This window comes from Acinetobacter sp. 766875, from assembly GCF_000582055.1.
Classification (GTDB): Bacteria; Pseudomonadota; Gammaproteobacteria; order Pseudomonadales; family Moraxellaceae; genus Acinetobacter; species Acinetobacter nosocomialis.
In genome coordinates, this window is record NZ_JEXX01000007.1 from 1 (window position 1) to 57,671 (window position 57,671).

General features: G+C 39.8%; 47 protein-coding genes, 2 pseudogenes and 1 riboswitch (1 of these 50 running past the window's edge). Of the genes and pseudogenes, 13 read left to right on the top strand and 36 right to left on the bottom strand.

Annotated elements, in window-relative coordinates; all coding sequences use genetic code 11:
- A pseudogene (locus J576_RS08205) lies at positions 1 to 217 on the top strand (IS5/IS1182 family transposase); the annotation flags it as partial.
- A gap of 51 nt (positions 218 to 268) precedes the next feature.
- On the opposite strand, the pseudogene J576_RS08210 reads toward J576_RS08205, so the two are convergent.
- The 5 genes and pseudogenes from J576_RS08210 to J576_RS08230 form a co-directional block, all read right to left on the bottom strand.
- Positions 269 to 1,279: pseudogene (locus J576_RS08210) on the bottom strand (site-specific integrase); the annotation flags it as partial.
- Entirely contained in the window at positions 1,272 to 2,498 is a 1,227-nt protein-coding gene (locus J576_RS08215; RefSeq protein ID WP_002147669.1) for a site-specific integrase, read from the bottom strand. The pseudogene J576_RS08210 and the gene J576_RS08215, both read right to left, overlap by 8 nt.
- Before the next feature lie 155 nt (positions 2,499 to 2,653).
- On the bottom strand, positions 2,654 to 3,238 hold the full coding sequence (gene ssb, locus J576_RS08220) for a single-stranded DNA-binding protein (RefSeq protein WP_002053972.1): 585 nt from the start codon (positions 3,236 to 3,238) through the stop codon (positions 2,654 to 2,656).
- 51 nt (positions 3,239 to 3,289) lie between these two features.
- Positions 3,290 to 4,654: an MFS transporter gene (locus tag J576_RS08225; protein WP_004711530.1), complete on the bottom strand. Its 1,365-nt coding sequence runs from the start codon at positions 4,652 to 4,654 to the stop codon at positions 3,290 to 3,292.
- 146 nt (positions 4,655 to 4,800) lie between these two features.
- Positions 4,801 to 5,883 carry a DUF475 domain-containing protein gene (locus tag J576_RS08230; protein ID WP_002054048.1) on the bottom strand — a complete coding sequence of 361 codons (1,083 nt, stop codon included), beginning with the start codon at positions 5,881 to 5,883 and terminating at the stop codon, positions 4,801 to 4,803.
- Positions 5,884 to 6,146: 263 nt separating this feature from the next.
- On the opposite strand from J576_RS08230, the gene tenA reads away from it, so the two are divergent.
- Positions 6,147 to 6,821 (top strand): thiaminase II, encoded by a 675-nt coding sequence (gene tenA, locus J576_RS08235; RefSeq protein WP_000899420.1) that lies wholly within the window; start codon positions 6,147 to 6,149, stop codon positions 6,819 to 6,821.
- A 50-nt stretch (positions 6,822 to 6,871) separates the two neighbouring features.
- On the opposite strand, the gene J576_RS08240 is transcribed toward tenA, so the two are convergent.
- From J576_RS08240 to J576_RS08255, 4 genes are all read right to left on the bottom strand, one after another.
- Positions 6,872 to 7,213 carry a GlpM family protein gene (locus tag J576_RS08240; RefSeq protein WP_002053924.1) on the bottom strand — a complete coding sequence of 114 codons (342 nt, stop codon included), beginning with the start codon at positions 7,211 to 7,213 and terminating at the stop codon, positions 6,872 to 6,874.
- 52 nt (positions 7,214 to 7,265) lie between these two features.
- Positions 7,266 to 7,619 carry a DUF1304 domain-containing protein gene (locus tag J576_RS08245; RefSeq protein ID WP_002053763.1) on the bottom strand — a complete coding sequence of 118 codons (354 nt, stop codon included), beginning with the start codon at positions 7,617 to 7,619 and terminating at the stop codon, positions 7,266 to 7,268.
- A 66-nt stretch (positions 7,620 to 7,685) separates the two neighbouring features.
- Entirely contained in the window at positions 7,686 to 8,663 is a 978-nt protein-coding gene (locus J576_RS08250; protein ID WP_002053831.1) for a zinc-binding dehydrogenase, read from the bottom strand.
- A 3-nt stretch (positions 8,664 to 8,666) separates the two neighbouring features.
- Positions 8,667 to 9,269: a TetR/AcrR family transcriptional regulator gene (locus J576_RS08255; protein ID WP_002053780.1), complete on the bottom strand. Its 603-nt coding sequence runs from the start codon at positions 9,267 to 9,269 to the stop codon at positions 8,667 to 8,669.
- Between the two features lie 294 nt (positions 9,270 to 9,563).
- Between J576_RS08255 and uvrA the strand changes: the two genes are divergently transcribed.
- On the top strand, positions 9,564 to 12,398 hold the full coding sequence (gene uvrA / locus J576_RS08260) for an excinuclease ABC subunit UvrA (protein ID WP_002054052.1): 2,835 nt from the start codon (positions 9,564 to 9,566) through the stop codon (positions 12,396 to 12,398).
- Positions 12,399 to 12,431: 33 nt separating this feature from the next.
- Here the strand turns inward: uvrA and J576_RS08265 are convergent, their stop codons facing one another.
- The gene (locus J576_RS08265; protein ID WP_002054006.1) at positions 12,432 to 14,138 is read right to left on the bottom strand and encodes a GGDEF domain-containing protein; all 1,707 of its coding nucleotides are present in this window, start codon (positions 14,136 to 14,138) and stop codon (positions 12,432 to 12,434) included.
- A 992-nt stretch (positions 14,139 to 15,130) separates the two neighbouring features.
- On the opposite strand from J576_RS08265, the gene omp33-36 reads away from it, so the two are divergent.
- Complete coding sequence (omp33-36, locus tag J576_RS08270; protein WP_002054064.1) at positions 15,131 to 16,033, top strand: porin Omp33-36; 903 nt, start codon at positions 15,131 to 15,133, stop codon at positions 16,031 to 16,033.
- 58 nt (positions 16,034 to 16,091) lie between these two features.
- On the opposite strand, the gene J576_RS08275 is transcribed toward omp33-36, so the two are convergent.
- The 4 genes from J576_RS08275 to J576_RS08290 form a co-directional block, all read right to left on the bottom strand.
- The gene (locus J576_RS08275; protein WP_002053964.1) at positions 16,092 to 18,059 is read right to left on the bottom strand and encodes a glycine betaine transporter; all 1,968 of its coding nucleotides are present in this window, start codon (positions 18,057 to 18,059) and stop codon (positions 16,092 to 16,094) included.
- A 166-nt stretch (positions 18,060 to 18,225) separates the two neighbouring features.
- Positions 18,226 to 18,918 (bottom strand): ion channel, encoded by a 693-nt coding sequence (locus J576_RS08280; RefSeq protein WP_002054032.1) that lies wholly within the window; start codon positions 18,916 to 18,918, stop codon positions 18,226 to 18,228.
- A gap of 169 nt (positions 18,919 to 19,087) precedes the next feature.
- On the bottom strand, positions 19,088 to 20,803 hold the full coding sequence (locus tag J576_RS08285; RefSeq protein ID WP_002053821.1) for a cation acetate symporter: 1,716 nt from the start codon (positions 20,801 to 20,803) through the stop codon (positions 19,088 to 19,090).
- Position 20,804: 1 nt separating this feature from the next.
- Complete coding sequence (locus tag J576_RS08290; protein ID WP_002053967.1) at positions 20,805 to 21,137, bottom strand: DUF485 domain-containing protein; 333 nt, start codon at positions 21,135 to 21,137, stop codon at positions 20,805 to 20,807.
- 183 nt (positions 21,138 to 21,320) lie between these two features.
- Between J576_RS08290 and J576_RS08295 the strand changes: the two genes are divergently transcribed.
- Entirely contained in the window at positions 21,321 to 24,818 is a 3,498-nt protein-coding gene (locus tag J576_RS08295; RefSeq protein ID WP_002053849.1) for a hybrid sensor histidine kinase/response regulator, read from the top strand.
- Positions 24,819 to 25,207: 389 nt separating this feature from the next.
- Positions 25,208 to 25,975, top strand: a complete 768-nt coding sequence (locus tag J576_RS08300; protein ID WP_002053878.1) for a hypothetical protein — start codon at positions 25,208 to 25,210, stop codon at positions 25,973 to 25,975.
- A 42-nt stretch (positions 25,976 to 26,017) separates the two neighbouring features.
- On the opposite strand, the gene J576_RS08305 is transcribed toward J576_RS08300, so the two are convergent.
- Positions 26,018 to 26,668, bottom strand: coding sequence for a response regulator (locus tag J576_RS08305; protein ID WP_001023261.1), 651 nt, complete (start codon positions 26,666 to 26,668; stop codon positions 26,018 to 26,020).
- Positions 26,669 to 27,044: 376 nt separating this feature from the next.
- Here J576_RS08305 and msuE point away from each other — a divergent pair, with 376 nt between their 5' ends.
- Positions 27,045 to 27,782 (top strand): FMN reductase, encoded by a 738-nt coding sequence (gene msuE / locus J576_RS08310; RefSeq protein ID WP_002053935.1) that lies wholly within the window; start codon positions 27,045 to 27,047, stop codon positions 27,780 to 27,782.
- A 44-nt stretch (positions 27,783 to 27,826) separates the two neighbouring features.
- Positions 27,827 to 28,939, top strand: a complete 1,113-nt coding sequence (sfnG, locus tag J576_RS08315; protein WP_002053823.1) for a dimethylsulfone monooxygenase SfnG — start codon at positions 27,827 to 27,829, stop codon at positions 28,937 to 28,939.
- 91 nt (positions 28,940 to 29,030) lie between these two features.
- Here sfnG and J576_RS08320 read toward each other — a convergent pair whose 3' ends face one another.
- A complete protein-coding gene (locus J576_RS08320) occupies positions 29,031 to 29,444 on the bottom strand; it encodes an Lrp/AsnC family transcriptional regulator (protein ID WP_001019411.1) in 414 nt (137 codons plus the stop codon).
- Positions 29,445 to 29,549: 105 nt separating this feature from the next.
- On the opposite strand from J576_RS08320, the gene J576_RS08325 reads away from it, so the two are divergent.
- Positions 29,550 to 30,092, top strand: coding sequence for a cysteine hydrolase family protein (locus tag J576_RS08325; RefSeq protein ID WP_002054030.1), 543 nt, complete (start codon positions 29,550 to 29,552; stop codon positions 30,090 to 30,092).
- A gap of 42 nt (positions 30,093 to 30,134) precedes the next feature.
- Here the strand turns inward: J576_RS08325 and acs are convergent, their stop codons facing one another.
- Positions 30,135 to 32,084 carry an acetate--CoA ligase gene (gene acs / locus J576_RS08330; RefSeq protein ID WP_033844818.1) on the bottom strand — a complete coding sequence of 650 codons (1,950 nt, stop codon included), beginning with the start codon at positions 32,082 to 32,084 and terminating at the stop codon, positions 30,135 to 30,137.
- A 294-nt stretch (positions 32,085 to 32,378) separates the two neighbouring features.
- On the opposite strand from acs, the gene J576_RS08335 reads away from it, so the two are divergent.
- Both J576_RS08335 and J576_RS08340 read left to right on the top strand, forming a co-directional pair.
- Entirely contained in the window at positions 32,379 to 32,954 is a 576-nt protein-coding gene (locus J576_RS08335) for a DUF805 domain-containing protein (protein WP_002053807.1), read from the top strand.
- 113 nt (positions 32,955 to 33,067) lie between these two features.
- Positions 33,068 to 34,039 (top strand): mechanosensitive ion channel family protein, encoded by a 972-nt coding sequence (locus J576_RS08340; RefSeq protein WP_002053811.1) that lies wholly within the window; start codon positions 33,068 to 33,070, stop codon positions 34,037 to 34,039.
- Here J576_RS08340 and J576_RS08345 read toward each other — a convergent pair.
- The 5 genes from J576_RS08345 to prfB all read right to left on the bottom strand — a co-directional run bounded on the left by J576_RS08345 (position 34,028) and on the right by prfB (position 38,877).
- On the bottom strand, positions 34,028 to 34,735 hold the full coding sequence (locus J576_RS08345) for a 16S rRNA (uracil(1498)-N(3))-methyltransferase (RefSeq protein WP_002053903.1): 708 nt from the start codon (positions 34,733 to 34,735) through the stop codon (positions 34,028 to 34,030). The two genes, J576_RS08340 and J576_RS08345, sit on opposite strands and share 12 nt — an antisense overlap.
- On the bottom strand, positions 34,732 to 36,024 hold the full coding sequence (locus J576_RS08350) for a 3-deoxy-D-manno-octulosonic acid transferase (RefSeq protein WP_002053996.1): 1,293 nt from the start codon (positions 36,022 to 36,024) through the stop codon (positions 34,732 to 34,734). The genes J576_RS08345 and J576_RS08350 overlap by 4 nt, the downstream gene beginning before the upstream one ends.
- 168 nt (positions 36,025 to 36,192) lie before the next feature.
- The gene (locus J576_RS08355) at positions 36,193 to 37,251 is read right to left on the bottom strand and encodes an alkene reductase (protein ID WP_002053864.1); all 1,059 of its coding nucleotides are present in this window, start codon (positions 37,249 to 37,251) and stop codon (positions 36,193 to 36,195) included.
- A 28-nt stretch (positions 37,252 to 37,279) separates the two neighbouring features.
- Entirely contained in the window at positions 37,280 to 37,582 is a 303-nt protein-coding gene (locus J576_RS08360) for an ArsR/SmtB family transcription factor (RefSeq protein ID WP_002053977.1), read from the bottom strand.
- Positions 37,583 to 37,781: 199 nt separating this feature from the next.
- Positions 37,782 to 38,877 (bottom strand): peptide chain release factor 2 gene (prfB, locus tag J576_RS08365; protein ID WP_099143691.1). Its coding sequence is split into 2 segments (ribosomal slippage): positions 37,782 to 38,804 and positions 38,806 to 38,877, totalling 1,095 coding nucleotides; the frame shifts between segments, so codons are not numbered across the junction.
- A gap of 392 nt (positions 38,878 to 39,269) precedes the next feature.
- Between prfB and J576_RS08370 the strand changes: the two genes are divergently transcribed.
- Entirely contained in the window at positions 39,270 to 40,037 is a 768-nt protein-coding gene (locus J576_RS08370) for a putative porin (RefSeq protein ID WP_002053751.1), read from the top strand.
- 42 nt (positions 40,038 to 40,079) lie between these two features.
- Here J576_RS08370 and recJ read toward each other — a convergent pair whose 3' ends face one another.
- From recJ to J576_RS08425, 11 genes are all read right to left on the bottom strand, one after another.
- Complete coding sequence (gene recJ / locus J576_RS08375; RefSeq protein ID WP_002053888.1) at positions 40,080 to 41,780, bottom strand: single-stranded-DNA-specific exonuclease RecJ; 1,701 nt, start codon at positions 41,778 to 41,780, stop codon at positions 40,080 to 40,082.
- Positions 41,781 to 42,437 (bottom strand): pyridoxamine 5'-phosphate oxidase, encoded by a 657-nt coding sequence (gene pdxH, locus J576_RS08380; RefSeq protein ID WP_002054058.1) that lies wholly within the window; start codon positions 42,435 to 42,437, stop codon positions 41,781 to 41,783.
- A gap of 10 nt (positions 42,438 to 42,447) precedes the next feature.
- Positions 42,448 to 43,785, bottom strand: a complete 1,338-nt coding sequence (gene glmM / locus J576_RS08385) for a phosphoglucosamine mutase (protein WP_002053874.1) — start codon at positions 43,783 to 43,785, stop codon at positions 42,448 to 42,450.
- A 149-nt stretch (positions 43,786 to 43,934) separates the two neighbouring features.
- Positions 43,935 to 45,401: an IMP dehydrogenase gene (gene guaB, locus J576_RS08390; RefSeq protein ID WP_002053986.1), complete on the bottom strand. Its 1,467-nt coding sequence runs from the start codon at positions 45,399 to 45,401 to the stop codon at positions 43,935 to 43,937.
- A gap of 135 nt (positions 45,402 to 45,536) precedes the next feature.
- Positions 45,537 to 45,902 (bottom strand): YkgJ family cysteine cluster protein, encoded by a 366-nt coding sequence (locus J576_RS08395; protein ID WP_002053785.1) that lies wholly within the window; start codon positions 45,900 to 45,902, stop codon positions 45,537 to 45,539.
- Between the two features lie 92 nt (positions 45,903 to 45,994).
- A complete protein-coding gene (locus J576_RS08400) occupies positions 45,995 to 46,792 on the bottom strand; it encodes an oxygen-binding di-iron domain-containing protein (RefSeq protein ID WP_002054019.1) in 798 nt (265 codons plus the stop codon).
- 267 nt (positions 46,793 to 47,059) lie between these two features.
- Positions 47,060 to 47,635: a TMEM165/GDT1 family protein gene (locus J576_RS08405; RefSeq protein ID WP_002053748.1), complete on the bottom strand. Its 576-nt coding sequence runs from the start codon at positions 47,633 to 47,635 to the stop codon at positions 47,060 to 47,062.
- A 15-nt stretch (positions 47,636 to 47,650) separates the two neighbouring features.
- Positions 47,651 to 47,847, bottom strand: a riboswitch (yybP-ykoY riboswitch).
- A gap of 36 nt (positions 47,848 to 47,883) precedes the next feature.
- The gene (locus J576_RS08410) at positions 47,884 to 48,156 is read right to left on the bottom strand and encodes a hypothetical protein (protein ID WP_002054071.1); all 273 of its coding nucleotides are present in this window, start codon (positions 48,154 to 48,156) and stop codon (positions 47,884 to 47,886) included.
- Positions 48,157 to 48,305: 149 nt separating this feature from the next.
- Positions 48,306 to 50,285 (bottom strand): 2-oxo acid dehydrogenase subunit E2, encoded by a 1,980-nt coding sequence (locus tag J576_RS08415; RefSeq protein WP_002053802.1) that lies wholly within the window; start codon positions 50,283 to 50,285, stop codon positions 48,306 to 48,308.
- A gap of 2 nt (positions 50,286 to 50,287) precedes the next feature.
- On the bottom strand, positions 50,288 to 53,005 hold the full coding sequence (aceE, locus tag J576_RS08420; protein ID WP_002053926.1) for a pyruvate dehydrogenase (acetyl-transferring), homodimeric type: 2,718 nt from the start codon (positions 53,003 to 53,005) through the stop codon (positions 50,288 to 50,290).
- A 250-nt stretch (positions 53,006 to 53,255) separates the two neighbouring features.
- Positions 53,256 to 53,948 carry a M23 family metallopeptidase gene (locus J576_RS08425; protein ID WP_002053809.1) on the bottom strand — a complete coding sequence of 231 codons (693 nt, stop codon included), beginning with the start codon at positions 53,946 to 53,948 and terminating at the stop codon, positions 53,256 to 53,258.
- Between the two features lie 107 nt (positions 53,949 to 54,055).
- Here J576_RS08425 and J576_RS08430 point away from each other — a divergent pair, with 107 nt between their 5' ends.
- Entirely contained in the window at positions 54,056 to 54,496 is a 441-nt protein-coding gene (locus J576_RS08430) for a DciA family protein (protein WP_002053952.1), read from the top strand.
- A 97-nt stretch (positions 54,497 to 54,593) separates the two neighbouring features.
- Here J576_RS08430 and lpxC read toward each other — a convergent pair whose 3' ends face one another.
- The 3 genes from lpxC to ftsA all read right to left on the bottom strand — a co-directional run.
- A complete protein-coding gene (lpxC, locus tag J576_RS08435) occupies positions 54,594 to 55,496 on the bottom strand; it encodes a UDP-3-O-acyl-N-acetylglucosamine deacetylase (RefSeq protein ID WP_002053908.1) in 903 nt (300 codons plus the stop codon).
- Positions 55,497 to 55,606: 110 nt separating this feature from the next.
- Positions 55,607 to 56,782 (bottom strand): cell division protein FtsZ, encoded by a 1,176-nt coding sequence (ftsZ, locus tag J576_RS08440; protein WP_002053783.1) that lies wholly within the window; start codon positions 56,780 to 56,782, stop codon positions 55,607 to 55,609.
- Between the two features lie 164 nt (positions 56,783 to 56,946).
- Positions 56,947 to 57,671, bottom strand: the 3' portion of a protein-coding gene (ftsA, locus tag J576_RS08445) for a cell division protein FtsA (protein WP_002053865.1). It continues 538 nt past the right edge of the window; only the last 725 of its 1,263 coding nucleotides appear in the window; its start codon lies off the right edge, out of view — the gene reads right to left on this strand; it ends in the stop codon at positions 56,947 to 56,949.

Genomic DNA, 57,671 nt, shown 5'->3' on the forward strand with positions numbered 1-57,671 from the left:
TCGAACAGTTAAACGTTTAGGCAGCACACTATGGAAAAAATGGTCAGGCTATCATCGGCGAAGTTTGGTTGAAACTAAGATGCATTGCATCAAGTTATTAGGCGATAAACTCAGTGCTAGGAATTTTGACAGCCAAGTGAATGAGATCCATGCACGCGTAGCCGTATTAAATAAATTTACAGAATTAGGCAGACCTCATACCCAAGTTGTAACCTAAATTTTAGCAACTTAGGAAAACTCTGCCGTCAAAGGCTTTATGCAACAAAGCCGAGCGGATACCAAGTTTTTGAATAGCTTTTTTCAAAATTTGGGTTAATTTATTGCTCGGTATATGAATAATTTCTTTTGTCAAAATCTCTGAAATTTCATTTTGATTTCCCCAATCCAAATTAACTAACTTCTCAAAATCATAGAATAGTGGTAGCTCTGTAAACTCTTGTTCAGATAGCTCTCTCTTTATTTGTTTAGTTAATTTTTGCTTTAGAATTTGAATATGTTCAAATAAAATTTTTGCAATGCTTTCTCGAATCCCTACTTCACTAAAAGCAAATCGGAATCCACTAGCACCTCTAATTTTAGCTCTCGGAATCTTAAGGATATGAACTGCATTTTTATCATTAAAACTATATTTATCAGACACGTATAGGTCTTTAACCTTTAGTCCTGAAATTTGGATGGGTCTTCTACCAGTCGCACAAAAAACACGAATTAAAGCAGCCTCATAATAGGAAATCTTATTTTCTGCTAAATATTCGTTAGTTTTAGTGATAATTGCTTGGAATTCAAATGGGCTAAATGGGCCTTCATCTGGATCAAGAGAAAGAACGGCTGTACCTTTTTCATTCCCACCTAATCTCCATGAATCTATTAAATCGTAAATTTCATCATCTACTGAAGAGTATCCTAAATTGTAGAGTTTTTTTAAAAAGACTCTAAACTTCGCTAACTTATATTCGTACCGTTTATCATTAAAATAGTTTTTATATTCTAAAATTCCTTTTAAAGTAATTTCTGACTCTCCTGTCAAAACAGGATATTTAAGAGCATAGCGGATCATTTCTTTAGCATGTGTGCTTGAGCTATATTTAGCAAAATGTATAAAGGTATTTAAAACATCCGCCCTAACTTTCTCCGAAAATTTTGAGAGATTCAACATATTAACTGTGTGATTAATATCTAAAACCCATGTATGATCATAAATATCAACTTCAAAGCCTTTGAATGAAATAAAAGAATTTGGCGGTTTATCTAAACTATCAACTTGAAGTAATTTAGTCATTTTCATCCTCAAATTTTTCTTGAATACTTAAACCTACTTCTATAGCTCGTTTATTTTCTGCACGTCTTGAATATCTTCTCGCACTTTGTGAGTTAGGTATCCATCCCATCAGATATGCACGATCATTTTCTACTTTAAATTCAGTTGTTTTACCTGTTGCCACTAAAATTTGAGATTTCTCAGAAAATTTATCATTCCAAGTATGTCTAAATGCATGTGCATGTACATTAAATGCAACAGTTCTCGAAATTTCAGAAAAGATTTTATCAAGAGCATTGATTGAAAGTGGCTGGCCTTTATTTGATAAAATTAAATAGTCCGTAAGTTCTACATTCGGCACGGTTGACCTATAATTTAAAATATAAGTTTCTAATTTTTTCTTTAGATTTTTATTGACTGCAATTGATCGACTTCTAGTTTTCACCAAGGGTTGATATAGTCTAGAATCACTCCCATCGTGAGGGTTACGTCTTATAGTAAGATATACAGCACCATTCTTTTGGGATGTTATATCTGTAATTTTTAAATTTAATAATTCCCCTTTACGACATCCTAGATACAAAAATAGATAGATAATCAGCTCATTTCTATAAGTAATATAATCTGAAATCCAAATACGATTCTGAGTATCAGGATCAACCGCCTTTAAAATTTTATATAATTGCTCACTATCAAAGGACTTATATTCAGACTCAATATCCATGGACTTTCGAGGTCTACGAGATGTAAACAAGCGTTTTGTGTTTGTTATTGCTGATGAATGAAAATATGTCTCTAACCATCCAATATACTCAGCAAAATTAGTTAAACGCCTATATATTAATTGTTTGGACACATAGTCCTGAGTAACAACCAATTTTGCTCTAGATCGCTCTCTGTTATTACCTTTTGGAAAATTTATAATTTTTTTATTTGGAGTCATTCCATCTAATCGGCTACGACTAAAACTGGCTAAATTTGATATAGCTTCGATTTCATTTAATTCCAAAAAGTCTTTACTTTTTATCCTTTGTTCTAAGTCAATTCCTAACTTATCTAACAACTGGAAGAGTAACTTAATATCTTCCAAATTAGCTGAAATTGTATTAATTGATTGACCACGATTTCTTAAATGAATAATCGTATATAAATTTGGATAAGTCATAGGAATACCATCACTATCCAAAAGAACAGCAAATCGCTCGCCACTACTCATTACAAATCTTTTAACAGACATCATGGCTAAAATTAACAAAAAATCTAAGTATTAAATACCATAGAATATAAGTAAAAAAATTTACAGAATTATTTCTAATATCTGTAAATTTTTTATTTAATTTATTGTTAAATAATAAAAAATATTAAAATTTAACAAAATGGGGGCTATAGGGTGTACTAGAACGGTAAATCGTCGTCTAAATCAGCTGGTGCAGATGCTGGCTGTTGCGGCGCTTTAGGAGCAAAACCACCACCTTGCGGGCTGTTGCCACCATTACCGAAACCACCTTGGCCACCATAACCACCGCCATTGTTTTGACCGTAGCCGCCACCTTGGTTGTTATTTTGATAACCGCCACCTTGTTGAGGTGCATTAAAACGTGGTTGATTAAAATCATTACCGCCAGCGAAACCTTGTTCACCTTGTTGACGAGCATCTAACATTTGCATCTGGTCGCCACGGATTTCTGTAGTATAACGTTCTTGACCATTTTGGTCTGTCCACTGACGCGTACGTAATGAACCTTCGATATAAACCTTAGAACCTTTACGTAAAAACTGCTGAGCAATTTCCCCTAAACGGTTATGCAAAACAATACGGTGCCATTCTGTTTGTTCTTTACGTTCACCTGACGTTTTATCGGTCCAAACTTCACTTGTCGCGATTGAAAACTGGGTTAACGAGCCCCCATTTGGAAAAGTTTTTGTTTCAGGATCACGACCCAAAGTACCAACCAAAATAACCTTATTTACACCACGCATTAGCTGTCTTCATCCTATTCATTTCTATGTTTTACTTTATAAGAGTTATGCTTAAATGGCTACCTCTTTACCAAACAACTGCGTTAAATCACGTCGTGCAGCATCATCAAGAGACTGTTTATCGACTTTAATATAAGCAACTTGCTGGTCAGGCATCACCACAACTTCTTCAATACCACGAATTGCCAATAGCTGTGTGGTCCACTCATTCACCTGTTGCACTTGCGGCAATGGCAACACAATCGATGACAAATACCGCGGCTGAGCTAAACCAAAACTAATTAGCAGCCATATTATAGCAATCCCTGCTAAGACACTCCATCCAATCGCAGTATTATGTAACATCAATAATTGACCACCTAGTGTGCCGCCAAAAAAAGCCCCTAAAAACTGGCTACTAGCATTTACCCCCATCGCGGTGGCTTTCGACTGAATTGGAGCAGACTTTGATAACCAAGATGGTAATAATGCTTCCATCACATTAAAAGCGATAAAGAAAATACCTAAGCCTGCGAGCAAGACATATTTGGACTGATAACCAAATATCAGTAATAGCAAACCTGCAATAATGCCTGTAATTGCGGTTAAGAAAATGCCGCGCATTTTGCGGTATTTCTCAGCGATGATAATGCTCGGAAATGCAAAAAATAAACTAATCACCAAGAGTGGCAAATACACTAAACCATGGCTCGCCAAAGGAATATGCGCAAACTCGATAAGCTGTGAAGGCACATAAATAAACATGGCTGTCAGTAATAAGTGCAATGCGAAAACTGACACGTGTAAACGGTTTAAATCACCCATTTGAATGACTTGTTTAAGCTGTGCCATATAGCCTTGCTGATAATTACGATGATGGCGGGTCACTTTAGGCACCAGCAATAACATCAAAATCGCAATTAAGCCCATAATGGTTGTCACAAAGAACAAACCTGAAATACCAACAAGACTGGTGAGCCAAGGCCCTAGACTAAATGCCACCACAAAAGACAGACCAATACTCATACCCATGGCAGCCATGGCTTTAGTACGCTGCTCTTCACGTGTCACATCGGCTAAAAGCGCCATGACCACTGCCGAAACTGCCCCAGCCCCAGCGATAGCACGGCCAATAATTACGCCATAAATCGTGTCTGATAAACCCGCAATTGCTCCACCAATAGCAAAGAGTAGCAGGCCAAATACTACAAGTGGTTTACGGCTAAAACGGTCAGCCAGTAAGCTAAATGGAATTTGTAAAATAGCCTGACTTAAGCCATATATACCCACAGCCAAACCTATGAGTGCTGGAGTCGCATATTGATATGACTGCCCGACTACAGAAAAAACCGGAATAATCATGAACAGACCCAACATGCGTAGTGCAAAAATACTACTTAAAGCAAAAGTTGAGCGGCGTTCCAAAGCATTCATCATATCAATACACGTTATCAAACTAGGCAAATTATAAGCCGATTCGTTTCTAAAAATACGGGAGAGATGATTTAAAATAACGATTTCGGCTTAAAAAAATAAAGAGGCATTTAGCCTCTTTATTCTATCGAACTTTACTGAAAATTAGCTTAAGACGATTCTTGTTCACGTTTTGCATATTGGATAGATGCAATTACTGCCCATGCAATAAATGCAACACCAATGAGGCCTGTCACGACTTCTGGTATATGTAAACCTGTACCACTTGCAATCATAATGAAAGCCAATGCACCAATCGCATAATGGGCACCATGTTCTAAAAACACATAAGCGTCTAATGTGCCCTTTTCAACAAGATAAACCGTCATTGAACGAACGAACATTGCACCAATTGCAAGACCTAGCATAATCACGACAACGTCGCTGGTAATGGCAAATGCACCAATTACACCATCGAAACTAAATGATGCATCTAACACTTCAAGGTATAAGAAACCACCCAAACCAGCTTTAATCACACCAGAAGCAGCGCCTGAACCGTCTTGCATGACTGCATTACCATCTTCATCAATTTCAGGTTCGCCGCCCAATAAATGACTAAGAACTTGTACACCAATGTAAACCACAATACCCCAAACGCCAGCCATGGTTACAGCTAAACGCTCATGATCTTCAACATAGCCCGCCATTACAATTAATGCGATGAGTGCAATAAAAACCGACATTGCTGGTACATTGGCTAGGTCAGATAATTTAACTTCAAGCCATCTGAACCAATGGGTTTCTTTCTCTTCATCAAAGAAGAAGTTTAAGAAAACCAACAATAAGAATGTTCCACCAAATGCAGAAATTTCCGCATGGTGAGCCATTAAACGTTCAGAATAGGTTTTTGGATCATTGAGTGCCATTTTAGCAACTTCAATAAAGCCCATGTCGGCAGTCATAGAAACAATCAAGACAGGGAAAATCAATCGCATACCGAAAACGGCTATGAGAATACCGACTGTCAAAAAGATCATTTTCCAAAAATGATCCCATCCACGAAGTACCGATGCATTTACGACAGCATTGTCAAAAGATAATGAAACCTCCATTACAGCTAAAATTGCAGTAATAGTTAAAGCTTTAAACATGGTCGACACGCCAGCTTCAGGTCCATGGGTAAAACCCCAGTAAGCGGCGAGTGCTAAACACACCACCGTAAAAAATATCGAAAATCGGAAATGCTTCATGGATCAGACCTATACCAAGAACTAAATTTAATCTTTATTAAAAACCGCGGCTATTATATCGATAATTAACCACAAAACGATGTTGTTTTATGCCGTTATTACCTTTACTTTATCTTCATGTTTAATAAAGAAATTTATAATATTTAATTAACTTGTTAATCGTATTAAATATTTTCTTGCGATATATCTATCATTATTATTTTTGTATTTTAAAATTGATTTAAAATCGAGGTTAGCTGTCTAATTTTAAATGGAATGATTTTATGCTTTTTTCTCAAGAACTCTGGCAACGTAATTTAAATTTATATCAAAAAATTCTCGACCTGCCTTTTAATCAGGAACTTGCTAACGGTACTTTAGATAAAGAAGCTTTTTGTCATTATGTCATTCAAGATGCTCAATACTTAGTGGCCTATGGTCGCGTACTGGCTGTTGCAGCAGCAAAAGCCTTTGATGCTGACGATATTATGCAGTTTTCAGATGCAGCTAAAATTGCAATTGTGGTTGAGCGCAGTTTGCATGATGACTTTATGAAAAATTTTGGTGTCACCAAAGAAGAATTTCAAAATACACCACTGACCTTGGCAGGCCATCATTACACTTCATTTTTGACAGCAACTGCTTGGTCTGAAAGCTACCCTGTTGTACTTGCTGCACTTTTACCTTGCTTCTGGATTTATGCCGAAGTCGGTAAAGATATTGTAAGCAAATCAATTCCTAACAACCCTTACCAAGCATGGATTGATACCTACGCAGGTGAAGAATTCCATACCGCCGTTCGCAATGTGATTGCCACTGTAGACAAAGTTGCTGCACGTTGTGATGCAGATACTTTAGAGAAAATGCATGCAGCTTATACCATGGGTGCAAAACTTGAATGGTTATTTTGGGATAGCGCCTACCATCAAAGACAATGGTTAGGTTTAGATCAGATCTAAATCAAGCTGAGGCTCTGACCATTTACTTCGTTAAATGGTCAGTCTTTCATTTAACTTTGAAACAACTGCCAACCATAAATTAAACCTGCCGCAGCGACCACCCAACAAAGGGTTGCCAAGCCCAGACACGACCACATCGACACGCGTGTTGCCAGCATGTAAACCGCAACTAAATAAATGGCATAAGGAATAAGTGACCATAGACCAAACAGAGCCGTTTTTTGTAACGCTTCGGCTCCTTTTTGCTGAAAAACAATCACATGAGCAATTAAAGCAAAGGTAGGAAAAAGCGGGACTAAACCTGCAATATAAAATGCCTTACTTTTCGATAAAATCGAAATAATAAGGACAACCCCAGCCCCCAACATACACTTTAAAAATAACGCCCACATGCACTAATCCTATCTGGTTATTTCCATTTCAAAACGCTGTATTTTGCGCTTTTTAAAGAAAATTAACAGCGACTAAAGCAATCAATGCAGGAACTGCCTGAATATAAATAATCTTTTTACTGGCAGTCAGCCCGCCATAAATACCCGCAATCAGTACACAGCCTAAAAAGAAGTTAGCAATTGATGTGGCAAATGGCGCATCAGCCAATAAAGACCAGAATAAACCTGCTGCTAAAAAGCCATTATAAAGACCTTGGTTCTGTGCCATGACTTTGGTGAGTTTTGCTTTTTCGGCATTATTTCCAAAGGCTTTCATGCCATAAGGTTTGTCCCACAAAAACATCTCTAACACTAAAATATAGACATGTAATATTGCGATAAGCGCAATGAATATTTGTCCGATCATACGTTTTTCCTTTTTATTTTAAAGATATGAAAAAAGATCAGTCTCTCGACTGATCTTTTTTATGTTTTACGGCTTTAGTAATACCTTGCCTTGACGAGCACCCTGCGTTGCTTTTTGAGCAGCAGTTTTAATCTCATCAAAACTAAATACACCTTCTACAGGCAAGATTAATTTTTTCTGAGTCGCTAATGTTAGCAGCTCAACAATCAGTTCCTTTTTACGCGCGGCTGGCATTTCTTTATTGACCACACTCGCCCAGAAACCTTTTACTGTCGCTTGTTTAAAAATCAAATCGCCCGATGAAATCTGCATGGTTTCGCCAGTCATACTACCAAACGAAACGAGTAGGCTATTTTCACTAAGTAAATTCAGCATTTCACCACTTGCGCTACCACCAATCGAGTCCACACCAGCAATAAGAGGTTGGTCACCATGAATCTGTTTAACTTGCTCTTTCCAATTCGGCTGATCAGTCGCAACCACATGTTGGATGCCTAATGCTTGCATCTCGGCAATTGCATCAGTACGACGAACCAAATTAATCACAGGTAAACCACGTGCCTGTGCAATCATCGCAACCGTTTTACCTACTGCACCATTTGCCGTGTTTTGGATTAACCATTGACCCGGTTGAACGTTAACAAAGTCTAATAGCATGAGAGCACTAATTGGCATACCAATCAGTTGCGCTGCTGTTTCATCATCAATTTCATTATTTAAAGGAATAAGGCCTTGAGCTGGTGCAATAAAGTATTCAGCCCAACTTCCATGCACAGCTGCAACGGCAATACGTTGCCCTACCTGTACATGTTCAACACCTTCACCCAAGGCATCTACAATACCAACACCTTCACTACCACCAATCGCTGGTAAAGTTGGTTTATAGCCATAACTTCCTCGTACTGTCCATACATCATGATTATGGATAGGAGACATAATGGTTTTAATACGCACTTCGCCTGCTTTCGGCTCTGGCTTTGGCATATCCGCCTGCTCTAAAACGTCTACAGGTTCGCCAAAATTACGATGGATAATACTTCGCATGCTTTATTCCTCTATCGGTTTTAAGAGTTGTTGGGTGGTTTCTAAGGCTAGGTATAAATGTGCTTTGTCTTGCGACAGTTTTGTGAGTAAAGCAGCACCTAACCATAACTGATACATGACTTGCGCAGTTTTTAAAGGCTCAATATGTTTTGGAATTGAACCTTCTTGTTGACCTTCTTTAATTAGCAAAGCCAAACGTTGCGTTAGTTTGTGTACGCCTTCGTTAAGAATCTGGCGCATATCTTCTGATAAGTCCGAAACCTCGGCTGCCAGTTTCACAATTAGACAGTTTTCAGCCCAGCTACCATTTACTGGATCATCAATCCACGCCTGCCATAAGGCCATTAAACGGGCATGGGCGCTTTGCTCACCGTGCTGCCAAAGTTGTTCCATACGAACTTTATAGTCAGTCATGTATTGCTCGAGCAACGCACAGCCGAAAGCCTCTTTAGAAGCAAAGTAGTGATAGAACGACCCTTTAGGTACATCACAAGACTTTAAGATTTCTTGCAAACCAACACCGACGAACCCTTTACGTAGTACTAGCTCAAAGCTGGTATCTAGAATGTGTTGTCGTGTAGTTTCGCTTTTGTTTAATCGTTTCATACATTCATCATAAACAACTATTAGACCAGTCGTCTAGTAAAATTATGTTGCTTGTGAAAATAGGCTAAGAGTAGAAATGTAGAGTGAGGAATGTTAAAAATACAATCTGCTTATTTAAACAAATTTTGTCGATTGTCGTTTAACCGTCACAATTTGTCGCTTTAAATCATTTTGTACTACTTGAACAATTTTAAATCGTTATCATATAGGGTCTGTTGTTTATAAATAGCCATATCTCCCTGTGACTAATCAAACAACACCTAAATTTTCATCAATACATAATTGAGATGTTTTATGAGCCAAAGTCATATCCGTATTCGAGGCGCACGTACCCATAACTTAAAAAATGTGTCTCTCGATATTCCACGCGACAAATTTGTGGTGATTACGGGGCTATCAGGTTCAGGAAAATCTTCTCTTGCCTTTGATACCTTGTACGCTGAAGGACAACGCCGTTACGTCGAATCACTTTCGGCCTATGCTCGTCAGTTTTTATCGCAAATGGAAAAACCTGAAGTTGACTCGATTGAGGGTTTATCACCAGCGATTGCAATTGAGCAAAAATCTACCAGTCACAACCCACGCTCAACCGTCGGTACCATTACCGAAATTTATGACTATTTACGTTTGCTTTATGCCCGTGTCGGTACGCCTTATTGCCCTGAACACGACTTGCCTATGGTTGCGCAAACCGTTTCTGAAATGGTCGATGCAGTAAAAACGCTTGAGGAAGGTACAGCACTTATGTTGCTTGCCCCAGTGGTACGTGAGCGTAAAGGTGAATACAGCAACCTGTTCGAACAACTACAAGGTCAAGGTTTTGTTCGAGCCCGTGTAGATGGCGAAATTATTGATATTGATACGCCACCAGAACTCGACAAAAAGAAAAAACATACCATTGAAGTCGTTGTTGACCGCTTTAAAGTACGTGATGACTTAGGCAACCGTATTGCTGAATCATTTGAAACTGCACTGCGTTTAGGTGGTGATATTGCTGTTTTATCATGGATGAATGGCGAACACCCAGATCGCGTTTTTTCTGCAAAACACTCATGTCCTGAGTGTGATCGCGCAGTTGCAGAGCTTGAACCACGTTTATTTTCATTTAACAACCCATTCGGTGCCTGCCCTGTTTGTGATGGCTTAGGTACACGTAGTCATTTCAGTCCTGAAAAACTCATTCCTAACCCTGAGCTCGCAATTAGTGAAGGGGCTATTCGTGGTTGGGATCGTCAACGTCCTTATTACTATTCAATGCTGCAAAAAGTTGCCGACCACTTCGGTTTTCAACTTGATACGCCTTGGAACCAGTTAGATAAAGACACGCAAAAGAAATTTCTACAAGGTACTGGCAAAGAAAAAATCGATTTAAGTTATATCGATGAACGCGGCCGTAAACATACACGCGTACAACCTTTTGAAGGAATTTTGCCACACCTTGAGCGTCGCTACCGTGAAACTGAAAGTAACTATGTACGTGATGATTTAGCTCAATATTTATCTAATGCAGCATGTGATGCATGTGGTGGTTCACGTCTAAATGAAATTTCACGGCATGTTCGTGTAAAAGATAAAACCATTGCAGACATTACCCGCATGTCGATTGGCGATGCAGAAAGCTATTATCAAGATTTAAATCTTGAAGGTGCTAAAGGCGAAATTGCCGATAAAATCTTTAAAGAGATTCGTGAGCGTCTGCACTTCTTGGTGAGTGTTGGTCTGAACTATTTAAGTCTGGCTCGTTCTGCCGAAACACTATCGGGTGGTGAAGCTCAGCGTATCCGTTTAGCCTCGCAAATTGGTGCAGGTTTAATGGGTGTCATGTATGTCCTTGATGAACCATCAATTGGTCTCCATCAACGTGATAATGACCGTTTATTACAAACGCTAATTCGCTTACGTGATTTGGGCAATACAGTATTAGTCGTTGAACACGATGAAGATGCAATCCGTGCAGCTGACCATATTATTGATATCGGCCCGGGTGCTGGGGTACATGGTGGCGTTGTCATTGCTGAAGGAACTTATGAGGAGCTGGCTAAACATGCCGACTCTCTTACAGGTCAATACCTTTCAGGCAAGCTTAAAATTGAGGTGCCAAAAAAACGTACTCAATCGCCACGTCCAGATGAATTCATCAAGCTTTCAGGTGCATCAGGCCATAACTTAAAAAATGTCGATTTAACTATTCCACTTGGCATTATGACTTGTGTGACTGGGGTTTCAGGTTCGGGTAAATCAACACTGATTAACCGTACGTTACTACCACTGGCTGCAACACAGCTTAATGGTGCAACAACCTTAACAGCTGAAAAGTTCGACTCGATTGATGGTCTACAACACCTTGATAAAGTCGTTGATATTGACCAAAGCCCAATTGGCCGTACACCACGTTCTAACCCTGCAACGTACACAGGGCTATTTACACCAATTCGTGAGTTATTTGCTCAAACCCCAGAGGCGAAAGCCCGTGGTTATAGCGCTGGTCGTTTCTCGTTTAACGTGAAAGGCGGACGCTGTGAAGCCTGTGAAGGCGACGGCATGATTAAAGTCGCGATGCATTTCTTACCAGACATGTATGTACCTTGCGATGCTTGTCATGGTAAACGCTATAACCGTGAAACACTTGAAGTGGGCTATAAAGGCAAAAACATTTCTGATGTTTTAGAAATGACGGTTGAAGATGCTGCTGAGTTCTTTAGTGCTATTCCAGTCATTCACCGCCGCTTAGAAACCTTAACTCAGGTCGGTTTAGGCTATATTCGTTTAGGTCAGGCTGCTACGACCTTATCTGGTGGTGAAGCTCAACGTGTAAAACTCGCACGTGAGTTAGCAAAACGTGATACGGGTAAAACGCTCTATATCTTGGATGAACCAACAACAGGTCTGCACTTCCACGATATTGCCAAGCTACTCGATATTTTGCATGAGCTACGCAACAAGGGTAATACTATTGTGGTGATTGAACATAACCTTGATGTGATTAAAACAGCGGACTGGGTTGTGGACTTAGGCCCTGAAGGTGGCTCAGGTGGTGGGCAAATTATTGCTGAAGGTACACCTGAACAAGTCGCTGAGGTCGAGATTTCCCATACGGGTCGTTTCTTGAAACCGATGTTGAAGCAATAAAACAAAAAAGCCGGAAAGTGATTTCCGGCTTTTTTATCCCTCTACAACATTTCGTCCCCGAGCTTTAGCTCTTAAGAGTGAACGGTCTGCTTTTTCTAACAACTCCATCCAGCTGGTCGCTCCAATCGCAAACCCTATACTGACTGATACATGTAATTTTTCATTTGAGCCAGATAAATTAATTTCTTCTAAAGCAATCGCAATACGAATTTTTTCCGCCAATAGACGCGCATCTAAAAACGGCACCTGTTCTAATAAAATTAAAAACTCATCACCACCATAACGCACAATTAGATCAGAAGCGCGTACATTTGCTTTCAATTGATCGGTAATACGCTTAATCACTTGGTCACCAACAATATGACCATATTGATCATTCACATCTTTAAAGCGATCTATATCAATAATCATTAAACAGGTTTGTGAAAACTTTTGAGGATAGCTCTCAACAATTTTTAAATACTCAGATAAAGCCAAACGGTTGGATACACCAGTTAACGGGTCTGTATTGGCAATATTTTTAAGTTGGAATTCAAACGCATCTCGCTGCTTAAGCATTCTTTGCAAACGGTCAATCGCTTCAAACAGTGAAATGAACTCACCTTTTTTAGGGTTCAATTCATCTACCGGATAATCTTTGCTATGAGACAAATCAAGAATTAAGGTACGAGCTTGAATAAGAGGCTCAAATACTCGTCTCTTTGCATAAATTAAGGTAAGTAAAGCAGCTGCTAACGATATGCTAGAAATAAGCAAAGTAAGAAAGAATTTCTTTTTTGCCAAATAGTTTTCTTGAGATGCAATCAAGACACTTTTATTAAGTAGAAAATTTTGTAAATCAATAACTGTTGTAAATTTATCAACGATTTGGTCTGTAAGTTCAGTTCCATTTAAATGGTAAGCCTCATGCTTCTGGCTTTCTTCTAAAAGTTGACCAACAATAGGCACACCTTTATCTAAAAATTCAGTTTTAACTCTTGCATAAAGGCGATGATATTCAGGAGTCTTGGCTTGCTCAGACTGTAGCGTATCTACAAGTGCCCATAAGTAACGGGCTTGCTGTTGAGTCTGCAAAGAACGCGCCCGATTATCATTAGGAATCGTTTCTTTAAATGTCACTGGCGCAATAACATTAGATGCAGTACGACCGGCCTGATCACGCATGTCAGTTAAAACCACAATCAAAGTAAAATAGTTATTAATTTGGCTATCTTTACTTTTTAGCTGCAACATAAGCTTTTGCAAAATTTCCCGACAACTATCCCAAGCACCAAACATACCCAAAATGGCATTATCAAATTGCACAGAGGTTCTTGCCTGTTCAGGTGTTGCGGCATAATAGTCGACTACAGCCCGCGCCTGTTTCAAATCATCTTTAAATTTAGTATCTAAAATACGTGCTAAATCGGAATAACCCTCTTCTTCTAAAATACGAATAGTTTCATTAATTTGCTGATCGACAGTAAGCCGATACTCTAATAACTTCTTCTGATTTTTTAAAAAGTCGGCAGCGTTACTCGACATTAATTTATTTGCTGGCGCACGTTCTTTAGATACTTTATTTGCCACTTCAGCAATAGACTTTATGCTTTTGATTTCAACCAACGCTTGTTTAGTTTTTAAATATTCTTGATAACTGCTGACAATAAGAGGCACAGCCATAAACAGTAAGGACAGAATAATGACCAACATAAAGAAAAATAGTCGATTACTGATATGTTCTGAACGTAATCCTGACATTTCTAGCTGGTACTCCGTAAATGCCCTACCATCATCACTACTATAAAATGAAGTAATTAACCCGCATCCTAGCACTTTAATGAGCAGAAGTTCAGCAACAAAGTTTGAATAACGCAATATAGGTCTTCATCGTTTGTATTTCATGAAAATCTGATCGAAAGAGCAAATGATGGCTATAGCAAAACTCCATTTTACAGCTGAAGTAAATTTCGCAATTCTATAGTTAGCTTCTTTTTCCTCTTGGATGCCTCTCCCAGCATCCGAAACCCAGCTCTAAGCTGGGTTCTTTTTTATACAAACCAAAAAGAAGAAATTTCATGTAATTTTTTTAATAAATGTTAATGTTTTCTTATAGATAAAAAAAAGCTCAACCTTGGGGAAAGCTGAGCTCGTAAAGTCTGATGTGATAACACATCGTATCTGGGGAAGTACTACCAACTATAAAAATGTTAGATAGTGAACTTTGCAATTGAATTGTGTGACTTATCTCTAATTTTGTAAAGTTGATTAAATTGATCAGAATTAATTTTTTAATCGTTTTTTTGATTTAAAAATGTTTTTTTTTAGCCTTATTCAATTATATAATTATTTTAAATAGATAGATTATTTAGATAAACTTATCAAAATAATGATAACTATTCCTCAAAATATATGAAAATTGAAACAAGAATAATATTCGAACGACTATTTATTAAACGAATCGACAAATTTATGAACGTTAAATCCGATCAATAAAATCATTTTTTCCAATTATAAATGTAATTATTTTGAAACTATTTAAAGGCAAATCCTTATGAATGTTAAGGTTTAGCTTCTTGTTAATGTTCATTTTTTTAGCAGGTTGACATAAGACACTCTGATTGTTTATTTTTTAAACATTTTTAACATAAGTGTCAAATTTCCTTAACATTACGTTTCATCTATTATTGACTTCATAAATTGTTACAATACAATGACCCCAGCTTTATCTCTTGTTAATGCTGGAAATGATTATGAAAAAACTTGGTTTAGCCACTGCTGTATTATTAGCCATGACCGGTGCTCATGCTTATCAATTTGAAGTTCAAGGTCAATCTGAATATGTTGACACAACTGCAAACGATAAGAACTACACTGGTGACGTTGCTGGTACATTCTATTTGAAAAATGTTGATACAGCTAAGGGTCCTTTAGCTGAAGCAGCTTTCTTAAACCAAGCTTCTAGCGTGTCTTTAGGTTACAGCTATCAACAATATGACCAAAACAACGGTTTAAACTACCGTGTAGGTACATACGGCGTTAAAGGTGAGGCTTACGTTCCAACTCCTTACCTTCCTGTATACGCTAGCGCTACTTATAACCACACTGACGTTGACGGTAAAAACGCGATTTCTCGTGATGACCAAGGCGACCGTTATGCTTTAGAAGTTGGTGCAATGTTGTTACCTAACTTCTTGATGGCTGTTGGTTATACAAGCGTAGCTAACCAATTTGCTTTAGATAACTTCGGTATCATGGGCAACGGTATCTACTCTGCTGTTAACCAAACTGCTGCAATCCAAAACGATCAAGATGCTGTTACAGCTCGTGCTAAATATGTAGGTCCAATCGACGGAACTAACATGGCAATCGGTTTTGAAGCTGCTGGTGCTTTCGGTCAAGAAAACCAATACGGTTTAAAAACTGACCTTTACTTAACTCCTAAGTTAAGTGTTGGTGCTGCATTCATCGGTAACGACGGCGTAGCAAACATCAAAGGTAATGACCTTGGTGAATTCCGCCAAGCTTGGGGTGGTAACGTAAACTACTTCATCACTCCTGCTCTTGCAGTTGGTGCGTCTTACATGAAAGCTGACGTTAAAAAGTCTAGCTACGACACACAAACTATCGGCTTAAATGCTAAATTCCGTTTCTAATTTAATTTAGAAATTGAATTAAAAAAAAGGACTCAATTGAGTCCTTTTTTTATGGCTATTAACTACGTACGATATTTAAGAAATGTAAATGACGTTCGTACTGATCAATAATATCCTGAATCAAATCTTCCTGCGTCCAGTCCATTACATCGTAGTTCTGCCCACCCTCTCTCAAAAATACTTCGGCTTGGAAATATTGACCATCTTCTGTTTCCGTACGACCAATTAAAAAACTTGGTGGTACTGTTTCACGTGAAACAACTTTATAAATAAAATTAATTTCATGATGATGATCGACTCGAAGCTGCATACCATCTTCAACTTCACTAATTGAAACTTCAAGATGACGACGTCTAAACTCATGCTGAATATTTTCAAAAGCTCGTGAAACCTGCTTTTCAATATATTGCTTCACCTCTTCTTCACTATGAGGATAATGCATGATCAAACCTAATCGTTGTTGCCAACTTCTCGGGTTATGAATAGCACGTGGGGTAATACGAGCTTCCTGAATTGCTTGCATTTTCGTGACATCAAGATGCAAAGCTTTTATTAACCCCCAACTCATCAAGAGCATGACTACAGTAAACGGCAACGCACTCATAATAATTGAAGACTGCAGTGCAGCAAGACCTCCAACCAAGAGTAAAATAATAGCCAGCACTGCCATCAACACTGTCCAGAACAGACGCTGCCAAGTTGGTGAATTTTCAGTTTTTGCTGTTAAGTAGTCAGTAACGAGTGCTCCCGAGTCCGCAGAAGTCACGAAGAATAAAACCACTAAAATAGTGGCCAGAATATTCATGACACCTGACCATGGCAAGTGCCCTAAAAACTCAAATAGAGCAACTGAGGAGTCTTGCTGGACAGCCTGAATGAGAGTGGTTTGATGTTCATGAATAATGCTAAATAACGCGGCATTTCCTAAAAAGCCCATCCAAATGATGGTAAAGCCTGTCGGAATAAGAAGAACACCTACAATAAACTCACGAATGGTACGACCACGGGAAACCCTTGCGATAAACATACCCACAAATGGTGACCATGAAATCCACCAAGCCCAATATAAAATGGTCCATCCCCCAATCCATCCATTTGGCTGATAAGCATATAAATTGAATGTCATGGTGAAAAGGTTAGATATATATTGCCCAGTATTTTGAATAGTGGTCTGAAGTAAATAAATACTAGGGCCAGCGATAAAAACAAATACTAATAATATTAAAGCTAAGACTAAGTTTAGCTCTGATAAGCGTTTAACCCCTTTATCTAAACCTAAGAACACAGATAATGAGGCTAAAATACTCACAAAAATAATAAGTAGAACTTGAATATTGGTACTTTGCTCGACACCAAATAAATAATGTAAACCAGAGTTAATTTGGGTGACACCAAATCCGAGAGAAGTCGCTACACCAAATACCGTACCAATGGTCGCAAATATATCGATACTGTCGCCCCACGGCCCATAAATCTTTTTACCAATGAGGGGGTAAAGGGCTGAGCGGGTCTTTAACGGTAAATTATGACGATAAGCAAAATAAGCTAATGCTAAACCGACCACAGCATAAATTGCCCATGCGTGTAAGCCCCAGTGGAAAAAAGTCACACGTAGAGCTTGCTGAGCTGCATCAATTGTCTGCGCATCTCCACTTGGTGGATTTACATAGTGCATGACAGGTTCAGCAACACCGAAGAACATTAAGCCAATACCCATACCGGCAGTAAACAGCATGGCAAACCATGAACCATTACTATATTCAGGCTGGCTATGGTCAGGACCTAATTTAATCCGACCTATCGCAGAACAGGCAATATAAATGAGTAAAATAAGAAAGAATGCAACTGATAGAACATAGAACCAGCTAAATGAATCGGTGATCCACTGCTTTAACTGTTGCGTTAAAAGTTCAAAAGAACTCGGAGCGATCACGACAACTGCTAGGAACAAAGCAATAATAATGACCGTACCCAAAAAGACATTGGGATTAACATTTGCGAACCAACTCGTTTGTTTGGAAGGCATAAATCCTCCATGTTATTTTAATGAAAAGTGACAGGCATGAAGCCAATAAAGACATTCAGGAATGAACAAAGTTATATCTTTCAATAGAGAAAGCCGATCATACTGTAAACAAACTTAATTAATATTGCAGTTACAAAGGTGTAAATAAATTAAAACACCTCCTTCTTTATTTATCAGAATTCTTTTTAGGGGAGTGTGAAATATACTGTAAAGCGATCAAACGCGTAACAATTAATGCCAAGTACATAACACCACAAAACATTTGCAACATCGCTAGAACACGTGCTGGTGGACTAAGGGGCATGAGGTCAGACAATCCTGTCGCTGACTGCAAACTAAAGCTTAAAAATAATAGATCTAGCCAAGTTTGTAAGTGATAAACATGGTTTGGATTTTGGAAGCTATTTGGAATTAGCAACTGACAAATGTTGTATAAAAAAGCAAATCCCCAAGCAATTAAGGTAAAAACAGCTGCTGCTGCAAACAGCTCATCTCGTGTCAAATATCGGTCAGCAAACATATAACGAAATAACCCATAAGCTGCCGAGAAGTAAGCTAAAGCTTCACAGCTGTGAGCAAAAATCTGGATGGTTAAATTGCTGTAGCCCAATAAAATAAACACTGACGATATAATTGCGCCACTTACAAAGGTAAGTCCTAAAAAGGTAAACATAGGTGTTTGACGAATCACTTTAGCAATAATGAGTAAAGCAAGTACTCCTAATGCCCAAGTTAAGGTTCTATAAACCTCATTATCAAAAGTCAGCATAGCCAGAATAAGTAAAATGAATTGCACAAACAGCAACCATGCAGAAGGCAATAATCGAAAGCTCGCCCAGAACTCGATAATAGATCGCATTTAATTATTTTCCATTTTTTCATTATGTTTTGAATTATAGAAAATCATACTGTACAAAAAATAGGATAAACAAGTTGTTCTTTATTAAGGAGCTTCTTTTCAATAACCTTTAGGAGAAAAACAAAAAAAGCCCCGTAGGGCTTTTTATGACATGTTTAATACATTCTGATTAGTGGTCTGATGCACCAGAAGCACCAATACCTGTCATTGAACGTACATATTGTGCGTCGAAAGCAGCACGTTCTTTTTTCGCACGTGCTGAGTTATCAGTCACTGAGAAGAACCAACAGCAAAGGAACGACAATGGCATCGCAAACAATGCAGGACCATTGAACGGGTTAATTGGTGTATCTGAGATTTTTAAAGTATCAACCCATACCGCTTTAGATAAGATGATCAGTACAACAGCTGTTACCAAACCAACCACCCCACCAATCACAGCGCCACGTGTGGTTAAACCTTTCCAGAACATTGAAAGAACAAGTACCGGGAAGTTCGCACAACAAGCCACAGAAAACGCTAAACCTACCATGAATGCTACGTTTTGCTTTTCAAATAAAATACCCAAGATCATGGCAAAAACTGCTAAACCAAGCGTCGCGATTTTTGACATACGAAGTTCAGAAGCTGGAGTCGTTTGACCTTTTTTAAATACGTTAGCGTATAAGTCGTGTGAAATTGCAGATGCACCTGAAAGTGTTAAACCAGCAACAACAGCAAGAATCGTTGCGAACGCTACTGCTGAAATGAAGCCCATGAACAAGTCACCGCCTAAAGCGTCACTTAAATGCACAGCTGCCATGTTGTTACCGCCAACCAGCTCAAGCTTTCCTGTCATTGCCATTTTCGCAACATCAAGGAATTGCGGGTTGTTTGATACAAAAAGGATCGCACCGAAACCAATAATGAAAGTTAAAAGGTAGAAGTAACCAATAAAACCTGTTGCAACGACTACAGATTTACGTGCTTCTTTTGCGTCTTTTACAGTGAAGAAACGCATAAGAATGTGTGGAAGACCCGCTGTACCAAACATGAGTGCTAAACCAAGAGATAAAGCATCAATTGGGTTTGCAGCAAGTTTACCAGGACCCATAATTTTTGCAGCGTCGGCAAGGCTTATGTTATGGACTTTACTGAACACTTCAATAGATTGGGTAAACATATTGCTGAAACTGAAACCAACAGCTTTCATGACCATAAATGCCATAAAGGTTGCACCGCTCAGTAACATGACCGCTTTAATGATTTGTACCCATGTGGTTGCCAACATGCCACCAAAAATTACGTATGCCATCATTAATAGACCAACAATGACTACAGCAATGTTGTAGTTCAAACCAAATAGCAATTTAATCAGCTGACCTGCACCCACCATTTGCGCAATTAAATAAAATGCAACAACTACAAGTGAGCTAAAAGCAGCTAAAGTACGAACTGGTTTTTCTTCAAGACGGAATGACACTACGTCGGAAAGGTTATATTTACCGAGGTTACGTAAACGCTCTGCTACCAAGAATAAAACGATTGGCCAACCGACCATGAATCCCAGAGAATAAAGTAAGCCATCAAAACCAGAGCTAAACACCATTGCAGAAATACCAAGGAATGACGCCGCTGACATAAAGTCACCCGCAATTGCCAAACCATTTTGGAAACCACTAATTCCGCCACCAGCCGTATAGAAATCTTGTGCTGATTGAGTTTGTTTTGCAGCCCATTTAGTAATGAACAATGTGAAACCAACAAAGATGACAAACATGATGATGGCATGCCAGTTGGTTGCTTGCTGCTCAGCTTCACCTAAATCCGGGCCTGCCATAGCAACTGTTGAATATAGCGATGCTGCCGCCAATAAGGCTTTCGCTTTTAATGAATTCCATTTCATATTAGTGTAATCCTTTCTCGTGCGTGATGGCCTCGACTTCCTTCAACGCTTCTTCACTCAACTGATCAAGGGTGTTATTCGCGATGTAGGAATACACGCCACAAAGTACGAAAGATAAAATGATAATTCCTATTCCAAGAGGAATCCCCCATGTCGTTACACCGCCACTAAATGAACTCATCAAAAATTCTTTGTTGTAGCCTACAAGTAGCATAAAGCCCACGTAGAGAATTAACATGATGATGGTGAGGGTCCAACTTAATGCACTTTTTGTCTTGACCATTTTTTGAAACTTTGGATTACGTAGAATCTGTTCCACTTGGCTTTGATCCATAACCAAACTCCTTACATAGTGCCCAACCTTGGTCACTTTTTTTTAATGTATTTTTTCATTATTAAAGTTAGCAAGATTACCTCTAAGTCGTAACTTAGACTTTGGTCGTTAAAATTTAATCAATTTATAGCTTTGTATCGGCATAGGTTATGATAGACACACGGTTTCACTTATGTAGGTCATATGAACAGCTGGCTGATTATTGGGGTGCTCACTCTTTATATTGCGCTTTTATTTGTCTGTGCTTTTTTTGGTGAGAAGCATGCCAGTCGTCTTGGCACCCGTGGCCGCATGTTTTTATTTAGTTTAACTTTAGGTGTCTATTGCTCATCATGGACATTTTATGGGGCAACCGGTGCAGCCGTACGTGAAGGCGTCATCTTCTTGCCTATTTATTTAGGCCCACTGTTATTTGTCTGGTTTGGCTATGACATCTGGCGGCGTTTAGGTCGAGTACGGCAACACCATGCGATTTCGTCAATCGCTGACTTCGTCGCAGCACGCTATGGTAAAAGTGGTGTGCTGGCCTCATTAGTTACTATTCTGGCGGTTATCGCGATTATCCCCTACCTCGCGTTACAGCTCCGTGCAATCGCTTTAAGTACCTCGGTCATTATGGAGCAAAGCTCGCATATTCATACGACGACCAACAGTGTGTTATTGCTCACCAGTGTGCTTGCGATTTTAGCCATGATCTTTGGCACAAGACAGATCGCAAACACGGAACAGCACGGCGGGCTCATGCTTGCGGTTGCATTTGAGTCATTTGTGAAGTTATTTGCCTTACTTTGCGTCGCTTTATTTTTTATTTTTGAATCACCAGCTAACCTCAGCCAAATGACCTCTGATGTAAACCAGACTTTTCAGGAGGTTCAGCTCTTTGGTGTACCTGAAACTTTCTGGATTCAAACTTTACTGGCAGGCTTAGCCATTATTTGTTTACCACGCCAGTTCCACGTGGCGGTGGTCGAGCTACGCGATGAAAAGCATATTCGCGGTGCCCGTAAATGGTTCGCGGTTTATCTCATTTTAACTATTTTAGCTATTATCCCAATCGCAAGCTGGGCTTTGCATGCCGCACCGAAATTCCTAACTGTACCCGATGTGGCTGTACTGTCACTGCCGTTAAGTTACAACCAAGAATGGCTCGCTTTACTAGCCTTTTTAGGTGGCTTTTCAGCTTCGACAGGTATGTTACTGGTTTCATCAGTTGCATTGTCTATCATGCTCAGTAACGACTTGATTATGCCTGCCTTATGGCGTTTTAAATTGCTGTCGCGTCATGATAAACATTTACCTAAAGTTCTGAAGTTCAGCCGTCGTATCAGTATTGTCGCAGTGATGCTACTTGGCTTTTTATTTTTCCATTTCTTTAATGATATTAACCAACTTTCAGTTTTTGGTTTATTGGCGTTTAGTGCTGTAGCGCAGTTTGCTCCGGCACTGATTGGTGGTTTGTACTGGCGTGGCGGAAGCCGCCAAGGTGTCTATGCAGGTCTGATTGTTGGATTTTTAATGTGGAGTTATACCTTACTCTTTCCAACAATTTTGCGTAGCTTGCCTGAAGCCTATCAGGATGCTGCTCAAAGTATTTTGCTTTTTGGTCCTTTTGGCATTAATGCCTTACGTCCGGAATCTTTATTTGGTTTTGAGTCATTTGCTCCTTTAACTCACGGTGTCATTTGGTCACTTGGTTTAAATATTGTTTTATATATCTGGATTTCAAAAATTTATCGACCAAGTGTGGCAGAACAAATTCAGGCAGAAAGCTTCTTCTACTATGAAACTAAGCCTTTACCATCACCACACACATCTACTGATTTAACCTATCTTCCTCATGACGCGGCCCGTTTAAAAGTAGGTGATTTATTTGCCTTGGCAAAAAGAATTACAGGTGAGCAACCCACTACACAAGCGTTCGAGAACTTTTGTGAGCAAAATCATCTCACACTCAATCCCAATACAATTGCCAATGGTATGTGGTGGCGTTTTACCGAACAATATCTGGCCGGTATTATCGGTGCTGCTTCTGCACGTACTTTGCTCACGACAGCCATGATTAATAATGGCCTTGCTTTGGGTCAAGTCGCTAATATTTTAGACCAAGCATCTCAGTGGCAACGTTTCAATCAAAATTTGCTTATGACCATGATTGACCACATGACCCAAGGGGTAAGTGTGGTCGATAAAAATATGTGTCTGGTCGCGTGGAACAACCAATATTTAAAACTATTTGGTTATCCAAAAGACCTTGTTTATGTCGGCTGCCCAATTGCCGACCTGATTCGTTATAACGCTGAACGCGGCGAATGTGGCCCCGGTTCAGTCGAAGAGCATGTACGCAAACGTCTTCACTGGATGAAAGTCGGCAGCGCCCACGAGTTTGAACGTATCCGTAAAGACGGCCGCGTTATTCAAATGCGAGGTAACCCAATTTCAGGCGGTGGTTTCGTCACGACATTTGCCGATATTACGGCCTTCCGTGCGAACGAAGCCGTACTTGAAGCTCGCGTAAAAGATCGGACTCAACAGCTTGCTGATGCCTTAACTGAACAACAGCTTGCACGTGAGCAAGCTGATATGGCCAATATGTCCAAGAGCCGATTTATTGCTGCGGCAAGTCACGATCTATTACAGCCTATGCACGCTGCTCGTCTGTTTAGTACTGTTCTTGAGCAAAGCATTTCGACTGAAGAAGACCGCCAAACCTTACAGCAACTTGACCGTGCACTCTATGGTGCAGAAAGTATGCTGTCTGCCCTACTCGATATTGCACGTTTGGAAGGCGGCACCATACAACCAAAAAGACAACCTTATCCGTTGCATGATTTACTCAGTGACCTTGAGTTGCAGTTTAAATCGATTGCCGCTCAGCGGAATATTTCACTAAAAGTCCACGATGTGTCTTTCTGGATCGATACTGACCCGCAGTGGATTCGTCGTATTATTCAAAACTTTGTCAGCAATGCCCTACGCTATACCGCCAAAGGTCGAGTAGTCGTAGGCGTACTTCGTTCTGCACAGCAATCTGGCCATATTCGAATTGGGGTTTGGGATACCGGACCTGGTATTGCTGAAGAACAACGAATTAAGCTATTCCAAGAGTTTGAACGTTGCGGACATTTATCTCCTTGGGGTGAACAAGGTTTAGGATTAGGTCTCGCCATCGTACAACGTATGACAGGTTTGCTAAATTACCCTGTTCATGTTTACTCGGAGATGGGCAAAGGCTCATGCTTTATGATTGAGGTGCCTATTGTCGAGCCACCAAAAGTAGCAACACCAACTGTACAGGCCGTGCCTTTAAAAACAAAAGCCTATCGTATTTTGTGCCTAGACAATGATGAAACGATTCTTGAAGGTATGAGTAGTTTATTAGGCCGATGGGGTTATCAAGTTTTTAAAGCCACTGAACCTGAGCAAGCTCTAGACATTATTCAAAAAGAGAATATTCAGGTTTGGCTCATTGACCAGCACTTGAATAACAATCAGCTTGGCGTTGATTTTATTAATCAAAATCGTCAAGAAGATGTTCCCGTTGCCTTAATTACAGCGGACTCCCATCCCGAGTTACCACAGCAATTAAAAGAACTAAATATAGTTCTACTTAAAAAACCACTAAAACCGGCCTCATTAAGAGCTTGGTTATCTGGTCTTAAAATTGCTAGTACGACAGACTAATCATTTATCGCTTCCCAACTTTTAATAAGTTTGGGGAGCGATGCTTGGCAAAAATGTTTAGCTAAATTTAAGCCAATAGGCAGAACTGCTCAAAATGTCTACTTTTAGTCAATAAATTATTGACCAAAATTTCCAAAGACTCTTTTTCTATGGCAAAGCTCACCTTTTTTGTAAGTGAACACTTGTACACTTAGTTACAATTTAATAAGTTATTGTTTTTATAATTATTTATTTAATAAAAATCACTATATACGACTTTAGTCTTATTCTACTTGCATTCTGCATGACACATAAATATTCAAAACGCATTTTATTCGTCTGACGATTTATTTGAACTTATTTTGCCTGATCGCACCCCTCCTCATGAATTAACGCAAAGGACCACTGCCATGAATATTTCTGATAACAGCCCGCAAGGCCAACTTTCTTCTCAACAGTTTTATCGCCAATACAGTGCCAATGCCTTACTTCCAGAGTTAGATTGGCAAAGTATTTTTCCGCACAGCAAGCTGAGCGAAGCACATATCAAAGCTCTTAATACAATTTATCAGTGTGCTGTGCCCCTCGCACTTAATGTGTTTCATGATTTAAATTTTGATGTATTTGCACCTGCTGCTTATCATCCGCAAGGTTTGGGCTTATTTGACAAGTTAGCGCAACAAGAAGAGAACTTCTTAAAAGTCCTCACTGCTGAAAGTGAAAATCTTGATCATGACACACGCCATCAAATCTGGAGCATGTTACTCCGTGGCGGTGCTGTTCTGGTTTTCAAAGCTTGGCTTGGCCATGTCAAACTTGGAGAAAATCAGTTAGATATGACTCAGTTTGATGAACTTTCTGACTTGCTCTTTATTAAGACACCTCCACATCAACTTGCTGAGCGTTTGCATGTAGATGAAAAAGCAAAACTTGACCATATCTTCTTAATGTATGACAATGATATTTTCCTTGACCGGTTCAATAGCCTAGAAACCGCAGCACTTTTTGTTGATTTAGGGGTTTATGATGCAGCTTTCTTAAGCTTGCGTGATGACCGGGTAGCTGAATATTTAAAAAGTAAAGGCTACGTAACTCAAGAACAAATTGATGATTTGCAATGTGCTCTTAACCCACTGTACTGCGACAGCCTAACACCTAAGCAAGATTGCCTTGCTTAAGTGGAACATATAAAAAAGACCTCCATTGAGGTCTTTTTTATTTTAGATTTTTTTATCTTCAATATTTAATGCGCTGATTGCCAATACAGCCTGTGTACGATTTTGTACGCCTAGTTTTCTAAAAATAGCGGTTACGTGCGCTTTAATGGTGGCTTCTGAAACATCAAGCTCATAAGCGATCTGTTTATTCAACAAACCTTCCGCAACCATCATCAAAACACGGAATTGTTGAGGCGTTAACGACTGAATACGTTCAGCCAAAGCAGTTTCATCTGCCGCACGCGGGTCAAGATTAATATTTGATGGAAGGTTTGGTGGTAACCAAATTTCGCCATCTAGAACTTGACGAATCGCTTCACCAATATGACTTGGATGAGCCGATTTAGGAATATAACCCATTGCACCATGCGCAATCGCACGTTGGATAATTGACGCTTCTTCGTGTGCAGAAACCACAATAATTGGAATAGAGGGATATTGTGCTCTTACATAGACCAGAGCAGAAAAGCCTGAAGCACCTGGTAAGTTTAAATCAAGTAATACCAGATCAGGTTCTGCCCCATTTTCCAAACGCTCATAAAACTCATCAACCGAAGCTGTTTCATGAATTTGTGCCTGTGGCAGGCTATAACGTACTGCTTGAATCAAAGCATGACGAAACAAAGGATGATCATCAACGATTAAAATATTCATAAGCGATTAAAGTAATCTTGAGCATAAGTATGGCCTATTGTAACCCTACTATTTAGATGAAAGATATGCTCATCTTATCCATTTTTATGCAAAATGTTGTTAAATACAGTCCTTTGCTTCGTTTTCCCGTTGTTTTTTACCTTTTAATCAAAATTAATCTATTTTTTATATAAGCTTCATTTTTATTCTAAAAAAGATATCACCAATAATTATATAAAATAAAAACAATTGCTTAACTTACTATTAAATTATAAAAATCAACTATTCGGGTTTTATATTTAAAACTGATAAGGTTGACCAATTTCGTTATTTTACAGTTTGCCGTCATTGTTGATTAATAAGTCCAATGTTGTTTTTTAGGCTTAGGAACCAAATCATGACTGGTATCGCATCATCAAAACCTTTAAATATTGTTGCTGTTTCTGGTGGCTTAAATACCCCATCTAAAACCGAAAGTCTGGTTCAGGCCATTCTTGATGAGTTATCTGAAGCAATTGATATTCAAGTTCACTTTATTAAATTAAGTGAAATCGGACCATTATTAGGCGGTGCATTTTATCGCAATCAACTCCCGCAACGTGTACAAGATGACCTTGCAGCAGTTGAAGCAGCAGATGCCTTGATTGTGGGTACACCTGTCTACCGTGCCTCTTTTACCGGTCTTTTCAAACACTTCTTTGACTTCGTTGAACAAACTGCATTAGTCGATGTACCTGTACTTTTAGCTGCATCAGGTGGTAGTGATCGCCATGCTCTGGTACTCGAACACCAACTTCGCCCATTGTTCAGCTTCTTCCAAGCACAAACTTTACCAATTGGCGTATACGCAACAGATCGCGACTTTACTCCTGAATATACAGTGAAAAGTGAGCAACTAGCTGACCGTATTACACTGGCCGTAGCGCGTGCATTGCCAATTCTAGAATGGGCGCCAGCAAAAGGTAAACGTGCTGAGGTGGTTAAACCTAAATCTCAACAAGCGAATCAAGAGCTTGGTATTAATAAGCAAATTGAGCAAGAAGAAGTATTACCTTCGGCAGCTGTACCAAACCTTGATGCAGCCGAATCTCGTTTGCATCACAAGTCCGGTAAATCATTAACGCATGTTGCCTAAGCGCAATATAGCTAAATAAAAATAACGAATGGGGAGAGAGCACCATGACGCAATTACAACAACCAATTAAATTTGCTTATTGGGTACCAAATGTAAGCGGTGGCCTTGTAGTGAGTAACATCGAACAGCGTACAGATTGGAGTTATGACTACAATGTTCGACTTGCACAGGCTGCCGAAAACAATGGTTTTGAATATGCGCTCACTCAAATTCGTTTTACGGCGGGCTATGGGGCAGAAAACCAGCATGAGTCTGTGAGTTTCAGTCATGCATTACTTGCAAAAACTGAGAAACTTAAAGTGATTGCGGCGATTCTACCCGGCCCTTGGAAACCGGCACTTGCAGCTAAACAGCTGGCTACGATTGATTATCTAACCGAAGGCCGCATTGCTATTAATGTGGTAAGTGGTTGGTTTAGAGGCGAGTTTGATGCGATTGGTGAAGAGTGGCCTGAGCATGATGAGCGTTATGTTCGCTCTGAAGAGTTTATTCGCACGCTAAAAGGAATCTGGACCACAGATAACTATAGTTTCGATGGTAAGTATTACCAATTCCAGAACTACACACTTAAGCCAAAACCTCTGCAAAAACCACATATTGAAGTCTTTCAGGGCGGCAGTTCACGTGCTGCAAGAGACATGGCGTCTCGTGTATCCGACTGGTATTTCACCAATGGTAATACTGTAGAAGAAATTCAAAAACAAGTCGAAGATATTCGTACCAAAGCAAAAGCCAATAATCACCATGTCAAAATTGGGGTAAATGCGTTCATTATTGCCAGAGATACCGAAGAAGAAGCTAAAGCAGTACTTCAAGAAATTATTGATAAAGCCAATACTGAAGCAGTCAATGCATTTGGCGATGCAACTCGTGAAGCGGGTGCGGCTTCACCAGAACAAGAAGGCAACTGGGCAAAATCAACTTTTGAAGATTTAGTTCAATATAACGATGGCTTTAAAACCAATCTAATTGGTACACCTCAGCAAATTGCAGAGCGTATTGTGGCGCTTAAAAATGTAGGTGTCGATTTGGTTCTTTCCGGTTTCTTACACTTTATTGAAGAGGTGGAATATTTCGGAGAAAAAGTTCTGCCGCTCGTTCGTCAGTTAGAACTTCAACAGGAAAAGGAGGTAGAAATCCCAGCTAAATCAGCCTAAAAAACTCCAGTTAAACAGCGCAAGATAATAAAAATAACAAATTAAAATAAAGTTTTATTGGCTCCAAGACTCGGCTTGGAGCTTTTATTTTTTAAGATTTCTCAACTTCTCGAACAACAGTTTCAACTGAATAGCGGCACCATTTTGAAAGAACCTCAATAAATTCATTTAATGCTGCAGGTTCAAAATGACTCACAATCATATAACAGGCATTACCCATAACCTTAAAGCATTCATCAATCTGTTCGTATTGCTTGACCAAATTTTCAATTTCTTCAAAAGCGCGTTGTTCATTTAAATGCAAATGAATAAATTGTTTATGTAGGTATTGCACAGCAATGGTGTAGTTTTTGATAACTCCTGCATCCATCAACTGGGCTATTCGAGCACCTACAGCCTGCCCCGTTCGATGGACACGCTGACCAATTTCTTTATTTGTTAAACGGGAATCTTGCTTGAGTAATGCAATAATTTTTAGATCAATCGGGTCTAATTCAATATTCATTTTTCATGGCGAAAGAAAACTTGCGATAATGCTTTCATTTGACTATAGCCGATTTTTCAAGCAGAGAATAATCTTGTTTTATCTCATATCAACAAGAGTGTTCTCATGAAACAAGCACTGTTAGTTATCGATGTACAAAATGATTATTTTAAAAATGGCAAAATGGAATTGGTTGGACCAGATCAAGCGCTCGATAAAATAAAACAGCTCGAGCAATATTTTAATGAAAAAGATTTACCGATTATTTATGTGCAACATATTAACCCGCCACAAGCCAGTTTTTTTCAAGAAAATACAGATGGGGTTTTACTTCATCCCGAACTGCATGTTCATAATGATTCATTGGTTGTAACTAAGCATTATCCCAATAGTTTTTTAGAAACTAATTTAGAAGAACTTTTAAAAGCGCACCAAATTGATCAACTCGTGATTACAGGCATGATGACACATATGTGTATTGATTCAGGGACACGTGCAGCCAAAGAGCTTGGCTATCAACCTATCTTAATTGCAGATGCCACCGCAACACGTGATTTAAGCTATGCTGGAAAGACCGTAAAAGCTGAAGACGTGCAAATAGCTTTTTTAACTGCGCTTAGTACATTTGCAAATGTACAAAATACGACTGACTTTCTAGCAAGCTCTTAATGGTGCTTAATAAAAAAGCCCCCTTAGGGGCTTTTTTAGAGATTATTTTTGTCTATCGGGATAAACCGTTGCAATTAACTGCTCTACTACAGCAGGTTCAGCTAAGGTTGAGGTATCGCCCAAACTATCAAGCTCGTTTGCCGCAATTTTTCTTAAAATACGGCGCATGATTTTGCCAGAGCGCGTTTTAGGTAATGCTGGCGCCCAGTGCAGGGCATCTGGCGAAGCTACTGGCCCGAGTACTTTACGTACCCAGTTAATTAACTCTTTACGCAGCTCTTCCGATTCTGGAACACCCGCCTGTAAGGTCACGAAAGTACAAATACCTTGTCCTTTAATATCATGCGGCATACCTACCACGGCTGCTTCTGCTACTGATTCATGTGAAACAAGAGCACTTTCAATTTCAGCCGTACCTAGACGGTGGCCTGAAACGTTTAAGACATCGTCAACACGACCTGTAATCCAGTAATAACCATCTTCATCACGGCGGGCGCCATCACCTGTAAAATAAGTATTTTTGAAGGTTGAGAAATACGCCTCAATAAAGCGGTCTGGGTCCCCCCAAATAGTACGCATCTGGCCTGGCCATGAATCTTTAATCACAAGGTTACCTTCAGCTGCACCTTCTAACTCGTTACCTTCACCATCTACAATGGCTGGTTGAATACCAAATAAAGGACGCGTTGCCGAACCTGGTTTTAAAGCTGTTGCACCCGGTAATGGCGCAATCAAAATACCACCTGTCTCAGTTTGCCACCATGTATCAACAATCGGGCAACGGCCTTCGCCAACAACATTGTAGTACCAGTTCCAAGCCTCTGGGTTAATAGGTTCACCAACCGAACCAAGTAAACGTAAACTGCTACGATTACTTTCACGTACATACGAATCACCTTCTCGCATCATGGCACGAATCGCAGTTGGCGCTGTATACAAGATAGAAACTTTATGTTTATCGACCACATGACCAAGACGTGCCCATGTTGGATATTGAGGTACACCTTCGAACATTAAGGTGGTCGTACCATTTGCCAACGGACCATAAATCAGATAACTATGCCCTGTAATCCAACCAATATCGGCTGTACACCAATACACATCGTCTTGTTTTAAATCGAAGACTTCTTTGAAAGTACTGGTTACATAGACCAGATAACCGCCTGTGGTATGCAACACACCTTTGGGTTTACCTGTTGAGCCTGAGGTATAAAGAATAAATAAAGGGTCTTCTGCCTTCATTGGTTCTGGAGGACAGTCAGCATCCACCTCCATAATAATAAGGTGATACCACAAATCACGGCCTGGCTTCATTTCGATTGGGTTTGCATTACGGTAAACCACAATCACATTTTCAACACATTCGGTACCCGGCAATGCTAAAGCCAAATCGACATTTTCTTTAAGTGGTAACAGCTTACCGGCACGTAGGCTTGAGTCTGCGGTAATTACAAGTTTAGCTTGGCTGTCTTCAATACGGCTTGCCAAAGAGTCTGGCGAGAAGCCACCAAATACCACACAGTGAACTGCACCAATACGGGCACAGGCTAACATGGCAATTGCAGCCTCAGTCACCATTGGCATATACAGCACAACGCGGTCACCTTTACCAATGCCATATTTCTTCAAAACGTTGGCAAAGCGGCAGACTTCATCGTGTAATTCTTTATAAGAAACGATTTTATGACGAGAAGGATGGTCACCTTCCCAAATAATGGCAGGGTTATGTGGATGTTCTTTAAGATGCCTGTCCAAACAGTTTGCTGAAACGTTCAACTCACCATCAGCAAACCACTCAATTTTGAAATTGTCTTTGTCAAAACTGGTATTTTTAACTTGGGTAAATGGCTTTATCCAATCGACAATTTTAGCTTGCTCTGCCCAGAATTCATCTGGGTTCTCGATAGAGTGTTGATAACGTTTAAAGTAGTCTGCTTCAACAGTACGAGCTGTTTTTTTAAATTCCTCTGGTACTGGATAGATCTCATTCATACGCAACTTCCTTGATCTTGTGCATCCCATCTCGAGACTGTGGCTATTATTTTACTGGATCTTATTTGTATGCCTGTTCAGTATGATGACTCTCTCAAAGTCAAAACAATCCGACTTTGGTCATATATTAACCACTTACTCAAACATACGAAATTGTGAACATTTTTATAAAATTAAGTTGATTTAAAACATTTGTCTATAGCTTTTACTTTTATAATTTTTTTAAGTTTTGATGGTTTTGACCATCAACAAAGTTTATTTTAGCTTTTAGAAGCAGTGCAGGAATAAAATAAGATGTTTGCCGAAACTCCCTCTTCACGACCACCAGAGCTTCCGTTTAAAGATAGTCCTTTTTCAATTCATGGTCGCTTTAACCGCATGAGTTATTTAGGTGGATATGGCCTAATTTATTTAATTACACTTATAGGTTATTTCATTTTAGCTTCCTTTCTTGGAAGTTTTCAGCTTTCAAGCGATCTATTTAATTTTGAGTTTTATAGCTCTCTTTCCGGCGTAAGTGCCTTAGTAGTATGGGCTTTTTGGCTATTTTTGATCTACCTCAATATTATTCTGGTCGTTCGGCGCTTACACGATTTAAATAAAAGTGGCTGGATGGGCCTGTTGTTATTTATTCCGGTGGTTCAGTTCTTTTTTATGATCTATTTATTACTTGCTTCTGGTACTGCAGGCCCAAATCAGTATGGCCCTGTTCGGCCTTCAACCTTTATCGAGAAACTGATGGCTTGGCTTATTTTAATCGCTATTTTAATTAGCCTTATTTCTACCGCAGGCTTTTTTTACTACTTCTCTGGTACCGATACTATCCAAACCCCAACACAAATTTTACAAAAAGGAACGCAATACTTTTAATTAAAAAACACTTTATTATTTAGATGAACTCATTATAGTAGGCGCACATTTTATCTCCTACTATGATGAAAGCTAAAAAGGCTTTCATGAATTTATTTAATTAGAGACTTGTCGTGGCTGATGAACAAAAATCCTTAACGGATGTTGCAAAAAATACAGGCGAACTTTTGCAAGAAGCAGGTACTAAAACCACACAAACGGTTTTAGCACATACCGAGAAATACCATGATGCCTATACTACTATCGACAAAATCGTAGATAGTTTTTGGGAACGTGTACCTTATATCTGCATTGCGATTACCGTTTTTATTATTTTTTGGCTACTGACCAAATTATTTAAATTCTTTGTGCGTAAGACTTTAGAAAATCGTTCTTATACTCGCCAAAATTTGGTTCTTGTTTTAAACCGTGTCGGTAGTACAGCAATCTTATTCTTTGGTTTCTTAATTGCTTTAGTCATTATGATTCCAGGGTTTACGCCAGGCCAACTCATGAGTGCATTGGGTATTGGTTCGGTCGCAATTGGTTTTGCATTTAAAGATATTTTCCAAAACCTGCTTTCAGGTATTTTGATTTTATTGAGCGAGCCATTCCGTATTGGCGATTCGATTGTAGTGAATTCACTTGAAGGAACTGTAGAAGATATTCAGATTCGTGCAACGTTCCTGCGCTCACCGGATGGCCGTCGTATCGTTATTCCAAATGCAACCGTTTATACGAGTGCTTTAACGGTAAATACGGCTTACCAACAACGTCGCTGTGAGTTCGTAGTCGGTATTGGTTATGATGACGATGAGCAAAAAGCGAAACAAATTATTTTAGATATTCTCAATAATGACCGTAATGTACTCAGCCAGCCTGCTTTCTCAGTTAACGTGACAGCTCTAGCAGACTTTTCGGTTAACCTTACGGTACGTTGGTGGATTAATACCACTGAGACAGATATTTCGTCATCTACAAGTACTATTCAAGCCGAAGTAAAACAAGCCTTTAATGCAAATGGCATTAATATTCCTTACCCTATTCAGGAATTAAAAATGGCCGCTAATCATTCGCCATTGAATGCTGAGAACTCAGCTAAATAAACGCCCTAAAATATAAGAAATAGACGTTTCGGTTCTTAAAATACGGTTGCCTAAGCTCATCGCTTGGCAACCGTTTTTTATGAGTAAATCAACTTCATAAGGAATAAATCCACCTTCCGGCCCGACCACTACACTACAAGCATGGCTAATATTAATTGGCATACTCTGCTCGGCATAAGGGTGAGCCACATAGGCAGGAGATTCTTCTGAAATTAGGGTTGGCAAAACGTCTTCAACAAAAGGTTTAAAACGTTTATACATTTGAATTTCAGGAACAATTGTGTCGCCTGCTTGCTCAAGTCCAAGCGTAACGTATTGTTCAATTTGCTGTAAAAATGGCGTTTGCCAATAGCTTTTATCAACGCGATAACTATGAATTAGGCTTATCTTTTCAACACCTAAAGTCACACTGTCCATAATTAGACGACGTAAGACTTTAGGCCGTGGTAAAGCCAAAATTAAATGAACTGGAAGCTTCGTTGGTACTGCTTCTTCACGAATAGGGCGTATACGGACTTCGTGCTCATTTATTGAAACAATTTCAGTGATATAACGGACGCCGTTGCGAATACCAACTTTTAGGTTCTGGCCGACCGTGATATCAAGATGTTCACGCAAATGCTGTAATTGACGTTTTGAATGGATAGACCATGTATCCGATTGAACATCTTCAGGCTCTAGTAAAACAATATTCATGATTTTTCGGCCAGATAGCGATTAATCACCCCGATATGTTTTTGTAATGAACCTTGATTACGATGCAATACTTTATGCGCCTGTGCCACTAGCTGTTCAGTCGCCTCAGGCTCTGCTAGACACGCTAGCCAGATATCAACGACCTGCTGTGCATCTTGAGCGATAAGCACAGCATTTTCATCAATGAACTCATCAACAATCGTTTGAAAGTTAAAGTAACGTGGTCCAACCACTGTAGGTACATTTAAAACCATCGGTTCTAAAATATTATGTCCACCACCCGGCTCATTTAAAGAACCACCTACAAAGCACACCTGACTTAAGGCATACCATAACCAAAGCTCCCCCATGCTGTCGGCTAAATAAACCTGTGTGCTTGCATGGATACTCTGTCCCATACTTCTACGATGCGTAACTAAATTTAAATTTTGGCAAATTTCAAATACTTCGTCGAAACGTTCAGGATGACGAGGCACCACAATACACACCAGCTGACGGTCTGAATTTAAATGAGGCGCAAGTGCTTCTAAAATTTGTTGTTCTTCAGGTGCATGTGTACTGGCAATCGTCACAACCTGACGATTTGCCAAATACCACTGCTGATGCAATTGAGCAGCTTGCTTAATAAAAGCCTCAGGTGCATGAATATCAAATTTAATATTTCCAACAACCTGACTTTTATGCTCGTCTAAACCAAGCTCGACATAACGCTGACGGGTTGCACTATCTTGTGCTAATACCCAATCGATTTGCTTTAACATACCGGCAGTTAAACTTGAGACTTTACTATAACCCTTTGCTGACTTTTCAGATAAACGAGCATTAAGTAATAAGCATGGTACATGCTGTAATTTGGCTTGATCAATTAAATTGGGCCAAAGCTCAGTTTCAACTAATGCTAAAAGTCTCGGTTTGTATGATTCGAAAAATTGTTTTAAAAGAGGCTTTTGATCTACAGGCAAATAAACTGCTTGGAATAAATCTAAATATGGCTCTTTTAAAAAAAGTGACTTAGCGCGTGCCTGACCGGTTTTTGTAGTATTGGTCACTAAAACTGGCTGGCCAAGTTTGAGATAGTGCTCAATAAGTGGCTGCGCAGCATTGGTTTCTCCAACTGAAACCGCATGAAACCAGATGGCTTTTACATTTTTCGGATCTTCAAACGGCCCAAATCGTTCCAGACATTCCTGATGATATAATTCCAGACTTTCTGCACGTCTTTTTATCCGCCAACGATAAAACGGTTTTAATAAATGGAGTGCTGTGTTGTACCAAAAAGGGGTCGCCAAGCGGTTTGCCTCAAATAGTCAAAATTTAAAAACTGGGGAAAATATAACATAGATAAAAAAAATGGCAGAGTTTCGATACCTAAACTCTACCATATACAAGAAAAGTCATTGACTGAACTCACAAAAGAGTAAGTTCAGTAAATAGTAAATCTAAATAAAATAATGATTTTAAGAAGCTTCTAAAGCAGGATAGTCCGTATAACCTTCAGCGCCTTTAGCATATAAAGTCGTTGGTTGAAGCTCATTTAATGGCAGACCTTGCTCTAAACGTTGTAATAGATCAGGGTTAGCAATATAAGCCTTACCAAAAGATACAGCATCTGCCTGACCTTCACGCAAAATACGTTTTGCTGACTCTGGTGTCAGGTTTTCATTGGCAATCCACACGCCATTAAATTTTTGACGTAATTGTGGACCGATACTATCGGCTGCTTCATATTCACGAGAGAAAATGAAAGCAACATTACGTTGACTTAATTGTTCAACCACATAACCGAATGTCGCTAGCGGATTTTCATCACCCATATCATGAGAGTCGCCACGCGGTGCAATATGTACACCTACTCGGCCAGCGCCCCACACTTCAATAAATGCATCAACCACTTCCAATAACAAGCGGGCGCGGTTTTCAACTGGACCGCCATACTCATCATTACGTTGGTTGGTATTACTTTGAAGGAACTGGTCAATTAAATAACCATTTGCAGCATGTAATTCAACACCATCAAAACCTGCTGCTTTAGCTAGTTCTGCTGAATGTTTATATTGAGCAACAACTTCTTTAATTTCTTCAATCGAAAGCGCACGTGGTTTTACATATGGGCGTTTAGGGCGTAATAAACTTACTTCACCCGCAGGTTGAATTGCACTTGGAGCAACAGGAATATCACCATCCAAAAGTTCAGGGTCGGAAATACGACCCACATGCCAAAGTTGAACTACAATTTTTGAACCTTGTGCATGAACTGCTTCAATAATCTTATTCCACGCTTGTGCCTGCTCTTGTGACCATAGTCCAGGGGTGTCTGCATAACCCACAGTTTTTGAACCAATCACTGTTGCTTCAGTGAGAATGAGACCAGCATTTGCACGTTGCTGATAATATTCCACCATTAAGTCGTTTGGAACACGACTTTCTCCACTACGTGCACGTGTTAATGGGGCCATTACCAGTCGATTTTTAATTTCAAAATCACCAACTGTTAAGGGAGTATTGAGTTCAGCCATGATCGCCTCGACTTACACTTTATTTGTTTTAAAGTGTTTGTTTTAAATGTTCGATATATTGCTGAATCAAAGCTTCGTTACGTGAAAAATAAGACCATTGTCCATATTTTTGGACCTGAATGAGACCAGCCTGCTGTAATACAGACAAATGATTGGACATTGTAGACTGAGCTACTTTACCCAAACGTTCAATATGACCTGCGCAAACCCCTTTTTCAAAACTACCACCACATTCTTCTACCGGTAAATAATGCGCAGGTTCCTTTAACCATTGCAGAATCTGCCGACGAAGAGGATTGGCTAGGGCTTTGCTAATTGCATCAATATCCATAGGCTCAACACGTCTTTTAAACGAACAAAGCTTTGTTCAGCATTTCGAAAACATAATATCGCATTTTTTCGATATTCATATCCATTTTTTTCGATATTCATATCGTATTTTTCCGATTAACTTCCGATCACTGAACTGCTTTGCCGTTTTAATCGCTAAAAATTTAAGAGTTTAAAAGAACTAAAAGTTCAAAAGACTCTTACAACCCCTGCTTTAAACTCGCTTCAATGAAGCGATCAAGATCACCGTCAAGAACTGCACCAGTATTTGAGTTTTCAACACCTGTACGTAAGTCCTTAATACGAGAGTCATCAAGTACATAAGAACGAATTTGGCTACCCCAACCAATATCAGACTTCGAGTCTTCAAGTGCTTGAGCTGCTTCATTACGTTTTTGCATTTCTAGTTCATACAATTTTGCACGTAACTGTTTCCATGCATGATCACGGTTCGCATGTTGTGAACGTTGGTTCTGACATGCAACCACAATACCTGATGGAATGTGCGTCAAACGAACTGCTGAATCTGTTTTGTTAATGTGCTGACCACCTGCACCAGATGCACGGTAAGTATCGGTACGAACATCAGAAGGATTAATATCGATTTCGATATTGTCATCAACTTCTGGTGAAATAAATACCGCAGAGAATGAAGTATGACGACGGTTACCACTGTCAAATGGTGACTTACGCACTAAACGGTGTACACCAGATTCTGTACGTAACCAGCCATATGCATATTCACCTTCAACGCGAATCGTTGCAGATTTGATACCTGCTACATCACCATCAGATACTTCCATAAGTTCTGCTTTAAAACCGTGACGTTCAATCCATCGCATATACATACGTAATAACATTGAAGCCCAATCTTGTGCTTCTGTACCGCCTGAACCTGCTTGAATCTCGACATAGCAAGGATTCGGATCCATTGGGTTGCTAAACATACGGCGGAATTCAAGTTTTGCTAATTCTTCTTCGGCAGCGCCAAGCTCAGATTGTACATCTACCAGCAAGCTTTCATCATCAGCTTCAACAGCTAAATCCAGCATTGCTTTTGCATCTTCAAGCTGTGTAGATAAACCATCTAAAACGTTAATAACGTTTTCTAGTTCGCCCTTTTCTTTTGCCATTGCCTGAGCACGGTTTTGATCATTCCAGATCGCAGGGTCTTCTAACTCACGTAAAACTTCTTCTAAACGTTCTTTTTTCAGATCGTAGTCAAAGATACCCCCGTAGTGTTTGGCTACGATCAGTTAAGTCTTTCAATTGGTTTAGATAAGGATTAATTTCCACGCGAGTGTTCCCATAAAAACAGATAAACAGTCGAATATTTTATCATAGCTATGGTTATCTTCGAACCTGCTTTAATTCATAACCGTCATTTCAATTTATAAATTTTTTAATTTTCTTTCAGAAGATTTTAAGCTTAATTCGTAACATCCCCATACAAAATTGGGTACTTTTCCAGCATTTTTGAATTTCTACACAAAATCTCCTCAATTTTAATAAAATAAAACATTATGTTTTTATATTTTAAAATCAATATCTTAAATTAAATATAGTTACAAAAAAAGCACATGGTTACAGTCCGGTTACTTGCACAAGATTGACGGTAAATGTTTTTGCTCTAGACTAAAAGTTGTAACAAAACATTTATAAAATCGTTTTTAGAGGGGAGAGATTCCATGAAAAAACTAGCAATTGCATCAGCTCTTTTATCTGCACTTGCAGTAAGTGGCGCAGCAAACGCTTACCAAGCTGAAGTTGGTGGTTCTTACACTTATCTTGATCCAGATAACGGCAGCAGCGTAAGTAAATTTGGTGTTGATGGGACTTATTATTTCAACCCTGTTCAAACACGTAATGCACCGCTTGCTGAAGCAGCATTCTTAAACCGTGCAAGCAACGTTAACGCACACGTTAACTATGGCGATAACAGCGGTACTAAAGATACTCAATATGGCGTAGGCGTTGAATACTATGTTCCTAACACTGACTTCTACCTTAGCGGTGATGTAGGTAGAAATGAACGTGAAATCGACAACACAAACTACGACCAAAAAGTTACAACTTATGCTGCAGAAGTAGGTTACTTACCAGCACCAGGTTTGTTACTTGCTTTGGGTGTTAAAGGTTATGACGAAAAAGACGGTAAAGACGGCGCAGATCCTACCGTTCGTGCGAAATACGTAACTCAAGTTGGTCAACATGACGTAAACCTTGAAGCGTATGGTGCGTTTGGTGACCTTGACGAATATAAAGTTCGTGGTGACTACTACATCGATAAAACTTTAAGTTTAGGTGTGGACTACTACAACAATGACTTAACTGATAAAGACGAATGGGGCATTAATGCTAAAAAATTCTTAAATCAGCAAGTAAGTCTTGAAGGTCGTATTGGTTTCGGTGATAACGACAACACTTATGGTGTTCGTGCAGCATACCGCTTCTAATCTTACCTAGATTTAAAAAATCCGCTCAATTGAGCGGATTTTTTATTGATTTAAATGCACAATTCGTAGCTGTAAGCTCACATTGCCATTAAAAACATTACGGTCTATTTCATAAACTAAATGTACATGGTCACGCATTGGATCAAACTCGAAGCGGCCGGCTGCGTTAAAAGCAATCGCATCGAAACTGTATTGATCTATCGCTAGTCTAAGTTTCAGGTGTGTCTCTTTGAGCCAACGGAAATCGATAACTTTAAAATGTCCCTCAAATTGAGGCAGTGGAAATTTTTGTCCCCATGGCCCTAACTGCTCAATCCAGTTCAAGGTATCTAACTGCAAAGCAGAGACAGGTAACTCACCATCAGTCCATAATGTCGCTTGAAAGATTGATTCATCCATCGCAGCTACACAATCATTAAATACGGTTTTAAAAGCTTCAAAGTTTTCTTTACGAATCGTAAGGCCGGCTGCCGCAGCATGTCCACCAAAATGGCTGACCAACTCAGGATGTTGTTCAGCAACTTGCTCAATAGTATCTCGAATGTGAACACCATCGATTGAACGTGCTGAGCCCTTAATATGAACGCCATCCTCATCGGGTGCAAAAACAATCGTTGGCCGATGAAATTGCTCTTTCAAACGCCCCGCGACAATCCCGATGACACCTTGGTGCCAGTTTTCTTCAAATAGAACAAGCGCCGGTGGGATATCTTGTTGTGAAAGCTGCAAATTATCTAAAGCCGATAAAGCTTGTTGTTTCATCTCCCCTTCAACTTGGCGGCGGTCTTTATTTAGCTGATTTAATTGTTGAGCAATGGGGTATGCAGTTTCCATCGAATCTGCTAATAAACACTCGATCCCAATGCGCATGCTCTCCATACGTCCAGCAGCATTAATGCGTGGTCCAAGCACAAAACCTAAGTCTTGCGCACGTATTGAAGTTGCTTCCCGACCAGCAATATCGAGTAAAGCTAAAATCCCTACTCGACACTGATGTTGCTGAATACGTTTTACACCGGCATCAACCAAAATACGGTTGTTATAATCCAAAACAGCAACATCGGCATAAGTTCCCAAAGCGACTAAATCTAAATATTGAGTCACCTTACTTGTGCTTTTGCCTTGTCTATTGCGTAGACTCGCCAAATTGGCAAGTACATAAAAAGCAACGCCAACACCGGCAAGCGCCTTACTTGGAAACTCACATCCTAATTGGTTCGGGTTTACTACCGCCTCAGCAAGCGGGGTTTCTTTGGTCGTTAAATGATGATCGGTAATAATTACTTGCATGCCTAAGGCATGTGCTGCATCAACACCAGCATGGCTGGAAATTCCATTATCTACCGTAATTAATAGATCGGGTTTATAAGTTTGATAAGCAAGCTCAGCAATGGCTGGAGTAAGGCCATAACCATATTTGAAACGATCTGGTACCAGATAGTCGACTTGTGCTCCCATATCGCGAAGCACGAGCATCATTAAAGCAGTGCTAGTTGCACCATCAGCATCATAGTCTCCTACAATGACAATTTTTTTCTGCTCATCGATGGCTTGGTCCATTAATGCGACAGCAGCGTCCAACCCTTTGAGCTCTGGAGCAAGCAGGTTCTTAAGTTTTAGCTCTAATTCTTGTTCAGATTGCACCCCACGTCTTGCCAAAATCTCGGCAATAAACGGAGGCACGCCCTGAAACTGTTCAGGGCGCGTCAATAAAGGTCTTTGTTTAATTTGTATTTTTGTCATTTAAGGCATCAGTCGGTGCAATGTCCATTGACCGTCGATTTTTTCATAACTCAAGCGGTCATGTAAACGATTTGGTCGTCCTTGCCAGAATTCATAATAGTCCGGTTGCAGACGATATCCGCCCCAAAACTCTGGCTTATCGAGTACTTCACGGCTTTGAACTTGTTGTTGAAAGTCTTGAAAACGCTGTTGCAACAACTCTCGGCTTTCTATCTTACCGCTTTGCGGTGTACTGATATGAGCTGCAATCTGGCTGTCACGTGGACGCTTATGATAATAGTCGGTAGATTCCTGTTCAGGAATTTTGACGACATGACCACCCACTCGTACCTGACGCTCTAAGCTAGGCCAATAAAATAACAGTTCAGCATAGGGATTTTCTGCCAAATCTGCCCCTTTCTGGCTGTCATAGTTGGTATAGAAATCATAACCTGCTTCTGTCGCACCGCGTAACAATACAGTTCTGACATGTGGACGACCGCTAGCGCTCGCAGTTGCTAAAGACATTGCATATGGTTCGTGCAAGTTGGCGGCTAAGGCATGATTAAACCAACCTAAGAATTGTTCATGCGGATTACTCGCGACTTGTGTTTCGTACAATTCACCTTGTTCATAGCTTAAACGTAATTCGCTTAAGTCTTTAATGACGTCACTCATGCCATATACCTTATGCAACTTGCGCTTGTGAACGGACTGCATTTGCTAAATGTTCAGCCAAAGCATTCACTTCTTGTTCGTCATCACCTTCAACCATGACACGAATGACTGGCTCAGTTCCAGACTTACGAACTAAAATACGTCCACGTCCTTTAAGCTGTTCTTCTGCTTTATTGAACTCAGTCACTAATGCTGGAATAGAGTATGGATCAAGCATTTGTTCTAAACGTATATTTACAAGCACTTGTGGGAATAATTTAAAGTCCTGAACCAATTCATGGAGCGCTTTATTTTGCTCAACCATTACAGTTAACACTTGAAGTGCTGCAATAATCGCATCACCTGTTGTGCTCTTATCTAACGTTAAAATATGTCCAGATGGCTCTCCACCTGTAACCCATCCATTTTCATCTAATGCTTGTAATACATAGCGGTCACCAACTTTTGCACGAACAAAGCCAACGTTTGCTTTTTCAAGTGCAATTTCAAGCGCCATATTACTCATAACAGTACCAACAATACCTACTGGCTTGTTTTTCGCTTGAGTCGCCAAAATATATAAGATGTGGTCACCATCAATTAAGTTCCCAAACTTATCAACCATCACGACACGGTCGGCATCGCCATCAAAGGCAATTCCTAGATCAGCTTCTTGCTCAACTACTGCTTTTTGTAAACTTTCTGGGTGAGTCGAACCACAGTTTTCATTAATATTTAAACCATCTGGCTCGTTGTACAGAGCAACAACTTTGGCGCCTAACTCACGGAAAACTGATGGACCAACGCTATAAGCTGCACCATGTGCACAATCCACAACAATTTTTAAATTATTTAAATCGAAGTGATATGGAAATGTAGACTTACAAAATTCAATGTAACGACCATTTGCATCATTTACACGAACACTTTTACCTAAGTTCGCAGTGTCATCAATAAATAACTCTTTTTCTAATTCTTTATTAATTTCTTCCTGTAATGAATCTGGTAATTTTTTACCTTCACTTGAGAAAAATTTAATTCCATTATCAAAATAAGGATTATGTGATGCAGAAATAACAATCCCTGCATGCGCATGTAAGGCACGGGTAAGATGTGCAATAGCCGGTGTCGGCAATGGTCCAAGTAAGTGAACATATACACCAGCAGCGTTTAATCCCGCCTGCAAAGCAGACTCTAAAATATAGCCAGATAAACGTGTATCTTTTCCTAATACCACAAGCGGTTTATTTTTTGGACTCGTTCGTTTTAATACCTTCCCTGCGGCGAACCCGAGTTTTAAAGCAAACTCTGGTGTAATCGGCATTTGCCCAAATTTTCCACGAATACCATCCGTTCCAAAATAACTCATAGCTTATCTCATTTTTACGCCACTTCAGCCGTGGCTCATTTCATATATGGCTATTCTGCCATATCTATTTTCATCAGATTTACTTTACACCAAAAACAAAAAGCCGTCAGTGTACTGACGGCTTTCTTACTTGATTTGGTTACTAAAATCTAACCAACACGATAGTTCGGAGCTTCTTTAGTAATCGTTACATCATGAACATGTGACTCAGACATGCCCGCTGAAGTAATTTTCACAAATTTCGCATTTTGGCGAAGGTCTTCAATCACTGATGAGCCTGTATAGCCCATAGATGAACGTAAACCACCCATCATTTGATGAACGATGTTACCCATTGGGCCTTTATATGGAACACGACCTTCAATTCCTTCTGGTACTAACTTTTCAGCACCTGCTTTTGAATCCTGGAAGTAGCGGTCAGCAGAACCTGTCGCTCCAGCCATTGCACCTAATGAGCCCATACCACGATATGCTTTGTAGTAACGGCCTTGAAAGAATTCAACCTCACCAGGTGCTTCTTCTGTACCTGCTAGAAGTGAACCAACCATGATTGTGCTTGCACCCGCACCGATCGCTTTTGCCATATCGCCAGAGAAACGGATACCGCCATCTGCAATTAGAGGAATTTGATCTTTCAGTGCATTAGCTACGCTGTCAATCGCAGAAATTTGCGGCATACCAATACCTGCCACAATACGTGTCGTACAGATAGAACCAGGACCAATACCTACTTTTACAGCATCTGCGCCTGCATCTAATAATGCCAATGCAGCATCACCAGTTGCGATATTACCGCCAATCACTTGGACTTGAGGGAAGTTTTGTTTTACCCAACGTACACGTTCAATAACACCAGCAGAGTGGCCGTGTGCTGTATCAACAACAATGACGTCAACACCAGCTTCAACCAATGCTTCTACACGACTTGGTGTTTCAACGCCTGTACCTACCGCAGCACCAACACGTAAACGACCAAGATCATCTTTACAACTATTTGGATAACTCTCAGCTTTACGGAAGTCAGTTACCGTAATTAAACCTTTAAGTTCGTTGTTTTCGCCAACGACCAAAACTTTTTCAATGCGATGCTTTTGCAATAATGCTTGAATATTTTCTTTAGACTCGCCTTCACGCACAGTCACCAAACGATCTTGGCCTGTCATGATGTTGCTAACAGGTTGTTCCAAGTTAGTTTCAAAACGTGTATCACGGCCTGTCACAATACCAACAACCTTGCCGTCTTTAACAACAGGTACACCGCTAATGTTATTAGCGCTGGTAATTGCAATAAGTTCACGTACTGTGGTTTCTGGGGTTACAGTGATTGGATCTTTCACCATACCCGCTTCGAATTTTTTCACACGGCGTACTTCTGCAGCTTGAGCAGCAATATCCATGTTTTTGTGCAAAATCCCGATACCACCATTTTGCGCCATTGCAATCGCCATACGTGACTCAGTCACTGTATCCATTGCAGCTGAAACTAATGGGATATTTAAATGAATGCCGCGAGTTAAACGTGTCTTTAAAGAGACATCTTTTGGGAGAACAGTAGAGTAGGCAGGAAGTAATAAGACATCATCGAAGGTTAGCGCTTCTTGAACGATGGTCAGCATAACAATCTCACTGGTAAATTCCGTGAGCTATTATAAACAAATTTCAATGCAATTTTCATATTATCTTTGCCTTTTTCAGCAATAGATATTTACCTACTCTAAATATTTCTCACTTATTATCGTGTTAGCTCATATTTAACTCACCTGATCATAATCATGATCATTTTCTGAATCTGCTGGGCTTACCTCAATCAAAGGAATCAATTGGTGCGCCAAGCGTGCTTTATTACACTGTTCATCAGCAATCTGTACTTCTTTACAGGTAGAACTACGCACAGCATAAATAGAACAACCTACCTCTTTACCAATTTCACCTGTTAAAGCCTGACATCGTGGCTGAGCTTGATTGGTTCCACGCATACACGAATAAACGGGTGTTAAAGGTTCAACGAGATGTTCATCCATTAACTCGGCCTCAGCCCAATAAAATGAAACCCGAAAATGTGCACAACACGCCCCACAGCGTAGGCACTCATCTGGAGTCGCAACTTGAGATAACATTTTTATTCAAATTCTCGTCATCAAAAATTTTTTCTATGGCGCAAAATCCTAAAAAAATTTCAAATTGGACTCAAGATATTGAAGATAACTTTTTATGTGGGACAGCTAAAAATTTGCTCAGTCATTAAATCTACGCCGCATGGTAAGGTTTCAATCCAGTCTAAAAACTGATTAATCATTTCTTTACCAATAAATGGACTACCATGCTGAGGTACAATCATCTCAATATCCATTTGACGGACCATGTTGACCCATAAACGAATAACTTTATTGGAGCACATATAGCGCTGATGAAAAGCCTTCATTTTCATCACATGGGCATCAAAATCTTTGAGAGGCTGACTTGCATCCTCCACAATAGAAGCCCCCATATCACCAGAAAATAAAATCTTGGCAACTGGATCATAAAACTGAAAATTACCTACCGAATGTAGGAAATGGGCCGGAACCATGACAAGCTTTGATTCGCCCAGTTGAATCACTTGACCACGATCTGGTAGCTCAATCAGACGATCTTCCCAATTTCCTTTCATACGCTCACTCATAAATGAGGAATTTAAGTGAGGTAAAAATCGTGCCCACAATTTAGAGGCCACCACTTTAGCATCGGTATAAACTAACCAACGAGGCATTGAAGTAATAATATCTGGGTCCTGATGCGAAGCGATTACATAGTCCAAATTTTTAAGACGAGTATATTTATTAAGTTCCATCGTCAATGGAACGTAGGTCAAGTCGCCACCTGGGTCAATAACGGCTGCTCGTTCATGATCAATAATTAAAAATTGATTGGCTTGTATGCCTTCCCCTTTGACCAAACTGGTAAAACTAATACATTTATGTACGCCATTATCAAATAATATCTGTGATGTTGTTTTTTCAAACCCCATACAATTCCCCAAAAAAATTTTAAATATTAGATATTTTTATATCCCTACTAAAATAAAGGGATTCTAAAATGCTTGCAATGAATTAATTGATATTTCTCATAATATTTTAAAATAGATTTTACTTTTCTTATTCTAGAAATGAATCATCAAGAAATTGAGTAATCCTCTAACATTTCTTAAATAAGCTATATCGTAAAGTTTAACTTCTTCAAAGCTCAAAAAAAACGCACTCTTCATGAATGCGTTTTTATACAAATTGAAAATAACTTAGAAGAAATAATGCTGTACTAGCGTAGAAACACCTACAACGAAAAAAATAGCTGCACCAATTTTATGAATCAGTGAGATAGAGAGACGTTCAGCTAATTTATTACCAATAAATACAGCTGGTGCATTGGCAATCATCATACCTAATGTTGTACCTAGCATCACCCAGAAAATACTGTCATAGCGTGCAGCTAAAGCGACTGTCGCAATTTGGGTTTTATCACCAATTTCTGCTAAGAAAAATAAAATAAAGGTTGCCCCAAAAACACCAAATTTTTGCCATTTATTAATGCTATCAGTTTCATCATCGAGCTTATCCGGAATAAGCATCCAGAATGCCATACCAATGAAACCAACAGCGAGAACCCAGACTAAAATTTCAGGGCTTAGAACTGTGGTAATCCATTGCCCAAGCACAGCAGAAATACCATGATTAATAAGTGTTGCTAAAAGAATCGCAATTAAAATAGGAATTGGCTTACGGAAACGCGCAGATAGTAAAAGTGCCAACAATTGAGTTTTATCGCCCATTTCAGCGAGGGCAACAATCGAGGTAGAAATCAGAAATTCTTGCATGTCGGTTCTCTGGCTAGCATAAATGCCTATGACCTACCCCTCCTGCTAGCCAAATATCATAAAATGATTGCAGAGTGGTAAATCAAAGGTCTTGCCAACTCAGAAACGATGAGACGTTTAAGCTATGATGACCATGTTCTGTTGAACAATTATGTTGACCATCACCTATTCACCTTTGCTGTGAATAGCGGCTACTCCCCAATGAAGTATGCGTTTATTATATTCAAGTCACTCGATTTTTCAAACTTTCAAGTAACAAATTTTATCCACGCCCACACGACTAATCGTGCAATACCTAATATCACTGCAAAATAAGCACTTATATGAATAAAACCAATAGGGCTACTGCTCGTTCCAGCCTGATATTCAAAGGGCAAAATCAAAGTAGCAACAAACACCTCAAAACCCATCACCACATAAGTCATCCATTCCCACGGGAAGTGTAAAATACTGACCCATATTCCCATCAATAAAAACACAATCAATAGTAAGGGCAACATAATTTTCAGAAAACCTAACATTTACTACTTCTCCTTTATGTAATAACGAGAAATTTCTCCTCACTCTCGATAAATCCTGCTTAATCTGTAGATTAACCTAAAAATTAAGTCAAATAGACATTAAAACAAAACCCCGCCGAAGCGAGGTTTTAGTATGATCTTTCAAAGCATTAGATTAATAAAGTACGAATATCTTTAAGAAGTTTCGTAAGTTTATTTGTAAAGCGAGCTGCATCCGCACCATTAATTACGCGGTGGTCATAAGACAATGACAACGGCAACATTAAGCGTGGATCAAAGTCTTTACCATTCCATACAGGCTGCATCGTTGCAGGTGAAATACCCAAAATTGCAACTTGTGGCCAGTTAACTAGTGGGGTAAATGCTGTACCGCCAATTGAACCTAAGCTTGTAATCGTGAAGTTAGCACCTTGTAAATCTTTCGGTGTTAATTTCTTATCACGCGCTTTTTTACTGAGCTCACCCAATTCAACAGCAATTTGCTTAATTGATTTTTGGTCAGGATTACGTAGTACAGGTACTGTCAAACCATCTGGAGTTGCAACCGCAATACCCATATGGATTTCATTACGGAGCAATACAGATTTCTGATCATCTGCCAAGTGACCCGCGAAATAAGGCTCTTCTTTCAACAAGTGTGCTACAGCTTTTGCAATAAATGCCAAAATTGTTAGGCTCACACCTTGTTTCTTAAAGCCGTCTTTCAACTCACCACGCCAAGCTTCTAACTCAGTAATATCCGCAAGGTCAAACTGAGTTACTTGTGGAATGTAATTGTTTAAAGACAACTGCGGAATTGATACTTGCTGCAAACGCGTCAGTACTTTTTCTTCCACGCCACCAAAAGCAGTAAAGTCAGGAAGCTTTGGTAAACCCGAAACTGCTGGTGCAGCCGCAGCAACTGGTGCCGCTTGTGGTGCCGTTAAACGGCTCTTCACATAAGCAAAGATATCTTCTTTAACTACACGGCCATGCTCACCAGAAGTTTTAACTTGTGACAAAATCACGCCAAGTTCACGAGCAAGCTTACGAACAGCAGGACCTGCATATACTTTAGCGTTTTCTGCTTCTTGCTCTTTCGTTAACTTATCAGTGCCAGATGTAGGCGCCGCAGGTGCAGACTGTGTTGTAGCAGGAGCAGCTGCTTTAGGTGCTGCTGCCTGTGGAGCTGGGGCTGCTTCTGCTTTTGCCGCTGGTGCAGCAGCAGGTGCTTGGCCTTCAGCTTCAATTGTTGCAAGCAATATACCTTGTGAAACTTGTTGGCCTGCTTGCAAGTGAATTGCTTTTACAACACCAGCAACGGTACTTGGAACTTCCACAGTTGCTTTATCTGATTCAACTACAACAAGGCTTTGGTCTACATCAACTTTATCGCCAACTTGTACTAAGATTTCAGCAACAACTGCTTTATCTACGCCCAAGTCAGGAACATTGATATCAACTGGACCAGATTGAGTAGCAGCTGCCGCAACAGTTTCTTGCTTTGTAGCAACTGGTTCAGCGGCTGCAGCTGGAGCTGGTGTAGTAGCAGGAGCTTCTGCTTGCGCATTAGATGCAGCTGCTGTTTTCACTTGAATAAGAACAACACCCTCTTTAACAGTATCGCCTTCTTTCACTTGAATACTTTCTACAGTACCAGCCACGCTACTTGGAACTTCCACAGTCGCTTTATCCGACTCTACAACAACAATACTTTGTTCAACATCAATTTGGTCACCCACTTTAACAAGGATTTCACCAACTAATGCTTTTTCAACGCCAATGTCAGGTACAGTCACGTCAACAGTTGCAGTTGATGTAGCAGCAGGTTGAGCTGAAGCTTGAGTTTGCTGTGCAGGTGCTGGAGCAGCTGGCTTTTCAGCCGCAGGAGCTGGTGTTGGTTCCGGAGCTGCTTGTGCCGCACCTTCTGCTTCAATCTCAATCAAAGCAACACCTTCAGTCACGTCATCACCTTGATTAATCAAGATGCTTTTTACGACACCTGCTGAAGTGCTAGGCACTTCAACAGTTGCTTTATCAGACTCAAGCACAACGATACTGTCGTCAACTTCAACACGGTCGCCAACTTTTACTAAAATTTCAGCGACGTTTGCTTTATCTACACCAATATCAGGGGTCTTAATTTGCATGCTTAGTTCCCCTCACCTGTTTGCGTTTCATTGTATTCAGCAACTGGCTGAACTTCCGGATGTGCTTGCGGAGCCCATGCAACCGGACGGTCAGTATCTAACTCAAAGTTAGAAATTGCATCTTTCACTAAACGTGCGTCTACTTCACCTTCGTCAGCTAATTTTTTCAAAGTAGCAACAACAATGTGTGCAGCATCAACACCAAAGAAACTACGTAAATTCGCGCGTGTATCTGAACGGCCGTAACCATCTGTACCTAATGCAACAAATGGGCGACCATCTGGAAGATACGCACGGATTTGTTCGCTATAAGCACGCATATGGTCGGTAGCAGAAACTACGATACCTTCCGTACCACGTAATTGTTTAGATACCCAAGATTCTTTAACTTCTTCAGCAAGTGGGTGTAGGCGGTTGTATTCTTCACATGCCATACCATCACGTGCTAACTCATTGAAGCTTGTTACACTCCAAACGTTTGAATGGATTTGGTATTCATCACGTAAGATTTTCGCAGCTTTAATCACTTCGCGAAGGATTACACCTGAACCAAGTAACTGGACAGTTGCTTTTTCATCTTTCTCGAATAAATACATACCACGTTTAATGCCTTCTTCAACGCCCTCTGGCATTTCAGGATGCTCGTAGTTCTCATTCATTACTGTTAAGTAATAGAACACACGCTCTTGGTTCACATACATACGTTGTAAACCATCATGTACGATTACCGCTAACTCATAACCAAAACATGGGTCATAAGACACGCAGTTTGGAATCGTGTTTGCCAAGATATGTGAATGACCGTCTTGGTGCTGTAAACCTTCACCGTTCAATGTCGTACGGCCTGCAGTCGCGCCTAACAAGAAACCTTGAGCTTGTGCGTCACCCGCAGCCCATGCAATATCACCAATACGTTGGAAACCAAACATTGAGTAATACATGTACATTGGAATCATTGGCAAGTTATTAGTTGAATAACTTGTCGCTAACGCAGCCCATGCACTCATCGCACCTGCTTCGTTAATCCCTTCTTGTAACATGTGACCGTCTTTTGCTTCACGGTAATGCATTAACTGTTCTTGGTCTTCTGGCGTGTATTTTTGGCCGTGAGCAGCATAAATACCAAGCTGACGGAACATACCTTCTAAACCAAAAGTACGTGCTTCATCTGGAACGATTGGCACTACGCGGTCTTTAATCGCTTTTTCTTTAAGTAAAGCAGCAATTAAACGGACCATCACCATAGTAGTTGATTGCTCTTTGCCACCCGAACCTTTCAACACTGCATCAAATACAGATAATTCAGGAATCGCTAAAGATTCACTCTCACGACGACGTGCAGGCAGGTATCCACCTAAAGCTTCACGACGCGCTTTCATATATTTCATTTCTGGAGAGTTTTCACTTGGGCGATAGAATGGAAGCTCTTCTAATTGCTCATCTGAAAATGGAAGATTGAAACGGTCACGTACATATCTTAAAGAGTCAATTTGCATCTTTTTGATTTGGTGAGTTTTGTTTACCGCTTCAATTTCTTCAGACAAACCATAACCTTTAATGGTTTTCGCCAAGATCACTGTGGGTTGGCCTTTCGCTTTCATCGCTTCTGCATATGCAGCAAAAACTTTGTAAGGGTCATGACCACCACGGTTTAACGCATCAATATCTTCATCGCTTAAATCTTTTACAAGTTCCGCAGCTTCTGGGTACTTACCAAAGAATTTTTCACGTGTATATGCGCCACCTTTTACTTGATAACGCTGATAGTCACCATCAACCGCTTCTTCCATACGTGCTTTTAATGCACCGCTTGTATCTTTAGCAAGTAGTGGATCCCAATGACGGCCCCATACTACTTTAATGACACGCCAGCCTGCGCCACGGAAGATCGATTCAAGTTCTTGAATAATTTTACCGTTACCACGTACAGGACCATCTAGACGCTGTAAGTTACAGTTAACTACCCAAATTAAGTTGTCAAGCTTCTCACGACCAGCAAGTGAGATCGCACCTAAGCTTTCTGGCTCATCCATCTCGCCATCGCCGAGGTATGCCCAAACTTTACGATCTTCTTCTTTGATCAGGCCACGGTTCATCAAATATTTTTGAATGTGCGCTTGATAAATCGACATGATTGGACCAAGACCCATTGATACAGTTGGGAACTGCCAATAGTCCGGCATTAAATACGGATGTGGATAGCTTGGTAAACCGTTACCGCCAACTTCACGGCGGAAATTACTTAACTGTTCTTCAGTTAAACGTCCTTCAAGGAATGAACGTGCATAAATACCAGGAGCACAGTGCCCTTGGTAATAAATCATATCTCCGCCAAAGTTATCGCTGTTTGCGCGGAAGAAATGGTTAAAACCTACGTCATATAATGTTGCACTTGATGCGAAGCTCGCCAAGTGACCACCTAAATCATCACCTGTTTTATTCGCGCGAAGTACCATTGCTAAGGCATTCCAACGAATCAATGCACGAATACGGCGTTCCATATCTTGGTCGCCTGGCATTGCAGGTTGTTCTTCAACAGAAATTGTATTTAAGTAAGGTGTATTGAGACGTTGAATTGGAACATGCTTAGCAATTGCTTGTTGGTAAAGTTTTTCCAACAAGAATGCCGCTCGCTCAGTTCCCATGTGTTGTAAAACTGAATCGAATGCATCTTGCCATTCTTGGGTTTCTTGTGCGTCGGAGTCACCGTAAAACGCCATAATTCACCTGTTCCTTGTTCTCTAATCTACTTTGTATTTTTACCACGTTTTGCCCCTCTCAAGTTATTGCCACGGGTGAATGTGAGGGGGCTCTATTATTTTCTGAATGAATAGTCATTGACCGAACAGTAAACAAAATAACAAAAAAACGCCAATATTGGCGTTTTTTTATACGATCATTGCGTTAAGAAAGGTTTATGTTCATTTCAGATTCATAAATTTAATAACCTTGAACTTTCATGAAACTCTATTAAGGCAACATTGCTAAGTAAGTTGATGGATTCTTACGTTGACCATCTTTAACTACTTCATAATGTAAATGCGGTCCTGTACAACGACCTGTACAGCCCACGTTAGCAATATGATCACCAGCAGAAACCTGGTCACCTACACGAACTAATAAACGTGAAGCGTGTGCATAGCGTGTTAAATAACCATTACCGTGGTTGATTTCAACATATTGTCCATAACCTGTACCCCAACCTGATTTAGTTACAATACCAGGACCAGTTGCATAGATCGGTGTACCACTTGGTGCCGACATGTCTAAACCACCATGATGCTCTGCACGACCACCCATGGTACGGCCACCAAAGTTAGAAGAAACACGTACGCTATCTGGAAGAGGATGAGAAACTAACCAAGAATAAGGATTTGAAGAAGAGGCATTAAAAGAATTTTTTGCAGTCGTATGGCCATATTTTTTTGCCAGTGAGTCATTATTGAGCTCAACTGTTTTAGGACGTAAAGTGACTGAAACTTTAGCACTCGCCGGAAGATCTAAATCATCAGGATGTGTATATGAACCTTGAGATAATGTTTTTGATAACTGTTCCAATCGATCTGAGTCAGTAGATTGGTTAATATTTTGATAATCTGCAAAAGCAACCGATGCAGCCGAAGCGGCAAGTGAAAACGCTAATAAAATACGACGCGTGTGCATAAAAACCTCTTGAAACTGTTCTTACTCAAGTTCCTTATGATCTCTTCCTTGATATCAGTTGAAATGAACGCTTAAGATTAGGACAAGAAACCATTCGAGAACGATCAATGTCTAAACCCGATAACGTTTTTCAACAATCCGGAAAACACATAAAAACAGGAAACCTTACGTTTCTAACAACGCAAGTCGCGCAATGGCAAAGACTTACGAAAATAATCCAACCCTTATTGCCCCAACCGGAACAATGGCAGGTTGTGTGTTATCAAAATGGCACTTTAATTATTACTGGTGAAAATCAGGCAATGATTAGTCAACTCAGCTATTTACAGAGCCAATATATATCTAAATTATCTCAACTCGAAGGACTAAAAGACATACAAAGAATTCAAGTTCGCTTAAGAAATAAAACTATTCCTACAGCGCCCCCATCTGAGCCTTCTAAATCCATCCCCCCGGAAACACAAGAAATGTTACGTAGTGTTGCCGACTTCGTGAGCGACCCTAAGCTTAGCCAAGCTTTACTACGTTTGGCAAGCAATAAAAAATGATGAGCTTTCTATTCCTTAATTAGAATCGTTCTTATTATGTGATTAAAATCACAGTTTTTATTGTTACATTATAACATAGCCAAATAAAGACAATGACTTATGTCACACTCACGTATGGAATTGGACAGTCTTTCTCGTCATTAAATGTTACAATTTCATAATTACTCGGATCACTTTGAACATTGCGTAATAGCTGATTATTTAAAGCATGTCCTGATTTATAGCCATCGAACTTGGCAATAATTTGATGACCAAGTAAATACAAATCACCTACTGCATCTAAAATTTTGTGACGAACAAACTCATCGGCAAATCGTAAGCCTTCTTCGTTCACAACACCTGTATCATCTACACCAATGGCATTGTCTAGACTTGCCCCTAAAGCTAAATTATTTGCTTTGAGGTAATCTAAATCCTTCATAAAACCAAAAGTACGTGCCTCACTGACTTCATACACAAAGGTTTCAGTAGAAAAATCGATAGTCGCAGATTGATATTCTTTTGCAAAGGCAGGATGATCAAAATCAATCGTAAAGTTGAGTTGAAAACCATTATGTGGTCTAAAAATCGCTTTTTTATCATCAATTAAAGCTTCAACTGGCTTTAATATTCTTATAAATTTTTTCGGTGCATCTTGTTCACGCAAGCCACCTTGCATTAACAAATAAATAAATGGTCCAGCACTACCATCCATAATGGGGACTTCAGATGCTGACACTTCTACAATTAAATTATCAATTCCTAAACCAGCAATCGCACTCATCACATGCTCAATGGTACCTACTTTAATATCGCCAGTAACAAGGTTTGAACACATGAATGCTTCTTGAATCAGCAATGCATTAGCAGGAATATCGACAGGTGGATTTAAATCGATACGGCGAAATACAATACCTCCATCCACGGTATGTGGAATGAAATTGATCATCACTTTTTGACCGCTATGAAGACCTATTCCACTCGCTTTTACCACACGACTGAGAGTACGCTGTTTCACCATGCTTTGTAACTTCTTTTTTAAAACCGCTATACGTTAGCATATTTAGTCATTGATCAAAAATAAAAAAAGGCAGTGTTTATACACTGCCTTTTAATAGATTGAACGCTATATTACTTACGTTGCTGATTTTTCAAATAATCTTGAATACTCATTGGAGAAGAACGTGGTGATGAACTTGGTGCATTATTCACATCATTTTCAGCATTTTGACGCTTATTAATTGCTGGAACATCATCTTCATCTACAGATTGTGCAGATTGAGTTGCTGTATGACTTACAGTATTACGCTTTCTTGGTTCTGCATCAGCTGCATTACGTGTTAAACCAGTTGCAATCACAGTTACACGTAATTCATCACGCGCATCTGGATCAAATACTGTACCGTAGAAAATCTCGCCTTCATCAAGGTCAACAATTTGGTTAACCACATCAGTAATGATTTCAGTTTCACGTAACGTGATGTCATCACCACCTGTAATATTAATTAACACGCCTTTTGCATTAATAATATTCACATTATCAAGTAGTGGACTACGGATGGCTTGTTCAGCAGCTTGACGAGCACGGTCTTCACCACGGCCTAAACCAGCACCCATCATTGCATAACCGCGGGTACTCATTGCAGTTTTCAAATCGGCGAAGTCAAGGTTAATGTGACCACGGTTAACCACAAGGTCAAAGATACTACGTACAGCGTTTAACAATACATCATCTGCCTTTTTATAGGCATCTTTCATTGAAATATCACCATACACGCTCAATAAGCGTTGGTTAGGAATAATAATCAATGAATCAACATGTGCTTCAAGCGCTTCAATACCACGCTCAGCAGATTTTTGACGACGACGACCTTCAAAGTTAAATGGCGTTGTTACAACACCAACAGTCAAAATCCCCATTTCTTTAGCAACTTCGGCAACAACCGGAGCAGCACCAGTACCTGTACCACCACCCATACCAGCGGTTACAAATACCATGTCAGTTCCTTCGAGGTGCTGACGAATAATTTCACGGCTTTCTTCTGCGGCAACCTGACCTACTTCAGGGTTAGCACCGGCACCTAGACCACGTGTACTTTGCTCACCTAACTGAATTTTGAAAGGGGCATTCATACAATCAAGTGCTTGTTTATCTGTATTGGCACAAACGAATTTAACACCCTGAATATCAGACTGTACCATGTGCTGAACGGCATTACCGCCACCGCCACCTACACCAAATACAGTGAAACGGGCTTGACCGTTGCCATCGTTTAGTTCATCTTCTATAAATTCAAATGAGGCCATGACCTTTAGGGTTCCTAATACATTATGGCAGTCACTTCAGCCCGTATACTGCCTTGATTTTCAAAAATAACTAATTTTAAGAATGCTGTGCAATACAAACCTTGTCAAGTACAGTGGTTTTCTCTTACAACTTCCTAACAATTCTACCAATAAATCCATACATCCTAAAAAATGGCTTTAAGTTTGCTATTAAACGCATTCCAGCCATTCACCATTCGTTCCCATACCGAACGGTCATTTCCCTCTTCAGGTTCCTCAACAGCTTCTTGTAATTCGCTTTGGCTAAACATAAGCAAACCAGCTGCTGTCGCATACATTGATCGGCGTAATGCAGCTTGATGCTGATCATCAGCATACACCTGTAACGGTGGATTACCTAAATGAGCAGATACACCTAGCATACGACGCGCTAAACTCACCATACCTTCAATCTGGCAAGCATCACCTGTTAATACAACGCCATGATATAGGCCATGGATTGCACCGCTTTGTTCGAGTTCTTCGCGAATTTGGCTGAAAATCTCTTCATAACGCGCAATAATAATTTCTGATAACTCAATACGACTAATCGTTTGAGGCCCATCAATACCCTGTACCTGAATCATATGGTCAGGCTTAACAGCACTTAGATCAACACAGCCATGCAGAATTTTAATGCGCTCAGCTTCTTCAGTAGTTGTTTGCAACACAGCAGCAATATCACGTGTCACATGCTCACCACCACGTTGTAATGTACGTGCTAAAGCCAAACGGCCATCTAAATAAACTGCCAGGTTGGTAATACCTGCACCAATATCAACTAGACAAACGCCATATTCTTTTTCATCTTTCAGCAAACTTGCTTCAGCCGTAGCCAAGCAAGAGACCACCATTTTCTCTACACCAATGT

Bases quoted from the DNA above. Each gene is read 5' to 3' on its own strand.
- J576_RS08430 (WP_002053952.1), top strand. From the start codon at position 54,056: ATGTCTAAACCCGATAACGTTTTTCAACAATCCGGAAAACACATAAAA.
- J576_RS08255 (WP_002053780.1), bottom strand. From the start codon at position 9,269: ATGAAACGATTAAACAAAAGCGAAACTACACGACAACACATTCTAGAT.
- J576_RS08400 (WP_002054019.1), bottom strand. From the start codon at position 46,792: ATGGGGTTTGAAAAAACAACATCACAGATATTATTTGATAATGGCGTA.
- J576_RS08300 (WP_002053878.1), top strand. From the start codon at position 25,208: ATGAATATTTCTGATAACAGCCCGCAAGGCCAACTTTCTTCTCAACAG.
- glmM (WP_002053874.1), bottom strand. From the start codon at position 43,785: ATGAGTTATTTTGGAACGGATGGTATTCGTGGAAAATTTGGGCAAATG.
- sfnG (WP_002053823.1), top strand. From the start codon at position 27,827: ATGACGCAATTACAACAACCAATTAAATTTGCTTATTGGGTACCAAAT.
- J576_RS08215 (WP_002147669.1), bottom strand. From the start codon at position 2,498: ATGATGTCTGTTAAAAGATTTGTAATGAGTAGTGGCGAGCGATTTGCT.
- J576_RS08320 (WP_001019411.1), bottom strand. From the start codon at position 29,444: ATGAATATTGAATTAGACCCGATTGATCTAAAAATTATTGCATTACTC.
- J576_RS08240 (WP_002053924.1), bottom strand. From the start codon at position 7,213: ATGTGGGCGTTATTTTTAAAGTGTATGTTGGGGGCTGGGGTTGTCCTT.
- J576_RS08275 (WP_002053964.1), bottom strand. From the start codon at position 18,059: ATGCCTTCCAAACAAACGAGTTGGTTCGCAAATGTTAATCCCAATGTC.
- uvrA (WP_002054052.1), top strand. From the start codon at position 9,564: ATGAGCCAAAGTCATATCCGTATTCGAGGCGCACGTACCCATAACTTA.
- J576_RS08265 (WP_002054006.1), bottom strand. From the start codon at position 14,138: ATGTCAGGATTACGTTCAGAACATATCAGTAATCGACTATTTTTCTTT.
- pdxH (WP_002054058.1), bottom strand. From the start codon at position 42,437: ATGAGTGACGTCATTAAAGACTTAAGCGAATTACGTTTAAGCTATGAA.
- tenA (WP_000899420.1), top strand. From the start codon at position 6,147: ATGCTTTTTTCTCAAGAACTCTGGCAACGTAATTTAAATTTATATCAA.
- J576_RS08225 (WP_004711530.1), bottom strand. From the start codon at position 4,654: ATGATGAATGCTTTGGAACGCCGCTCAACTTTTGCTTTAAGTAGTATT.
- omp33-36 (WP_002054064.1), top strand. From the start codon at position 15,131: ATGAAAAAACTTGGTTTAGCCACTGCTGTATTATTAGCCATGACCGGT.
- J576_RS08415 (WP_002053802.1), bottom strand. From the start codon at position 50,285: ATGCAAATTAAGACCCCTGATATTGGTGTAGATAAAGCAAACGTCGCT.
- J576_RS08285 (WP_002053821.1), bottom strand. From the start codon at position 20,803: ATGAAATGGAATTCATTAAAAGCGAAAGCCTTATTGGCGGCAGCATCG.
- J576_RS08280 (WP_002054032.1), bottom strand. From the start codon at position 18,918: ATGCGATCTATTATCGAGTTCTGGGCGAGCTTTCGATTATTGCCTTCT.
- J576_RS08360 (WP_002053977.1), bottom strand. From the start codon at position 37,582: ATGGATATTGATGCAATTAGCAAAGCCCTAGCCAATCCTCTTCGTCGG.
- J576_RS08325 (WP_002054030.1), top strand. From the start codon at position 29,550: ATGAAACAAGCACTGTTAGTTATCGATGTACAAAATGATTATTTTAAA.
- J576_RS08250 (WP_002053831.1), bottom strand. From the start codon at position 8,663: ATGCGAAGTATTATCCATCGTAATTTTGGCGAACCTGTAGACGTTTTA.
- J576_RS08305 (WP_001023261.1), bottom strand. From the start codon at position 26,668: ATGAATATTTTAATCGTTGATGATCATCCTTTGTTTCGTCATGCTTTG.
- J576_RS08370 (WP_002053751.1), top strand. From the start codon at position 39,270: ATGAAAAAACTAGCAATTGCATCAGCTCTTTTATCTGCACTTGCAGTA.
- guaB (WP_002053986.1), bottom strand. From the start codon at position 45,401: ATGCTGACCATCGTTCAAGAAGCGCTAACCTTCGATGATGTCTTATTA.
- J576_RS08245 (WP_002053763.1), bottom strand. From the start codon at position 7,619: ATGATCGGACAAATATTCATTGCGCTTATCGCAATATTACATGTCTAT.
- J576_RS08395 (WP_002053785.1), bottom strand. From the start codon at position 45,902: ATGTTATCTCAAGTTGCGACTCCAGATGAGTGCCTACGCTGTGGGGCG.
- J576_RS08290 (WP_002053967.1), bottom strand. From the start codon at position 21,137: ATGGATCAAAGCCAAGTGGAACAGATTCTACGTAATCCAAAGTTTCAA.
- recJ (WP_002053888.1), bottom strand. From the start codon at position 41,780: ATGACAAAAATACAAATTAAACAAAGACCTTTATTGACGCGCCCTGAA.
- J576_RS08335 (WP_002053807.1), top strand. From the start codon at position 32,379: ATGTTTGCCGAAACTCCCTCTTCACGACCACCAGAGCTTCCGTTTAAA.
- J576_RS08230 (WP_002054048.1), bottom strand. From the start codon at position 5,883: ATGAAGCATTTCCGATTTTCGATATTTTTTACGGTGGTGTGTTTAGCA.
- ssb (WP_002053972.1), bottom strand. From the start codon at position 3,238: ATGCGTGGTGTAAATAAGGTTATTTTGGTTGGTACTTTGGGTCGTGAT.
- J576_RS08295 (WP_002053849.1), top strand. From the start codon at position 21,321: ATGAACAGCTGGCTGATTATTGGGGTGCTCACTCTTTATATTGCGCTT.
- ftsZ (WP_002053783.1), bottom strand. From the start codon at position 56,782: ATGGCCTCATTTGAATTTATAGAAGATGAACTAAACGATGGCAACGGT.
- lpxC (WP_002053908.1), bottom strand. From the start codon at position 55,496: ATGGTGAAACAGCGTACTCTCAGTCGTGTGGTAAAAGCGAGTGGAATA.
- J576_RS08410 (WP_002054071.1), bottom strand. From the start codon at position 48,156: ATGTTAGGTTTTCTGAAAATTATGTTGCCCTTACTATTGATTGTGTTT.
- J576_RS08425 (WP_002053809.1), bottom strand. From the start codon at position 53,948: ATGCACACGCGTCGTATTTTATTAGCGTTTTCACTTGCCGCTTCGGCT.
- acs (WP_033844818.1), bottom strand. From the start codon at position 32,084: ATGAATGAGATCTATCCAGTACCAGAGGAATTTAAAAAAACAGCTCGT.
- aceE (WP_002053926.1), bottom strand. From the start codon at position 53,005: ATGGCGTTTTACGGTGACTCCGACGCACAAGAAACCCAAGAATGGCAA.
- J576_RS08355 (WP_002053864.1), bottom strand. From the start codon at position 37,251: ATGGCTGAACTCAATACTCCCTTAACAGTTGGTGATTTTGAAATTAAA.
- msuE (WP_002053935.1), top strand. From the start codon at position 27,045: ATGACTGGTATCGCATCATCAAAACCTTTAAATATTGTTGCTGTTTCT.
- J576_RS08345 (WP_002053903.1), bottom strand. From the start codon at position 34,735: ATGAATATTGTTTTACTAGAGCCTGAAGATGTTCAATCGGATACATGG.
- J576_RS08405 (WP_002053748.1), bottom strand. From the start codon at position 47,635: ATGCAAGAATTTCTGATTTCTACCTCGATTGTTGCCCTCGCTGAAATG.